Raw genomic sequence first — 57671 nt, 5'->3', positions numbered from 1 at the left:
CCACTACATATTTGCTGCACTTTAAATCATAGAGCTTTATTTTACTTTTTAGATCTTCTCCAAGTGCAAAAGCATAAGGCATTTTAGCACCTTCCATAACTTCATAGCTTATAAGGGCATCCCCTACATAAGCAACATCATCTGGGGTGATAATTGATATATGTGCAGGACTATGTCCTGGTGTATGAAGAATTTTAAACTTAATACCACACACATATATTTCCTCTTGTTCATTAGAAATCATAATGTCTGTTTTGCAAATCATATCTCCAAAATATTCTCTTATTTGAGATACAGTTTGACTGATATAGTAAGCTTTCAGATTTATTGCTGAACTACAAACAAGAGCTTCATAAGTTGGCATAGCGATAATACAGTTATATTTGCTTTTTAAATATGTATTATTTCCTATATGATCTATATGAGCATGGCTGCATATTATGGCAATCACCTTAAAGTTGTTTTCTTCAAGAAGCTCATCTATTCCTTCTCTCTCTCCTTCTGCCCACCCTGAATCCAACATAATAATTTCTCTGTCATTAATTTTATAAAAAGGTATGCATGTCATTCCAGTATCAATACAAAATGTATTTCCCTTTATTTCTTTTATCTCCATATGACTTTCTCCTTAGATTTCATCTAATTTTCATTATTTCAATACAGATATTATAATTCATGTAAAAATATTATACCATTAATATATATACTCTTATCTTAAATCTTATTATAATGCACATCCATCTCCTCTTTCTAATTATTTATTATTACTTATTGTTCTTAATTACAAAAGCTTAAACAAGCATTTGTTCATTATATATAATTATCAACATACTTTTTTCTAAAAATAAAAACAGATTACTCTTAGAACTTTTAAGAGTAGTCTGTTTTTATAAATTACCTATAGGTACCTATGGCCTAATATTCTTGACATCAGTTTAACTTGAATAACTTATGAAATTATAAAATTTTACAATTTGAACTAGGTGCCTTGGCAAAAGATCAGATGGGCTGAGCTTTCTCAATATTTAAGTGTAAACTATAAGTAATTTCTAAAGTATAAAACTCATTGGTTGGATTATACTATGAAGTAAAGCATTAAGCAATTAACTACGAACACAGCAACTGCAGCAATTAAACTATATGGAATAACCTTATTGAATTTTAAATCAAAATTTGCAAGATACGGTAGTGCAAAGAACGGTATGATAACATTTGTAGTACCATCCCCTAACTGATAAGCACTAATAACTGCTGGAAGATTTGCCCCTGTTTCAATACTAGCAGGTATAATGTATGGAGCCTCAATTACAAACTTAGATCCTCCAGATGGTACTGCTATGTTCAATATAGCAGAATATATATAGGCGATTATTGGAAATGTTTTTCCATTTGAAATTGAAATAAAAAAGTGTGCAATAACAACCCCTAAACCTGTAGAACTAATAATACCAAAGATACCAGCATAGAATGGAAATTGAATTACAAAACCCCATGTGCCCATTAGTCCTTCCCTAATATTTTTACAAAACAGTTCAGGATTTCCGCAAAGTATCATACCCAAAGAAAGCATCAAGAAATTATAGTTATTAAGAGTTAGACCATCTAAACCAACCTTTGCAAGATTGAATACACTCCAAATTAGACCAATACCTCCGAAAATATACATAATCATTCTACTATTATTCATTTTTAACGCTGGAGTACTTCTATCAAATTTGAAATCATCATCGTTATTTAAAACTTCGTTCATGAATTTATCACTTATTTCTTCAATTTTATCATCTTTTTTAGGCGCCATTATTAAACATATACTAGTACATACAACTACCCCCAGAATAAGGGTAACAATAAAAGCAGGATTAGCAACACTTTGTGACAAAGATATTGTATTTGGAGTCAAATTTTTATATTGATCTGCCACTAAATTTTTTAAATATCCAGGAGTTGCTGCATATAAAGCAGCTGCACCTGATATTCCTGCGGAGCCAGGCATAAAGGAAAGGAAGATTGCAGTAACTAAGGTAGCTTTATGCACCTTAATTCCACGCTTTTTTGCAGAAGCCAACAGTTCGCGTCCTAGCATGATACCTCCCATCATGCCAATGCCCCAGTGGATATATCCCAAAACTGCAGTCCCCACAGCCCCTACGATTACTACTTGGACTGCATTCTTAGGTATGGATGCGATCTTAGATAGAACTCTTTTCGCTGGAGGAGAAGCTGCGACAGCGTTTCCTGTAACTAGAAGGAGTGTCATTTGCATTGTAAACGCAAGTAATCCCCAAAATCCCCCGACCCAAGAATCCACAATATTAACAGCCCCTGGTTTCATACTCCAAAATGGAGTTTTACACAAGATCATCGCTAATACAGAACAAAGAATAGTCAATGCTAGGCATATGAAAAAAGATTCTGGAACCCATTTTGTAAACCAATTAATGTATGCGTCCATTTTTGTTGTTTTTACATTTTTTGAATTTTCAATTTTAATGTTCACAATATCCCCATCCTTTTTAATTTAGTAGTACTCTGCTTACTTTATTCTATTAAATCTTCAAGATAGACATAGCTATACTTAATCTTTAAACTTACATTAAGTATCTTAACTTATCCTAAATTCCAAATTGCCCAGGATGAACCTTTACATAAAAGATATTTTCCTGAGCAACACTGGATTGTAAGTAACAAATATAGCCAAGTTGTTAAATATAGCAACTTATATCATTGTATTTCTTCAAATACTTATGGAACTTTATAGCTTAATCTGATTTCTCTAACCTAAATATCTTTTATTATTCCAAAGAGTATCTTGCTTTTCCATATTTATCTTCACCGAGATATTTTACTTCTTGCCCAATTTTAATTTTCATCCCCTGAACATAACCTTCTAATAAAGAGGCAAATTTAGAACCATTCTCTAATTCTATTATGGCACTTACATATGGAAGTCTATCTAGAAAAGCGTCAGTGGTTGAATATAGAATACTATAAGTATAAATAGTTGGGTTTTTCATATTTTACCTCCCTTTAAAAATGTGAACAAGACATGTACCAGCAGTTCCACCTAGATTGTGAGACAGTCCAACGTCTGCTTTATTTACTTGTCTATGCCCTGCATTACCTCGTAATTGAGTTACAACTTCATAGATTTGACTTATACCTGTAGCACCTATTGGATGCCCTTTTGCCTTTAAACCACCACTCGGATTAATAGGCCTTTTTCCATCAATAGAAGTTATACCTTCAGCCACAGCATCTGCTCCATGTCCTCGCTCTGCAAATCCTAAGTCCTCTATATTAATAATTTGAGTAATAGTAAAACAATCATGAACCTCAGCAAAATCAATATCACTAGGTGTAAGTCTTGCCTGATCATAGGCTTGTTTAGCAGCACTTATAGTTGCATCAAAACTCGTTATAGACTTCTTGGTAAAAAGAGTAATAGTATCGCCAGCATGCCCTGACCCAACTACTTCCACAATCCTATGCTTGCTAATCTTTTTCGCAATATCAGTAGTTGCTAAAACCACAAATGCAGCTCCATCTGTAACTAAAGAGCAGTCGAAAATTGAAAGTGGATCAGCAATAAAAGGTGCAGATAAAACCTTTTCCAAGGTGATCTCTTTTGGCATTTGAGCATCTGGATTAAGGCTAGCATTATGGTGAGCATTCACCGCACAAAGACCCATTTCTCGCTTCACGTCTCGATATTCGTAAAAATATCGATTTGCCATCATAGCAAAGTTAGCAGGGAACGTAAGTCCTTCCATAGCTTCTAGATCATAATCCATGGCAGATGCAATAGCTTCTGTAACAAGTTCTGTGGGTTGATGCGTCATCTTCTCTACGCCACCAACCAAGACTACATCGTATATTCCGCTCATTACCGCAATTAAACCCATGCGGAAAGCTAAACTTCCAGATGCACAGGCTCCTTCTGTACGGATGGTAGGAATGTTACCCAATCCTAATACCTCAGAAACTAAAGAACCCATATGCCCTTGACCACAAAGAACTTGGCTATTAAAATTTCCTATATAGAGTGCTTGAATATCTTTTTTATCTAAACCAGAATCAGCAATAGCTTGCCCCCCAGCTTTCAATATCATTTCACGCAGTGATAGATTTGGATATCTACCCATTTTAGTTTCACCAATTCCAATAACAGAAACTGAACGCATAGCTTCTTCCTCACTTTCTCTAAATAATCATTTCGCAGATATTTGGGCTAATAATCAATGGAGCATCAGTTCTTTTTATCACTTCCTCTATTGTTACCCCAGGAGCAACTTCCTTCAACATTAATCCTTCATTAGTCACATCAATATAAGCAAGTTCAGTTACAATTGTATTTACTACTTTATATCCTGTAAGTGGAAAATTACATTTTTTTAAAATTTTAGGTTTACCATCTCTTGAATTGTGTTCAGTAGCTACTATTACCCTTTTTGCCCCTACAACCAAATCCATTGCTCCACCCATCCCTGCAAACTTACCGCCGGGAACCATCCAATTTGCAATGTTACCTTCGGCATCTACTTGCATTGTACCCAATACAGTGGCTGTTAAATGACCACCTCTGATAATTCCAAATGAAGTGCAGCTATCTACAATACATCCTCCTGGTATGATGCTAACTGGATTCTCACTAGCATCTGTTCTGAATGGATCTAGTGGAGCATTAGGGTTATTAGGCCCAGCCCCTATGATACCGTTTTCAGAGTGTATATAAACCTTCATGTCTTTAGGTAGAAATTTAGCAACAAGACCTGGTACACCTGCTCCTAGATTCACTAAATCTCCGTCTACAAACTCTTTTGCGATTCTTTTTGCAATTAATTCCTTACTATTCATTGTTCATCACTCCCTTCCTAGGAATTATAATATCCACTACAACACCAGTTACATCAACATCTTCGGGATCAATATTACCCGCTGGTTCAATTGGATTTAGCACTTCAACTATTACTAAGTCAGCAGCAAAACACATAGCTGGTGCAAATCCTCTCTGAGTTAAGTGAAAAACTAAGTTTCCTTCTGTATCTGCACGTTCTGCTTCAATTATAGTAACATTACCTCTTATAGGTTCTTGATACAACCAATCTTTTCCACCAAAAGTAACCCTTTCTCCCCATTTCTCTTCTACAATCGTATTTAATCCTGTGGGAGTCAGAACCCCACCTAACCCATAACCACCTGCTCTTATTCGTTCAACAAATGTTCCTTGAGGACATAACTCCAATTCCATCTTTCCTTCTTCAGCTAATTGTGGCGCAATTGGTAAGCGTCCACACCATGTACATATAAATTTTTTAACTCTACCAGCAGCAATCAATCTTCCTATACCTTTTTCTGCAGTGTTACCATCATTATTTGCAATTGTAAGATCTTTCTGACCTTGTCGCAAAAGTTCTTCAACAATTCCAACTGGCGTGCCGTTTCCATAAAAACCACTAGCTAGAATTACATCTCCATCTCTAATAAGTTTTACTGCACTTTCCAAGTCCATAATTTTTGCCACTTTATCATCCCCCTCAAAATTTAAATATTTTGCATTATATATAATTTTGTGTTTGCAATGAAGTCTGGATAAATTTTAGTTAAGCAAATCTCTAGATAGTCTCGATTAATCTAATTTTTAAACAACCACATTCACCGACCTAATTCACTGACCGTGGTTATTTAAATTAAGCATATATTATTTTCAAATATTTGTCAATATTATTTTAAATTATTTGATTTTTTTGTATTATATGTTAATTGCAGAGTAAACTTAGCTTGCTTATTTTATAATTTTTGAATTTATTGATTTTTTATATAAAAACTGTTATATTTATAACTTAATAGGAATCTGTATTTTATAGTAGTTATTTTTTATTCTAGATCTTAATATACATATTTATTTTAAGAAAAAAATTAATTATTTTGTAAAAATTTGATGCTAAAATTTATTATTATATTAATCAGCTTCTGATATTTGCAATAAAAATTAGTCATTTTATATCAATTGATAGAAAAGGGGATTTTTCATGCCGAATAAACATAAGAAACTTACTCAGAGAAGTATTAGTGCACTTGAAACAAAAAATGCAATTTTCAATGCTGCCCTTATGCTTTTTTCAAAGTATGGGTATGATAAGGTAACAATTGAAAATATTACAAAACATGCTAATGTTTCTAAAGGCAATTTCTATACACATTTTGATTCTAAAGATAGTGTATTAGTCGAACAATTTAACCGAATCGATTCTTATTATATAAATGTTTTTAATAAAGTTTCACCAAACGAATCTGCCAGTAATCGATTACGTATAATTATAGAAGCAATGTGTGATTACTGCAAAAATGTATGTGGAATTAATGCTATACAAGTTATTTATGCCAACCAGGTAAGTGCTACTAAGCATGTAAAAATTTTAAATAATAAAGAACGTCCTTTTTATTCTTTTCTTCGTGAAATTGTAACTCTAGGCCAAAGTAATGGTGAGTTTAGAGATGATATCAAATCAGAAGATTTGGTAGAACTTATTGCTCGTTTTTGTAGAGCTTTATTGTATGATTGGTGCTTATACAATAATGATTTTGATTTAGAAATAGAAGGAACTCATTATACAGATTTCATTTTGATTTCCTTAAGAAAAAAATAATTATTTACAGCATATAATGAATATATGTCAATTTATATAATTACTTTATTAAGTTGACATTATTCTACTTTATAAGGCATATTTTATCAAGTTCAATATTTCAAATAGCTTTTTATAAAAAAATTCAGTAGTCACCTTAGTAACTACTGAATGAGTTTTGCAGAACTCTATTTAACTAGAATATCATTGAAACAATAATCTACACTTTTTATCTTGGCTTTAAGTTCTTCAGTAGAGTTTGTTTTAATTTCAGCTTCTCTTTCCCCTAAAATTATACTTTGCAAAGCTCTAGGAATCTCTAAATTATTACATTCATAAGTTTCTAATACTCTTCGAAAAAAATTTTCACTCTTTTCATTAAAATATCTTAACAACATTATGGGAATATTATATATAATACTAAAATTAGGAGGAGACTATATATGGATACAACTATAATGGCTGTAGCAATAGATCCTAGATCTGAACACGCCCCACAGGTACAAACAGTACTTACAAAGCATGGCTGCATAATAAACACTAGATTAGGACTTCATGAGACAAATAAAGATTCTTGTTCAAACAGAGGATTAATTCTTCTTCATATCAACGGAAAAATAGAAGAAGTTGCTACCCTTGAAAGAGAGCTGGAAGATGTAGAAGGGGTAGAAGTAAAACATATGACAATATAAAAATAAGGCTATGCTTAAGGAATTTGATAGAAAAAGAGGGATCTTCCCTCTTTTTCTTTATTGGGTTATTTCAATTATATTAAATAACTATACTATTAAGGTAATACTAAAAAAGCAGATGGAACTACACGTTCTCCAGATGGGCTGGATGGAGTATTTATTACTTCTCCTTTATAATACATAGTTGATGAGTCTCCTCCATCTAAAAGAGATGCATTTACAACACCATATTCAATAAGTACATCTACTACCTCTTTAATAGTTGCACCAGTGGCTTCAGCATTTTTACCGTTGATGACAAGAAACACTACTTTACCATCTGGTTTTTGTCCTATAGCAGTCCTTGGTCTAATTCCCCAATTACTATTAACAGTTTCCGTTGGTTTACCATTTATGATAAGTGCTGGTCCAAAGCCAACTGCTTCTTTAGCCCCTATATCTTTTAATTGTGCTAAAGTATATTTTCCTACAATTAATATACCTTTGTCATTAAAACCAACTGCATCAAGTTTTTGCCCCTTATCTCTTGGTTCACTATACACAACATTACCATCTTTTATTAGTAATCCAGAAGGTGTTTTGTCAATCTTAAATCCTCCTGCATTAATTGCACCAATAGCCTTTTCTTCTTTAGCAATCTGGCTTGTTGTCTTGTTTAATTTAGAATTTTGCAAACTATATCCAAGCACTATTTTTTTAGGATTAGATACAATCATAACTTTACCATCAAATTTCCTAGATTTTATATCTTCTATGGAAACAGAATCTGTACTCAAAAAATTCGTCACTTTTCCACTTTCATTAGTCTTGAGAGAAGCATCAGTTTTAATATCAGATTGTACTATTTTATTAGTATAAGCAGCATTGTCTTTTGCATTAGTTAACATAATGCAACTTAAAACTAATAATATCCCTAAACCTTTAACAGAAAATTTATTAGTCTTTTTATTAAACAATGAAATCATAATAATTCTCCTTTTTATACCTGACTTACTTGATAATATTCCCATTGTACCTGTAATACATTTCTTTCTTGGAGCTATTCTTAGCAAATGTATAATGGTATAACCATATGAGGATTGCTCCTTATCTTCCATGCACCCCATTGCCATAGCATCACATGCTATTTCACAATCTTCCTGCATTTTATAAAAACCATACCATATGATTGGATTAAACCAATGTAATATTTTTAAAAATACAATTATCCAATTGACCACATTATCTTTTCTCTTATAGTGTGAAAGTTCATGAAGAATAATATGTTTTAACTGGTCATTGCTTATTTTTCCTAGCATACCTTTAGGTAAAAGCAAAACAGGTTTGGCAAATCCTAAAAGTGAAGGTATAGAAACATCACTTGTTAAAACGACTGGTATTTCTCTATTTATATTGAGCTTTGCCTTACATTGATTAATGGTTGCATTAATAGAACCACTGTCTATCTTAATATTAGTTTTAACTCTTGATAAAAGTCTTAAATTAATAAAAATAATATAAACTCCAAATACTAGACTCCCTGCTATCCAAATTACCATAAGATTATTTTTTAAATTAAAGCTATTATCAGAGTCAATAACCTGGTTATGTTTCGATTCATAATCATCATTAATAACTGTATTATTGAATTTTGATACAATTTTATTCATGGGTTGTATATTTGTTGGCGTTTTAGCTCTTAAGTTTATTTCATCGGTAGCTATTTTTTCTACTACTGGAGTTACAGTATTGAATATACTTATTGAACTATTTGGTGCATAAGGAATTAATAATCTTAATACTAATATGAACCAAATATAATAATGCCAGCTGGCACTTTGTTTATCTTTAATAATTAGTTTTACAAATAGGATTATCCCTACTAGAAAACTTGCAACAGCAGATGATACTATTATCCAATTAAAAATTAATGTTAGTTTTTCCATAATATCATCTCCTATCTTTACTCTTATCAAGAATATTTTTAAGCTCTTCTATTTCTTCATTGGATAGATTATGTTCCTCAACTATATTAGATAGCATAAGGTTTAAAGAGCCATTATACACTTTTTTAAGAAAAGATGAACATTCTTTTCTCGAACAATCCTCCCTAGATATTAGAGGATATAAAATATAAGGGGATGAACCTTCTTGAATTCTGATTGCTTTTTTATTAACAAGTCTATTAATTAATGTATAAATTGTTGTAGAACTCCATTTAGTAATGGATTTAAGTATCTCCACAACTTGGCTTGATGTTAAAGGAGATTCGTTCCATAACACTTTCATTACCTCCCATTCAGAATCAGAAATTTTAGGTATATCTTTCACTTTCTTCACCTCCTCTACAACTGTAGAATACATTTCTATTCTACAGTTGTAGAATGGAAATGTCAACATCATTTTCCAAATTAGACTAATTAAACTATTATATCTTCTCTATCTCTAACCAATTTCCCAAATCCCAAATTTCACTAATGCAAAATGTATTAAAAGTTATAACATCTATAACTTTTTCTAATATATTTTTGATTTCTGTAATAAATAAAGGGCTCTGTTAGATTTAATTGTTGGTTTGAGACGTTAAAAAAGGCAGTTCAAATTCGACTACCTTTTTATCCCAATTTATTAATACAATAATAAAATTTATATAAATGTTGAACTATATATGTTATACAATCAAATTTACCAAGAAAACAATTCCAGCAATAATTATTGCTCCAATTACTGATAAAAGTGTTCCTTTTAAAAACCCTATAAAATGATATTTATAATCTTTGTAAGCGGGATTCCCCTTAGTATCTGGTAATATCATAAAGTTAGGATTAATTGTACAAAAAATCAACCAATCAAAAATTACTAAATCAAAAACATTCCATACCATAAAAACAATAAATAAATGCAGAAATAATACCAAATAAGATATATTTAAATTCTTATAAGTCAAAAATGTAGAAAAGATAAGAAAAATTATCACTAATAGTAACATTGGAAGAGCCATCATTAAAAATCCTTTTTTCTCACTTTTTGTTTGCTTATTAACACTATTAACTATTTCTAAAGGAAAACTTTTCATTTCAAATCTTGGATTAACTTTTAGTATTACTGAAATCCAACCACATATAATAATTGAAATTATCATACCATCTAATAAAGCCTTACTTATTATCATAAAACAATCCCCCATTCCAATAAAAATAATATATATATTTAGTTCACTATTTAAAAGCTTTTTCCTTAGTGTCTATATTAACTATATACATTTTTACATGTTTTTACTACTGGTTTGCATAATTTATAAGACTATACAAAGATAGCGTATCTACCTTTATACCAAGCCATATAATTTGATAAGAACTTTGTAGACACACCTTTAAGTCTGTACATCCATACCTTTTTAGGTGAAATATATTCATATCAACATAATTGTCTAACAGAGCCAAATAAAAAAACAGATCTCCTTTAAAATTTTAATGGAAATCTGTTTTATTAGTGAAATCAGTTGTTATGCTAAATTTAGAATTATTTTCGATATTATAGGCCATCAACACTCTCTTATAACAGTCTTATTTTATAACTATGTTCCTTCCAGAGTTTTTAGCTTTATACAAATTTTTATCTACTCCTTTTAGTAATTCGTCCACACTTAATTGTTTATCTATAACACTATAAACTCCGAAGCTAGATGTTATGTTTATCTTATTATTTTCATAGATAAAAGAATGTTTTTCTAAAAATTTTCTCATTCTATTTGCTATTTTAAAAGCTTTTTCTTTACTTACATTATTTAGAACTATTAAGAATTCTTCTCCTCCATACCTAGCTATCCAATCCATACCTTCTCTTATATTTTCTTTCAAATAAGACGCAAACTTTGTTAATATAAAATCTCCTGCTAGGTGTCCAAAAGTATCATTTATTTCCTTAAAATAATCAATATCAACCATAACAAGTGAAAGTGAAGTTTTTTCTGTAAAATTTTTTAATATATCAATAGGAAGTCTTTCTCTTATATATCTTTTATTAAATACATCTGTAAGTTCATCTTTTATGGCATTATCATTCATTTTTTTTATTTCTCTGCTAATTTCATTTATACTCTTATTTTCCAGATCATGAATTACACCAGTGGATGTTATATCCTTAAGTGTTTCTACTATGTATTTATTATTTCCTATATAAACTGGTGATGCCATAATCATATAAATTTTTTCCTTATTATATTCAATTTTTACAAAGGTATTACTTTCATTCAAAGCTCTCATAGATATGCAGTTCTCACAATATGAATGTCTTTTCCAAAATGAAAAACAGCTATCTTCCTCAACTGTTAAGATGTTCTGTTCATATTTTAGTACTTTTTTATTTATGGAATCGATTATCCTTATTACATCATATAGTTTTTCAATCATTGATAAATTGTTAATTAAAATATCTGTATTGTTCACTTTTCCACTTCCTAATTATTCTTAATTATCTAAAAAACATATAAAACTATTACTCTTTATTATTGCAATAATTTTTTAGCAAGTTTTAAGTTCATATTTTATTAGATTTTCAATATATATTAATCTTTATTTTATACTATTATTTTGGATAATTTTAATGTTTTTTAAATAGTTTCTGTTTTTATATTTCAATACGTTTATAATCTTACATAATACAAAAATATTTTTATATAAATATATGAGTTATATCTTCAACTTTTTCACAGTATATATAGTTACTTTTCTTAAGAAGATTCCCTATCTTAACTTTAATTTTCCCATCTTCATTTGTAAAAAATAAAATCCTATTTTTATATGATCCATTAAAACTATCTAGATTTAAATTATTTAATATAACTGGTCCTACTATTGGCAAGTCTTTTACAATTTCAATTGGCTCAGAATCTTCGTATAGAGAAAAATATATGCTTCCCTTTCCCTCTTCATTAAAGCTAGTGTAAATATATTTTCTGTATTCATTAGTAACCCATTTATCACTTTTAGAACTTTTTCCATATCCATTTGCTGCATAGGCTTTAACATAAGGAGGATACCCAAGAGAATCATTATTTTTAGGTATACTATTTACAATTTCATCATCAATAAAAATTTCATAGCTATTCTCTCCATTTTTTATTCCGCTAACTGTATCTAAACCAAATCCAAATATATCTGCATATAAGACATCCTTAAATATCACTTTTTCATTTTTTAATAAGCTTGACTTATTTTTATTTATAATATTTGAATCCCCAATGTTTAATCTATATAAGTCAAGTTTTTTATCCTTTTCTTTAAGATATAGAATAGATTCAAAAACTCTACTATTACCAATTAGTTTATAAGGAAATTTTAGAAAATTGATATTATTATCATTTTGTTCTTTAGAAAACGACTCTTTAATACTAAAGTTACTATTGATTGGTTTGTTATAAATTAAACCATCATCTTTAATGCAATAAGATATATAGTTTGATATATCTAAGCTATTAGCATTTTCAAAATTATCTATAGGGTAAGTAGTTATATAATTATCGCTTAATTTATCATAATAGTACTTTCCATCTGTTTCTTTTTTGCTGCTATCTACTATTAAAGACATATTAGAATCATAAGTCATATTAATTTTGTTTACTCCATATGGAGAAGCACTGTATATTGCATCAATACGTCCGAAATCCTTCACTTTTAAATAATCTCTTAAAACAGGATGAGTTGGAAAAGATACTAACTTCTTCACACTATTATCTTTCAAATTTAAATTATACAGTGTAGTCATTTCTCTGTTGTCCACTTTTTTTATTCCATAAAATAAAAGGATACTATCGCTAGCTGGTATCCAAAATATATTGTTTATTTCTCCATACTTATTGGATTCTATATTAATACTTGGTTTTTTATACTCATGATAAGATGGTAATTTATAATTTTCTCTATATAAAACTACAGTAATTATAACTACCACTATTGTCAATATAGTCATGGCAAACTTTTTCATATTTATACCTCCAAGTGCTTCCATAACTATAGTATAATATAATTATAAGTAATAAAAAAGGAGGTTTAACATGGATTTAACATATAATCTAAAATATGGCTTTAAATTAGTGAAAAAATTTTGGTGGCTTATATTTGTACCTACCCTATTAGATTTTACTCCTCTATTAATTAGTGAAAATCTGTTAGAAATGAATTATAATCCATCACTAAACAAACTTTTTGTAGTAAAGTTTGGTACAATATCTGCACCTCCAAGTATAAGTTACATATTAGAAGATTTTCCTAAACTTTTTTTAAACTTAAACATTAATGTTGGACTTTCAAGGTTAATATCCAGCATAAATTTATATAATATTTTTTTAATACTATCCTTCATACTTATAACCTCATTTCTACTCTCTGGATACTTGGCTTGTATTGAGAAATGTAACTTAGAAAAAATTACCTTTAAAGATTTTTTTATTCTGGGCAATAAATACTGGATAAAGTTTTTTATCTTATCAGTTATAAATCAATTAGTTATAATTCTTGTCTATATACATATAGGATTTATAATTGTGCTCTTTCTCTTAAGCATATTATACTATGTTAAATATTCTATTGTAGTAGATAACTGTTCTCTAATAGGTAGCTTTAAAAACGGAATTAATATTTTTATTGAAAACCTAGGTACTACAATAAAATTGGCTTTATACTATGGATTTATATTTTCTTTTATAAGTTTATTTATATTTCAACTAATAAAGACAGGAAATATCGGAGTGATATTGTCTATTATAATAGTAAACTTTTTTGGAATGGCTATAAATGCATCAGTACTTCAAATTTATAGAGAATTAAGTTTTAATAGCTTATCCTCCACTCCATAATTTAACATTTGGTATATATGATAAACATATATTTATATTTCAATATTATACGAAATCATCAATATCTTAAAACATACCCTTTTATTATTATTTTAATTAGTAAAGGAGAATTAAAATGAAAGTATCAGTAATATTTCATAGTGTTTGTGGAAATACCTATCTCACAGCAAAAGAAATATATATGAATTTTTATAAAAGGGGGATAGATGTAGGGATTTATAGAATAAAAGATGATGATCTAATAGAACTTTCCAAAAGTATACCGGTAATTAATGAATATCTAGAGGATATTTTAAAAGTACCTTTAGTAAATTTAGATAATGTTTTAGAAAGTGATTATATATTTTTAGGCTCTCCAACTTATTTTGGAAATGTATCTGCTGAAACTAAAGCTTTTATGGATTCTTTTTCTCCTGTTTGGTCTGACGCTAAACTATATGGTAAAAAGTTAATTGCTTTTGCAAGCTGTGGAACTCCAGAAGGCGGAGGAGAAAATTGTCTTAATGCTATAAATACCTTTGCAACTCACTTAGGTATGATTCCTATTCCTATTCCTTCAAATATACTTCCTGGAAAAAGTAACTCTGCTTATGGATTAATACATTATAGCGGAAATATGGGTGATACCCGCTTAACAGAAGATTCTAAAAAAGTAATATCAAATTTAGTAGATATATTAGTTAATAAAAATTTTTAGAAATACTATAGTGGACTTAGATTTTATAATAAATATAAAAAGTAAACTGTACACTATAAAGCAACATAATTTTTTCTGCGTCTATCTTATAGTGTATAGTTTACCCCGTTTAGCAAAAACCTAATAATAGATTCTAAGCCAAAGTCCAAGCCTTTCAAATAATTTATTGAACTTTACAACTCTATAAAACATGATTTTATTTCATCAATTAGCAGATTTCCAAAATACTTCTTTATATCAATAGACCTTAGAAATTCCTCTATATACTCTTCTCCATACCTTAATCCTATAATCTTTTTTTCTACCTGTGATAAATCTAGTACTCCTAAAAAATCACCATATATTTTACATTCATTAATATATCCATCAATAATGTTTAAAAATACTTGAAGCTTACCACCTTCAAACCTCTTAGAATTGCTATAATTAAACTCTGGTGATTTTCCATAATTCCATTCCCAGGTCATATATTTCTTTCTCATTAAATCTTCAATTCCCTCAATATCCTGATTGCTCAATTTATACTCTTCTATAATACTTTTATTGTACTCAAATATATTTTTTATAAGAATATCTTTAAAATTTTCAATTGAAATATCCTTTGTTAAATGCTCTTTAATATTTGTCACTCTACTTCTTATGGATTGGATACCTTTAGATATAATTTTATCATTATCCACCTTTAACGCTTTTTCTAGATTTTCTAATTCAGAATCAAATAATAAAGTTCCGTGATGAAGAAATCTATCTTTATATATATGCTGAGAATTGCCTGATATCTTCTTGCCTCCTATTAGAATATCATTTCTCCCTAACACCTCTGCCTTTACATTTAGTTTTCCTAATGAATAAATAACTGGAATAGTAAAGGTTTTAAAGTCTAATAAAAGTTTCTCATCATACTTTGTTATAAAGGTAAAGTTAATGTTTCCTAAATCGTGATAGACACTTCCTCCACCAGAATTTCTTCTAACTACATTTATATTATTATTTTTTACAAAGTCCATATTAATTTCATTTAAAGTACTCTGATATTTTCCAATTACAATTGTAGGTTCATTTTGCCAAAGGATAAAATAATCCTCATCAATGTTAACATTCTTTAAAACATATTCTTCTAGTGCTAAGTTAAAGAATGGATTTACAGATTTATTTATTAGAAATTTCATTTTTTCACCTCGTAAATTATAATAAGTTATCCTTTGAAACAACTATTTTTTAATATACCCTAGCAGCAAGGCTAGGGTATATGTCTATCTATTAGGTATATGAATGGCTTCTTTATTTACTGCAAGAGCAGCTTCTTTCATAGCTTCACCTACAGTTGGATGAGCATGTATTGTTGTGATTATTTCATCTACAGTAGCTTCTAGTCTTAAAGCTAAAGCCCCTTCAGTTATTAAATCCGTTGCTCTAGGGCCAAGTATATGAACACCTAAAACCTCACCATATTTTTTATCAGTTATTATCTTTATAACACCGCTAGTTTCATTCATTATAAGAGATTTTCCATTGGCTATTAAAGGAAATTTTCCTACTTTATAATCAATTCCCTTTTTCTTCACCTGTTCTTCAGTTAATCCAACTGAAGCCAACTCTGGTTTTGTGTACACACAAGCTGGAACTGTCTTGTAATCCATTTTTGCGTTTTTACCCATTATGTTTTCTGCTGCAACAACTCCTTGCTCTGAAGCTACATGGGCTAACATATTTTTACCCGTACAATCACCAATTGCATATATGTTACTTACGCTAGTTTCCATTTTATCATTTACAACAATACATCCCTTTTCAGTTTTCAAACCTACTTTTTCTAAATTTAATCCCTCAATATAAGCTCGTCTTCCAACAGCCACCAGCACTTTTTCAGCATCTACCTTTAACTGCTCATGGTCATTAGCAAAAATAACGCTGTGAGTTTTTTCCTTATCTTCAATTCTAGTTACTCTGCAATTGTTGTAAATTTCAATTCCTTCATTAACTAATTTTGCCTTAATAAGATCTGAAATTTCCCTATCTACTGGCGGTAATATGAATGGAAGCATTTCAACTATAGTTACCTTACATCCAAAAGCATTGTAAATGCTAGCAAACTCTACACCTATTACTCCTCCACCAATTATAACCATGCTTTTTGGTATATTATCTAGGCTAAGGGCATCTGTACTGTCTATTACACCTGAAAGATCCTTTCCTTCTATTGGAGGTATAAATGGTATAGAACCTGTAGATATAATAGCCTTATCAAATTCTACTTTTTCCACTTCTCCATTTTTCTTAGTTACAGAGATTAAATTTTTCGATTCAAATTTTCCAACCCCATCAATGACCCTTACTTTATTAAATGCCAACAAGCCTTTAACCCCTGAAACTAATGTATTCACTACAGTTTTTTTTCTGTCTTGAAGTTCAGTCCAATTTACTTTGGTGCTTCCGCTAATATCAATCCCAAATTTACTACTTTCCTTTATTTCACTAAATAACTCAGCAGAATGTAATAGTACTTTAGTAGGTATACATCCCACGTTTAAACAAGTTCCTCCAATGGTAGACTTTTCAATAAGGGTTACTTCTCCACCTAATTGTGCTGCTCTAATTGCCGCTACATATCCTCCAGGTCCTCCCCCTAAAACTACTACTTTCATCACTATCACCTTCCTTATAGTATAAGTATTTCTGGCTTTTCAATTAGCTCTTTAACTTTTGCAAGGAACTGAGCTGCCACTGCTCCATCTACAGCTCTATGGTCAGCTGTAAGTGATAGATTCATTAGAGGCTTCACAACAACTTCTCCATTTTTTACAATTGGAGTTTCCTCTATTTTATTTACTCCAAGTATTGCAACTTCAGGTTGATTTATAATTGGAGAAAAAGACTCCATTCCGAACATTCCTAAGTTTGTTATTGTAAAAGTGCCCCCTGTCATATCATTTGGATTAAGTTCATTTGATTTAGCTTTAGAAGATAAATTTTTAACTTCCTCTGAAATTTCTTTTAAACCCTTTTTTTCTGCATGCTTAACTACTGGTACTACTAATCCCCCATCTATTGCTACAGCTACTCCAATATTGGCATAATTTCTTATTATTAATTCTTCACCATCAATAGAACAATTAACTAGCGGAAATTGAAGTAATGCCTTTGATACAATTTTTACTAGTAAATCTGTATATGTTAGTTTGCAAATATCTTTTAATTCGCTTTTAATTCTCTTTAAATTAGTTATATCTGCCCTCATATTATAGTTAACTACAGGAGAGACACTCCAGCTCTCATGCATTCTTGAAGAAATTACCTTTCTCATTGGAGTCATAGGAATTCTCTTTTCTTCAAATTTCTTTTCAATATTAGTATTATTATCTGCAAAGGCTAGAATATCTTCTCTCATTATCCTTCCATCTTTATTAATTTGAGATATATCCACTTTCAATTCTTTAGCCATTTTATCTGCTACAGGAGAAGTTTTAGCTTTACCTTTTTCATTTTCAATATAATTTTCTACATCTTTAATTACTATTCTTCCTTCTGGTCCTGTTCCAATTATTAATTCAAGGTCTATATTATTTTCTACAGCCAGCTTTTTAGCAGCAGGAGCCACTTTTATCCTCTTTTTAGTTTTATTTTCACTCTTTAAAGATAAATTTTCTTTTTCACTTTTATTTTCAATACTTTCTTCCTGAACCTCTTCTACATTACATTCTTTCAATAAAGCAGAAATATCCTCATCTGCAGCAGCTATAATAGCTACTGGTTTTAAACATTCTACAGAGTCACCTTCTTTACTAAGAAGCTTTCTTACTACTCCACTTTCATTTGCCTCAATTTCATTTGTCAATTTATCTGTAGACACTTCAAAAAGAACCTCTCCAGCATTTATCTGATCCCCTTCTTCTTTAGTCCACTTTACTATGGTTCCTTCTTTCATGGTTAACCCAAGCTTTGGCATTACCACAATCTTTGCCATAAATAATCCCCCTATTCTTTAGATTCACTAGTATAATTTAATTTTATTGGGGGGAAATCCCCCCAATATTAAAATAGCTTTCTAATACCATTAACTATATCTTCAGCATTTGGAATTACACAATTTTCTAGAGTTGGTGCATATGGCATTGGAACATTCAATGCTCCTATTCTAACTACTGGTGCATCAAGATTGTCAAAACACTCTTCACTAATCATTGCTGATATCTCTCCACCATATCCTCCTCTTTTGTGTTCTTCTGTAATTACAAGTACCTTATTGGTTTTCTCAATTGACTCAAATATAGTCTTTTTATCAAGCGGATATAAGGTTCTTGGATCTATAACCTCTACTGATATTCCTTCTTTTGATAATTTTTCTGCTGCATTAAGAGCCTCGTGAACCATTTTACCTGTAGCTATTACAGTAGCGTCTGTACCTTCTCTTTGTACCTTTGCTACTCCTAAAGGTATAGGCTTAATATCCTCGGCTACTTCTCCACTAATGCCATATAATAATTTGTGTTCAAAGAAAATAACAGGATTATCATCCTTTATAGAAGACATCATCAATCCTAGTGCATCCTCTGGAGTTGATGGGTATACTACCTTAAGGCCAGGTACATGCGTAAACCATGCTTCAAGTGATTGTGAATGTTGAGCTGAAGCTTGTACTCCAGCACCGATAGGCATTCTAACTACTAGTGGAAGATTTATTTTTCCTCCAAACATGTATCTCATTTTTGCAGCTTGATTTACTATCATATCCATTGCAACAGTTACAAAATCTCCAAACATTAATTCTGCAATTGGCCTTAATCCAGTGGCAGCAGAACCTACAGCACAGCCTACAATTGCTCCTTCTGATATAGGAGTATCTTTTACTCTTTTGTCACCATATTTATTGAAAAGACCTGCTGTAACACCAAAGCATCCTCCAAAAGCTCCAACATCTTCTCCTAAGATATATACGTTTTCATTTTGCTTCATCTCGTTTTCCATACCGGTTTTTATTGCTTCTAAAAATGTCATCTTCATCTTACTCTAACCTCCTCTTTTATATCAGAATAAACATCTTCTACTATTGAATCTAAAGATGGATAAGGGCTATTATTAGCAAATTCTACCGCATCCTCAATTTCCTTATCTATTTCTTCCTGAACTAGTCTCAATTTATCTTCATTTAGTACATCATTATCTAAAATGAATTTTTCCATTCTAGGAACAGGATCTTTCTTCAACCATGCCTCTTGCTCTTCCACTGGTTTATATGTTCCTGGATCTCCTTCAAAATGTCCTCTTTGACGATAAGTCTTACACTCTATTAATGTAGGCCCCTTGCCTTCTCTAGCTCTCTTTATAGCTTCATTAGCAGCATCATAAACTGCAAAAACATCGTTTCCATCAACAGTAATACCAGGCATGTTATATGAAGCAGCTCTTTCAGATATATCTTTTATTGCTTGATGTCTGCTTTGATTTATGGATATACCATATAAATTATTTTCACATACAAATACAACTGGAAGTTTCCATAAACTAGCCATGTTTAAAGACTCATGGAAAGTTCCTTGATTTGTAGAAGCATCTCCAAAGAAACATACACAAACTTGTTTTGTGCCTCTGTATTGTGCACTTAAGCCTGCACCAATAGATATATTGTGACCTGCACCAACTATACCATTTGCACCTAATATGCCTTTTGTTGCATCAGCAATGTGCATTGACCCACCTTTACCTTTTCCATATCCAGTAGCTCTTCCAAAAAGCTCTGCCATCATAAACTTCAAATCTCCACCTTTAGCAACTATATGTCCATGTCCTCTATGAGTGCTGGTAATGTAATCGTCATCATTTAAATTTGCACATACTCCTGTTGCAACAGCTTCTTCACCTATATAAAGATGAACGAAACCTGGAATCTTTCCCTCTGCAAAAAAGTTCATAGCTTTTGTCTCAAACTTTCTTATTCTTAGCATAGTCTTATACATCTGGATAACATTGTTATTTGATATAGTCAAATTCATTACCTCCCCTTATTTTTTTATTAAAACTTGATTTCCCATATCTATACTTAAGCAAATGCCATACCAAAATATAAATTAGTAAAATAGGCCGTTTACCAGCCTGTTTTCCCAAAAAGTCTCACTTAATCTCATTATGGGAAAAAGAAGTGCCAAAGTGGGAATTTTTTTAAAATTCTCACTTTGGCACTTTCTATAATCCATATTTTTTAATTTTCCTGTACAACGTTGACTTTCCAATACCTATCATTTTACTTGCATCAACAACATTTCCATTACACTTCTTTAAGGATTCAACGATTAAGTTTTTTTCAATTTCTTCTAATGTTTTAGATTTTGTATTATTCACAGGTGAAAGTTTAGAAACATCTTTTGTATTTTCTTTTATATTTTTACTAATATACTCTGGTATAAATGTATATGAGATTATGCTATTTTTAGATAGGTAATAAGCTCTTTGAACAACATTTTCTAATTCTCTAACATTCCCCGGCCAACTATAGTTTATTATTGAATAAATAAAATTTTCATCAAATCTTTTTTGAGTATTAGGGTTCTTTCTATTTAACTTACCTAAGAAAAATTCTGCACAGAGTATAATATCTTCTAGCCTCTCTCTAAGTGGAGGCAGCTTTATATTAAACACATTTAATCTATAGTATAGATCGCTTCTAAAATTATTTATCTGAATTTCATTATAGAGATTTCTATTTGTAGCTGCTATAACTCTAACATCTAAATTTCTTTCATGTTTTCCACCAATTCTTGTTACAGTATGATTATCTAAAATTCTGAGGAGCTTTGATTGCATTTCCAATGGTAATTCACCAATTTCATCTAAAAAAATTGTCCCTCTATTTGCTAACTCAAATTTACCGGGTTGTCCCTCTTTTGCAGCTCCTGTAAAAGACCCTTTTTCATAACCAAAAAGTTCACTTTCCACTAGGTCTTTTGGTAACGCTGCGCAATTAATTGCAACAAAAGGTCCATTACTTCTTGAACTTTCATTATGAATAGCGTGGGCAAATAACTCTTTTCCAGTTCCACTCTCTCCTGTAATCAGCACTGAACATTCATTTTCAGCAATATTTCTGGCTTCATCAATTATATTTCTCATTCTTAAATTATCAGTTATAATATCTCTAAAAGAATATCTGGAAGAAAAACCAGCTATTTTATTAACTGCATGCCTAAAACTGTCAACTTTTTTTGCTACAATAACAAATCCTATATATCTGCCGCCTTTTTCAACAGGGGTAACATTTATATTACATTCAACTCTATAATCATTTGCATACAAACTAACTTCTCTATAACTAATAATATTGTTTTTATTAAAATTGCTAATGTCTTTGATTATATCATTTAGTAAAGCTCTTATATTTAATTTATGAATTTCTTCCTTTGTAATCCTCAATATATCACACATCTTTAGATTAAATTCTTTAACTGAAAAGTTGCTATCTATTATAAGTATCCCATCCTCTATTGATTCAAAAGCTGCTTTAACCCATTTTCTATGTTCAGCTACTGAAAATTGTTCTTCTATAGAGTTAGCTGCTTCCACAACTATTCCAAGTGTATGAGAATGGTATCCATGAAAATCTCCTGATAAATCAATTACTCCAATAATTTTTCCACCGCTATCATGTATAGGTGAAGCAGAACAAGTCCATCCATGCTGTTTTTTTCCATAATGTTCTGCACCTAAGGTTTGGATAGGCTTATCTAGATAAATACAAGTTCCAATAGCGTTTGTTCCTACATTTTCTTCTGTCCACTTACACCCCTTTAAAAAATATAAGTTTGTATTCCTCTCCATTATGGTTTCATTTCCAATAACCTCAAGAATTACTGCATTTTCGTCGGTTAAGATAATAGAATAATTGGATTCTTTAACAACATTAAATAGTCCTAACATTATAGGTTTTGCTATTTCAATTAATTCCTTTTTATATTTAAGTATTTTGTCAAATTCATTTTTCCCTATATCTTTACCGCTTCCTTCGTATGGATCAACTTTATACTTTTTACACCTGATCCAGGAGTCCAATATCTCCTTTCTTACACCTTTTGGTATTTGATTATCTTTCACAAAATTTTCCCACTGAGCTTCAATATTAGGAATGTTAATCAAAGTTTATTACCTCCCAAGTGTTTAAAATTATCTTATAATATCTTCTCACATTTAATTAACAATATTATAGCATAACTAATTTATGTAAAATGAAACTTGAAATAAATTAGTAAAAATTATTATTATGCTATATAATGTATTTTATAAAAATAATTCTCTAGATTCATCTATTTAAATAAATAATATTGGGGGTTGATTTGAAAATGATGTGGAAAGAGAAATATAAAGTAGGTGTAAACTTGATTGATACCCAGCATGAAGAACTGTTTAACCGTGTATGGGAATTTATACAAGCAGTTCAAAGTAAGAATAGTTGGGAATCTAAGCTGGACAAGGTAAAGGAAACTATGTCTTTTATGGAAGAATATGTAGTAATCCATTTCAATGCTGAAGAAGCCTATCAAGCAAAAATAAACTATCCTGATATGGAAAACCACAAAAAAATTCACAGAGACTTCAAGCAAATGATTAATGATTATGTAACTATTCTAGAAAGAGATGGTTATCCAGAAAAAATAGTACAAGAACTTGGCGGTAAGCTGATGGCTTGGTTAATTATGCACGTAGCTCAAACAGATCAAAAAATTGGTGACTACGTAAAGAACCAAGGAGGCGAAATCTAATGAAGGCAGAATATATAAATTCTTTTTATCAAGCAACAAGAGATGTATTTCATTTAATGCTTGATATAGATATACAAAGAGGAAATTTAGCATTAGCCGAGGGCATGGTAAGCAGTAAAGATGCCAACGTTGTTCTTGGAGTAACTGGAGACCTTAAGGGAACAATTCTTTTTAGTTTTCCAAAAGATATGACTTTAGAAATGGTAAAAATTATGTGTGGCATGGAAATGGAAGAAATAGATAGCTTTGTATCATCTGCTTTAGGAGAAATGGCTAATATTATAGGTGGTAACGCATTAACAATCTTAAACTCAAATAATTACATATGCGATATTGTACCACCTCAAATTTTTGTAGGCGAATATAAATCCTATTCCATGGCTAATAAAAAAGCTTTAATTTTACCAATTACAACTCAAATAGGCGACTTAGACATTCACATATTTTTAGAAGAAAAGTAATTTAAAAATGATGTGTGGAAAGTTTCAGATAAAAATCTGTCAAAAGTTGTTTATGCCATTATTGAAAAGGTATAGCTCATTTTAAAACTATACCTTTTTATATATGCTCTAAGTATAAACTATTTAGTAATAAACACTCTTATTCTAATTAAACTCCTTTCTATTCTAATAGAGCTGTCAAAATATCTTCTTTTTCTTTCTTCTTTAATCCTTTAAATATCAAACCATAAGATATATCTATCAAAAGTTCAAAAACATAGTAAAAATTTAAATTATTAATACTTTTATTGTTAAATTAACATATTATTCAAAAATACAAAATAATGGTATATAATATATTTAACAACAAAAGGAGGAATAATAATGAAAAAATTGTTTAAATCTTTAACTACTTTGATAGTCCTGACAATACTTTTTAGTTCTACAGTTTTTGCTATTAGTAAAAGTGAAGCAAAAGTATTTGAAAAAAGAACAAATATAGAGCCTAATAAACAGTGGTTAATAAAATGTAATCTCCAATTAGATTCTAGTAGTATTAAGGAAAATATTTATGTGTTTGATAAAAATCGTAATAAAATAAATATTACTGTAACTATGAATCAAGACTCCAAATCATTCATTGTACAAGCTCCAAAAGAAGGATATAAATATGGTGAAACTTATTCTTTAGAAATAAGTTCTTCTGCAGGTGAAATTAAATCAACCTCTGGTAAAGTTATGAGTCAAGATGTATTAATGCAATTCACTATAAAAGATGACCCAAATACAAATGTTACAGAAGTAAAAGGAAATACTGCTGGTAATATGATTAATTCTGGTAAGATGGCCACTAGCGGAGATTGGATTTATTATGATGATCCAAATTTAAATGGATTTTATAAAATGAAATTTGATGGAAGTTCTAAAACTTTACTTAACAAGGATAATCCAGATAGCATTAATATTGTGGGAAATTGGATTTACTATAATAATCAAAATGACTTAGGTCTTTATAAGATGAAACTTGATGGTACTGGCAAGACTAAGATAATTGGCGAAGAAGTTATGAATGTATTAGTAGTAAACGACTGGATATATTATATTAGTCTTTCTTATGACAATCAGGAATATTTATGCAAGGTTAAACTAGATGGTAGTTCAAGAACTACACTATATGCTGGAAGAACTTTTGGTTTTGATGTATCTGACGGATGGATATATTATAGTGTATATGGTGATAATACTGGATTATACAAAGCTAAACTTGATGGAACTCAAAAAACTACCCTGCTTGGTAAGTTGCCACCAACTAAGCTGGCTATATCAAATGGCTACATCTACTACTATGATAGAACAGATGAAGGAAGATTATATAAAATTTCAGTTAATGGAAACGGAAAACTTAAATTAACTAACAATAATGTATCTAAACCTAATGTAATAGGCAACTATGTATACTATATTAATTTTGTTCCAGATTCAAGCAAAAGGGTGTTACATAGAGTAAAAGTAGATGGTACTGGAGATACAGCTCTAGATAACACAGAAATAAACACAATAATTTCTGCTGGAGAATGGATTTATTGTTATGGCTATAATGGCATATTTTTTAAAATAAAACCTGATGGAACAGGAAAACAATTTATTAAATAGAATTGGCTTATAACCAAATAAAAAAGCTATGCTGTAGCTAGGCATAGCTTTTTTATTTGACAAATGTCTGCTTTATATTATTGTTCATCTTTATATCCTTTCATAATAGAATTCGAATCAAATATTTCATAAACCTTCGTAAATCACACCTTTAGCTATAATACACTATATTTTTCAGAATAAACAAATAATTCTGCCTATCTTTGCCATTTATTAAGAGAAAATATTTAAATATAAGGTATATATATGATATAATAGTAATAATCTACAATTTTTCATTATTAACAAATATTCTAACAACATATTGGGTAGGGGGATGAATAAATGACTATTAAAAGAAAGTTACCTATAATGATTTCTTTCCTTGTTATCGTAGTACTTATAGTAACAAGTGGACTTGCTTATTATTTCAATTCGAAAACGGTTACAAAACTTAATAGACAGAACCTGCTAACAGTAGGTATGCAGGAAAGACAAATAATAAGTTCTTTAATAAATGGAGAAAGAAAACAAGTTGAGCTGCTAGCTCAAAGTAAACAAATTATAGAAGCAGCTAAATTAAGAGAAAAACACTCCACAGAAGAATTTTTTACCGGGAATCATCCAGAAAGTATACAAGCAAATGCTTTTTTGAAAAAAGAGTACGATAAATTAGAATTACATGAGCATTTATTTTTAGCTGATACAAATGGAATAACAATTTCAGATAGTAATCCTAAAACACTTAAAGTTCTTAATGTTAACAGTAGAGAGTATTTTCAAAAGGGTTTAAAAGGTGAATTTAATATTAGTGACACACTAATTTCAAAGGTGGACGGCAGAGCAATAGTTGTATTTGCAGCTCCCGTTAAAGATGAAAATAGTAGAGTACTTGGTGTTATGGTTAGCTCAATATATATAGACTATTTTAGTAAATATTTAAGGGCAATGGCTATAGGTGAAACAGGCTATATGTACTTAGTGGATTCAGCCGGTATCACTCTATCACATCCTGATCAGAAAATGATAACCAAACCTTCTGGAAATACTATTATTGAAAATGTAATTGCAGCAATAAAAAAAGGAGAAAAAGTTACATCAGATGTGAAGGAATATGAGTTTAACGGAATTAAAAAAGTTCAAGCCTATGATGTAGTACCAGAAGTTAATTGGGTATTAGCAGCAACGACTAATATTAGCGAAATTCAGAAGGAATCAAGCGAGATGTTAAAAATAATTGCTATAGTAACTTTAGTAGCAATAGCAGCTTCTATTCTGATAGGAATAATGATTTCAAGAAAAATAACCAATCCTGTAGGAAAATTAGCGTTACTTATGGGAAAAGCAGCTGAAGGAGACTTAACAGTAAAGTGTGAAATAGAATCAAAAGATGAAATAGGAAATTTAGCTAATAGCTTTAATATTATGACTGAAAGAATACGTGAGCTCACTAATAAGATTAATTCCTCAATAAGCGTAGTATCATCAACAGTGGAAACATTAACTAGTGCTTCTGAAAGTACTTCAACCTCTATTGATGAAGTTGCTAAAACAGTACAAGAAATAGCTGAAGGTTCTTCTAATCAATCAGAAAACATTCAAGATGTAGCTGAGAAATTATCCAAAGTAGGTAGTGAAATAGAGAATCTAAATAATTACTCTGGAGAAATGAAAAACAATACTGATATAGTATTAGAAATAAACGAGAGTTCTAAAAATATTGTGAAATTACTACTAGAAAAAACCAATGATAACGACAAGGCCGTTGAAAAAGTTTCTATTATAATGGGTGAACTTAAAGTGAGTTCATCAAATGTAGGAGCAATTATTGAAGCTATAAGCAGTATTGCTGAACAAACAAACTTACTTGCTCTAAATGCAGCAATTGAAGCAGCTAGAGCTGGAGATGCAGGAAAAGGTTTTGCAGTAGTAGCTGAAGAGGTAAGAAAACTAGCAGAACAATCATCTGATTCGGCAAAACAAATTGGAGGAATTATATCAGATATCCAATCTAAAACTAATGAAGCTGTAAATATAGTTTTAAATGTGAAGAATGCAGTAAAAGATCAAGGCCATGTGGTTAATGATACTGAAGAAACTTTTAATAAAATATCGAAAAATATTGAGAGTATAGCTGAAAAAGTTCAATATATGAATAAATCCATAGTAAATATGAACACGGATAAGGAAGAGGTAATTAAAGATATTCATAACGTTTCCGCAGTTGCAGAGGAAACAGCAGCATCTTCAGAGGAAGTATCTGCTTCTACAGAAGAACAATCTGCAGCAATGCAAGAACTAGACACCTATATTTTAAAGTTAAATTCTATGGTTCAAGAACTAACAGAGGCTGTTAAAATTTTTAATTTATAGCTTATTAAACTATTTAGACAAAAACTAAATAAGTTATTTTTACATTAAAAGAAATGGCTCACCTATTCTGGCAAGCCATTTCTTTTCCTGTTTTTTATTTATATTTATTTAAATTCCATTTTTCTTTATGCTTTTCTAGATTTGTTTTTATCTCTTTCTTAATATTTATATAAATAGCATAAGATATGAAAAAAGATAAATAGCCTATTATAGTTGTCCTTATAATACTTCTTTTGCCTGTTTCTATCATTTGTTTCAGCATTGCTATTTCTTTTTCTTCCACACCTTTAGAAATACCTAGATGATCTATATATTGTCCTACTACATTTCCTTGCCATACCCCATTTAATGCACAAAACAATGCTACAATTATAAAAGCTATTAAAAATATATTTTTAAATCCTTTATCGCTTCCTTTATAGCATACCAGAAAATTTTTAACTATAAATACTGTGCATATAACCGCAAGAAAAATATTTACAACTATTATACCTGTAATCATAATATTACCCCCTATAATCTTCTAAATAGCCCATAAATCAACCCAAAATCAGCTTTTTAATATTATATCCTATTTTTGTATTTTTAGCAATGTTTTACATTAATGCTAATTAAAAAAAGGATACCTGAAAATTTTATCTTCAGGTATCCTCCTTACTGCTTTAAAAGTCTTCTCTTACAGCATCTATTAAGTTTTCTTTTTTAATTCTCTTAAGTGGTGCTTGAATTGAAATGTATCCGATTAACATAGCACCTGCCAGGCCAATTGCTATGGAATCTATAGGCAACCTATAGACTTGCTCCCTTACTCCGTTCATGTTATTGTATAGCACGTAAGAAAGTATACTTCCTATTATTGAACCATATATGCTTCCTACAATTCCGTAAAGCATTCCTTCTAGGGTTATCATTTTTCTAAGCCCTTTTTGAGTAAGTCCGATACACTTTAATGCCGCAAATTCTCTCTTTCTTAGTATTATATTTGTAGTCAATGTGTTTATAATATTTACACAGCCTATTAAAGATACTACTATAACAAAACCAAATAACAAAATCTTAACCATTAGTATAGAAGCGTTTGTTTTTCTGTTTTGATCTATAATATTTATAAATTTTAGATTTCCTGATCCACTTATTATAGATTCAATATGATTTTTAGCTGTACTTTCCAGCTTTGTATCTTTTAGCTTTATATTTAATGCTGAAGGTTTTATATCCTTTCCTATTAATTTCTCTGTCATCTGTTTTGTAGTTATTATTTTAATACCTCTTCCTTCTACTGCAAAATTGAAAGGACTGTCTTTCAGTATGGCTAAAACTTTAACCTTTTTTACTTTTTCCTGTTCAAATTTAAAATTACCTTCTGCAGCTTTATCTTTTCCAGAGTTATTTTTATTAAATTTATCAAGTAGTCCTTCATAGTTTTGAAGAAGTATTTCGTCTCCAACTTTTAAGTCTGCTATAGGTCCATAGAAATTATTTTCTGTTTTTTCATTATAAATTCTATTTTTTCCTACTATAATTACTCCATTTTCACTATTTAGTTTTTCTTCACTTAAATCCCCTTCTTTTAAATAATCCTTTGCAGCTTCAAGGGATTTATCATCATAAGTCATTAAATAAGCATCAAGTAGAGTTTTATCTTTTCCCTGATAATTTATATTCTTATATACTCCCCCTATTTTTTTTATAGAATCTAATTCTTTAGTTGTGTCTATAGCTGCTTTAAAATAGTTGGCATTGTATACTTTATAGGAAGTTTTAGTTTCTGGTAGTTTATCAATGCTTTGAATAACTTTTTCTTCAAGTATATTCTTATCATTATCTCCTACCACTGCAAAATGCACATTACTTGACTCATTCATATCATCATAAACATTTAAAGACATATCCATAAAAGCCTTAAATGTTATAAATAGAGTTATACTAATTACTATTGAAAATACTGTTGTTCTATATCTTTTTCTATTTCTCTTTATATTCTTCGAAGCCAAAGCTCCTTCGAATCCAAAAATTTTACCCACAATTAAACTCTTTTTTTTCTTTATTTTTTCTTTTGCTATAGAATTTCTGCTGCTAATTGCAACTAATGGGGAAATTTTACCTGCAAATACTGCTGGAAGCATTGCTGATGCATAGATTGAAACTAATCCAACCATAGTACTGATTACCAAAACATCTAAGGTAATGGTAGGTTTAATAAAAACTAGTTCCCCCTTACCAATAATTTTAAAAGCTAAGTCTATTCCATATAGAGCAATTATCCCACAACAAAGTCCTATAGGAATTCCTATAGCTGCCAGAAAGGTAGCTTCCCTTAAAATTATTTTTCTTATTTGTTTTGGAGTAGTTCCCACAGCTCTTAAAAGTCCAAATTGCTTAACCCTCTCCACAACACTTATCTGGAAAGCATTATATATAACAGCTATTGTTGCAATTCCAACAATACTTATTATTACTATCAGTGCACCTAATAATTCTTTTGGAAACCCCTCTCCTTGCATCGCTAGTAAATTAGTGTTTTCCATTACTGATTTTTCATCTGAAAGCTTTTTAAGCTCTGTAATATTCGCTCCTAATTTTTTATTTACCTTTAATTCTACAAGTAGCATTCTTGCATTTGTATTCTTATTAGGGCTTGCTGTAATTATCTGTCCTTCTCCTGATATTTGACTTTGAAAGCTGTCATTTAATATTCCAACTAAGGTATATGCCTTTTCTCCTATCTTTACAGTGTCTCCAACCTTTGCATCTTTTTTTATCTTGTAAAGTAGCCAATTTTCTAAAGCTACCTCTCTATCATTTTTAGGAAATTCACCTTTTTTAATAGTGTAAGGCAGCAATTTTGCTCCATCTTCTGTTGCGAATATCTCTTTAGCTTTTATGCTGTTATTTATAGTTATTTCTTTTCCTTCTGAATAGGTTCCGATTCTTAAAACATTGGGATTACTTTTTATTTTTGTAATTAAATCATCATTCACTTTAGAATATGTAATATGCCAAGAACCATAATTGTTTTTCATATCCTGTATCATAGCCTCTTGCATACTCTTTAAAAAAAATCCTATTGAAGACACTAAAGCTACAGACAATATAATTCCAATTAAAGTTAGTATAGTCCTCTTTTTATTGCTTTTTAAATATTTCCAAGTTATCTCTTTATAACTACTAATCATCTTTTTCACTCCTAACTTACTTTAAATATTTGTCCGAAACTATTTTACCGTCCATAATTGTTATCACTCTATCTGCACTTGAAGCTATGTTTACATCGTGAGTGATTAAAATTAATGTTTGATTGTATTTTTTAGCTGAAAACTTTAAAAGCTCAATAACCTCTTTAGAGTTGCTACTATCAAGATTTCCAGTAGGCTCGTCAGCAAGTATTATAGAAGGCTTATTTAAAAGGGCTCTTCCTATAGATACTCTCTGCTGCTGACCTCCTGAAAGCTCTGATGGTAAATGGTGTTTTCTATCTTCTAAACCTAAAAGCTTTATTATATCCTCTAAATAATTTTTATCTACCTTATCATTATCAAGTAAAGCTGGTAAAGCTATGTTTTCTTCTACATCTAATACCGGTAATAAGTTAAAGAATTGAAATATAAAGCCTATCTTTCTTCTTCTAAATATGGCAAGTTTATCTTCCTTGTATTTGTAAATATCCTCTCCATCTATAATAACTTTTCCCTCACTAGGTCTATCCAGTCCCCCTAAAAGATGAAGCAAAGTACTCTTACCAGAACCTGAAGGTCCTACTACAGCCACAAACTCACCTTTATTTATACTTAAGTCCACACCACTTAAGGCTTCAACTTTATTTCCTTCTTTTCCGTATTCTTTTTTTAAACCTTGAATCTTTAATATCTCCATTTCTTTACCTCCATATATTATTCTCTATAATTCTCAAGACGATTTTTAATTTAGTCCCTACTATAGCTATTTTGGCTCTATTTTATAGATAAGAACTAATAAGTAATAATGGGTAATAACTAAGAAGTAAAAAGTAAAAGTTTATGAAAAAATTCAGCAAGGCTGAATTTTCACCACAACTATTAATTATTAGTTCTTACTTCTTACTTTTTACCTGTAATGTTATTATAATCTCCTTAAAAAAAAGCCTCCATGACAGGGAGCTTACAAAGAAAAAAGTTATCTTACAGTTTTGTAAGATAACTTTAATATTTCAAGAAGGTAATTATAAATTTTGTTTCCTCTGTAGCTTTACTGTAAACCTCAATATATCCTCCATGTCTTTCAATTATGGCTTTAGCTAAGGCTAGTCCTATGCCTATAGAATCGCTTTTCGCTGATTTCTTTCCTTTATAAAACCTTTTAAATATATGAGGCAATTCTTCTTCCGGAATAGCCTCTCCAGTATTTGCTATTACTATTCTAGTGTATATAGGGTTATCTTCAACGTTAACCGACACCCTTCCCCCTTCACCAGAATGTTCTATCCCGTTTTTAACTATGTTGATTAGAGCTTCCTGCAGCCATAACCTGTCATGCTTTAAATATATTATATCCCTTTGAATAAACTCTACTTTAACCTTAGACTCCAAAGCTTTGCTCTCTATGTTTTCCAAAACATCTTCTATAGTTTCATTTAAATTCTGATTCTCTATTTCAAGTTCGATGGCATTGGCATCTATTTTAGCAAGTTTTAATAGATTTAAAATCAGCCATCTCATACGGTTAAGTTGATTTTCATTATTCTTTAAAAAGTCAATTTCTTGTTCTTTAGTCAAATTTTTATTAAGTAAAATATCATTATATAAAATCATAGTAGAAAGAGGAGTCTTTAATTGGTGGGAAATATCTGAAAGTAAGTTCACTAGAAAGCTTTTTTCCTTATTAAGAGCATATATATTTCCTCTAATAACCTCACCCATAGAATTAAAAGAACTTGTAAACTTTGATAAATCACCTTCTTTTTCCTCACTTAGTTTCAAATTATAATCCCCCTCTACAATCCTCTTTGCTGCAGAGCTAAAATTTCTCATAAGCTCATAAAAATAACCATATTGAAGATAGTTAAGGATGAAAAGTATTACTGTAAGAATGAGCCCAATAGAAATTATACTTAATTCCATACTTTTAAAACTCCCCTTTATATAAGGGAATAGACTTGTGTCAAGAGTTTCACTTAATCCATATTGTCTTAAAATTCCTCTGCCTTTTTCTTCTTCCTGAGGAGTTACTTCCCTTACTAAAAGAGGTACTATTTCTTTTTCAAGCTTAGGATCAGTTTCCACTATTTTTGCTGTAACACTTGCAAAAACCTTTATGTAATCATCTTTTAATTTTTCATTGTGGACTCTCATTATGATAAAATTGCACACTAAAAAAATAGTCATTACAAATATAAAGCTTGCAGAGCTCTTTTTTATTTCTGGATTATTAAAATATCTCTTCATAATATTACTCCTTAGTTACTTCTTTATTCCACTTATATCCTAACCCCCGTACAGTTAGGATATACCCTGGCTCTTTAGGATTTTCTTCTATCTTTTCTCTTATTCTCTTTATATACACTGAAAGTGTATTTTCATCAAAGAAAGCCTCTGCTCCTTCTATTAACTCTTTTAGTATTTCATCTCTTTTTATCACCTGATTTGCTTTAGTCATAAATATAAGAAGAAGCTTATATTCTTGTGCTGTAAGAGATAGTTCCTTCCCTTTCTTTTTAGCAAGAGCTGTAGAGATATCTACAATTATGTCCCCGCTTATTAACTTATTTTCAGAAGCCTGAACCTTGGAATTTCTTCTTAAAATAGCCTTTATTCTTAGGAGTAACTCCTTTGCTCTAAAAGGTTTAGTTATATAATCATCTCCTCCAATTTCAAAGCCAAGTACCATATTTACCTCTTCATCTAAAGCAGTTAAAAAGATTACAGGTACATCACTTTTGCTTCTAATATGCTTGCAAAGTTCATATCCATTTCCATCAGGTAAGTTTACATCTAATATTATTAAATCGAAATTTTCCCTCTCAAATAGAGATTGTCCATCTTGATAAGTAGCAGCAGTTAAAACCTCATATCCCTCATCTTTAAGAGTAAACTCTATTCCCATAGATAAAGCCTTATCATCTTCAACTAACAATAATCTATTCATATGCTTATTCCTTTCTTACATTCAATAAAATGAACTTTATTTTATCATTTTTTTATATATTAGGAAAATCAATTCTCCATTCCCACACTTTTATTTTACTATTATGCAATAAAAATTTATTGTAAAGCAATAAATACAATGATATATTATATTTAATGATAAAAATAAATAATAGAAAGAGGTATCTTCATGAAAAATAGAAGGATTAATTTTTTGAAACTATCTATTATTATAATAGGAGCTATCCTACTTTTGGTATGTACATTATGGTTACCACAGTTAGCCACAAGCACTGAAAAAATGAATCCTGAGTATGCTTATTTAAAATATCCTATTCTTATCAGTATATACGCTACTACCATTCCCTTTTACTTTTCTTTATATGAAGCTCTAAAACTTTTAAATTACGTTGGAAATAAAAAAGCATTTTCTCAATTAGCTGTAAATTCCTTAGGATATATTAAAAATTGTGCTACTATTATAATTATATTATACTTAATTGGAATTTTTTATCTAGCACTCCACCATATACTCCATCCTGGAATTGCAATTATAAGTTTAGCAATTATTTTTACTACCTTAACTATATCACTGTTTATAGCTATTCTTCAGGAACTATTAAAAGAAGCATTGAAAATTAAATCAGAAAATGATTTGACTATTTGAGGTGAAATGTATGGCTATTATAATTAATATTGACGTCATGTTAGCTAAAAGAAAAATGAGTGTTACAGAGCTTTCTGAAAAAGTTGGAATAACAATGGCTAATCTTTCTATATTAAAAAACGGAAAAGCTAAAGCCATTAGATTTTCAACTTTAAATTCTATATGTGAATCTCTAAACTGCCAACCTGGAGATATTCTTGAATACAGAGAGGATTAATAATATCTAGATACTTTTAAAAATTTCCAGAATAAAAAAGCATTGCTATAATAGCGATGCTTTCTCTAGATATCCTTTTTCCCCTTTTTTCTTTGCTTTACACACTCTGTTAATAGATATTCTATTTGACCGTTTATTGAGCGAAATTCATCTTCTGACCAAGCTACTAGCTCTTGCCAAAGAGATGGCGATAATCTTAGCAGCACCTGTTTTTTATCTTTTCCCTTATTTTCCATATATCGCCATCACTCCTTTACCTTTATTTTTATTAGTATAAAGAACCACTATTGACAATTGGCTGAGCATCTTTGTTTCCACAGAGGACAACAAGCAAATTGCTAACCATTGCTGCCTTTCGTTCCTCATCTAGATTTACAATATCATTTTCATTTAACTTTGAAAGAGCCATTTCCACCATTCCAACAGCTCCCTCAACAATCATCTGTCTTGCATCAATAATTGCAGAAGCCTGCTGCCTTTGGAGCATTACGGCTGCAATTTCTGGTGCGTAAGCCAAATGAGTAATCCTTGCCTCTAAAATTTCTAAACCAGCAATTTCAACCTTTGATTGTATTTCAACTTTTATTCTTTCTGCAACCTCCTGGCTACTACCACGCAAAGATTTTTCGTTATCTTCACTTGTTGCATCATAAGGGTATAGCCAAACAATATTTCTAAGTGCAGAGTCGCATTGAATAGAAAGATATTCAGTGTAGTTATCTACATTAAAAACTGCCTTTGCTGTGTTTACAACCTTCCAAATGACAACAATTCCGATGATTATTGGATTTCCCAATTGGTCATTTATTTTTTGCTTATCATTGTTCAATGTCATGGCTTTAAGTGAAATTTTTTTATTTGCTAATCCTACATTTGTTGCCTGCAACGTATTTTTACCGGCAGGTGCAGCATGCTCAATTGATACGGTACCAGTAGATGTTGATGAAGTTGCTGGATTTACGGCTGTTACAAAAGGATTGACAAAGAAAAATCCCTCTCCTTTCAGCGTACCGTAATACTTTCCAAAAAGAGTCAAAACAAGAGCTTCATTAGGCTTAAGTACCTTCAATCCAGCAAATATGATTGGACCTATGAGGAAAAAATAAGCAGCTCCTGCAATGATTAAAATTATAGCAAGAACAAAATTTGTTCCTTTATTAGCGAGGATAATTCCAGAAATAAATCCAACAATAGCAAGGATCATAAATACAATATTTAATAATAAAATTACCATACCATTTTGGGCTTTCGGTTCAATTTCTTTATAATGTAATTGCTTTTCCTTTGTATTGACAACCTCAGACATTTCAAAGACCCCTTTCTATTTTCACAAATTAAAAAACTACTATTAATTTGATATCATTTTGATATTACATTAATAGTATATCAATATATGTTGTTTGTCAATACTATACATTTAAGTGAATTTTTTTACTTAAAGTCATATATGCCCTCGTTATATATTTTTCTATATCAAAATTTTAAATAAACACCTAGGGACATACCGCTAGCTTGATTTTGTTACTCGCTAATTATTTCCAAGGGTTTCATCAGAAAATATATATAAATTTATAATATACATTGACAGACGAGGTATATAAACATATAATATATATAAACTGGAAATAACAAAAGAAAAAGATATAAATACATGGATAGGAGTGAGAATATGTCTATAGCTTCAGATATTATAAGAGGTCATACAGAGACTATTATTCTAGCACACTTAGTAGAAAAGGATAGCTATGGTTATGAAATAAACAAATCCATAAAGGAAAAAACTGATAATCAATATGAACTAAAAGAAGCAACATTATATTCTGCCTTTAGAAGGCTTGAGCAAGCATCTTTAATAACCTCCTATTGGGGAGATGAAACTACAGGTGCAAGAAGAAAGTATTACTCCATAACACCCTTAGGAAGAGCCTCTTTAAAACAAAATAAGCAAGACTGGAATGAAGCAAAAGAATTAATTGATAAATTGATCAATGGGGGTAAATAAAATGAATGAAAAATTACGAAAAAGCGTTGAGAATTTATTTGAAAATGCGCCAAAAACTCATAGGGCTAATGAGCTAAAGGAAGAACTTTTATCTAATCTAATAGATAAGTATAATGACTTAGTATCCTCTGGTAAAAGTGAAGAAGAAGCTTTTAAGATTGTAATGTCTGGTATTGGGGATGTAGATGAGCTTATAAAAGGTTTAAAAGAACAAGATGTTTTAAGTTATGAAGAAACTCAGAAACATCGCAAAAAAAGTGCACTAATTCTATCTGTTTCTGTAGGCTTATATATAATGAGTGTAGTTGTACTAATACTACTAACTGAAGTTTTTTATGCAAACGAATCTATTAGTGTATGCCTTATGCTTACAATAGATGCTATTGCCACTGGTCTTATTATATATAATGCAGCTTCACGTCCTAAGTATCTAAAAACTGACGATACAATAGTAGAAGAGTTCAAAGAATGGAAATCTGCTAACAGCAAAGAAAAAGAAATTCTTAAATCTATAAAATCTATAGTATGGCTTGTTATTGTTGCTTTCTATTTCATCATAAGCTTCACTTATGGAATTTGGGCATTTTCCTGGGTTATATTTATAATAGGGTCAGCTGTAGAAAAAATCATAACATTAAGTTTTGAATTAAGGAAGTGAAGAAATGAATAAACGTCTTATAATAGTACGAATAATAATATGGGCAGCAATAGCCATTTTTCTTTCAGGAGTTCTAGTGCGTGGTATAGCCTATGGTGGAGCAAATAAAAATATATTTAATTTTATAACATTTAGTAAAGCTTCACCTACAGTTCAAAAAGATGAAACTGTATCTTTAGATGGCTGTAATGAAATAAAAATAGACTTTTCTAGCGATGATGTAATTGTTCGCACCACAGATGAATCCAAAATGAGAGTTATTGAAAAGTCCAGCAAAAAACTTAAAGAAAACGAAAAGTTTACTATTAAGAGAGAAAACAATACTATAAAAATTGAAAAAGATACTATTAATATAAACTTCAATATATTCAATTTTGGCAGCCTTAGCAGAGAAATCGAAATATATATTCCTAAGAATTATATAAAAGACTTAGATATTCATCTAAGCTCTGGAGATGTTATCTTTGACTCAGATATAAATTTAAATGATTTAAAATGTGTCCAAAGTTCAGGTGACTTTAATGCTAATAGTATTAATGCTAATAAAATACTTTTGAAGTCTAGTTCAGGAGATATTAAGGCGGAAAATTTAAAGATTAAATCTTATGATATAAAAACCTCTTCTGGAGATATAGCAATAAATTCTCTTTCTGGTACTGGGGAAGTATTAGCTTCATCTGGAGATATCAAAATAGAATATAAAGATATAAGTGAATATACCAAAGTTATTGCACAATCTGGAGATATAAAATTAACTATGTCTAAAGACTTAAGCTTTGAATTTCATGGAAAATGCTCTTCTGGAGATATAACTTCAAACTTTGAATTAAACTATGAAAATGAAGATAAAAACAAGGCAAATGCTAAAGTTGGCAAAGGACCTTATAAAAAAATAGATGTTAATACTTCTTCTGGTGATATAAAAATACTCCAATGATTATTGTAGCATCTCCTAGTCTTTATCATAAACTATAAGTGATAAGGGTTTGGAGGTGTTTTAATTTAATGTATAATAACCCAATTTTTTATTGTCATTTTTGTCCACAAAGAACCGTATGTCCATTCTCAGCAAACTATTTAAGAACCTACAATGACTTTATTGATCTTGATGACTTTGATGACTTTGAAAGATCTTATGATTTTGCTGATGAAGATTACTTACATTATGGTATGAGAGCTCCTCAACAAGAAGTAAACAGAATATTAAGATTGCTTACTGTTCAGCAGCCTCAGCTTTTTAGAAATTTAGAAAGATATGGAATTCGTAGAACTACAATTAACCTTTATTTTAGATTGGCTATATCTTTTACAATAGACAATGCTCCAAGACATACCGGAAACATAAATCAAAGAACAAATGCAATATTCAATGATTTTAGGAGAAGTTATTCTTGGATATTTATTTCTCTTCGTGCTGCAGGGGTACCTAATAATGTAGTAAATAGTACTTTTAGAAGTGTAATCGAATTTACACTTAGAAATATGGTTACCCCTCCTACTCCAGGACCTGGCCCTGCCCCTGATAGATGGAGTCAATGGGAAGACCTTGGTGGTGTTTTAACTTCAGCTCCTGGTGTTTCTTCTTGGGCACCTAATAGACTTGACACCTTTGTAGCTGGCAGTGATAATGCTTTATATCATAAATGGTGGAATGGCTCTAGGTGGAGTGATTGGGAAAATCTTGGTGGAACAATAACTTCTGCCCCTGCCGCTGTCTCCTGGGGACCTAATAGAATTGATGTATTCGCTCGTGGCACAAATAATGCTATGTGGCATATATTTTGGGATGGTTCTAGATGGAGTCAATGGGAAGATCTTGGTGGTGTTTTAACTTCTTCACCTGCCGTTTCTTCTTGGGCGCCAAATAGATTAGATACTTTTGTACGGGGCACTGATAATGCTCTTTATCATAAATGGTGGGATGGATCTCGTTGGAGTAATTGGGAAAGTCTTGGTGGTAACTTAACCTCTGCTCCTGCTGCTGTTTCTTGGGGAAATAATAGAATTGATGTATTTGCCCGTGGCCAAGGAAATCGCTTATATCATATATGGTGGAATGGTTCTAGATGGAGCAATTGGGAAGACCTTGGTGGTAATATAACCTCTGCTCCTGCAGTATCCTCTAGAGCAGCTAATAGACTTGAAGTATTTGCTAGAGGACAAAATAATCAATTAATCACTATGTCTTGGAATGGTTCTCGCTGGAGTAACTGGAGCAATCTTGGAGGAATTTTAACCTCAGACCCTACTGCAGTATCCTGGGGACCAAACAGAACTGACGTATTTGCAAGAGGTACAAATAATGCTATGTGGCACATCTGGAGAGATTAGTATAAGAGGCTGCTTTATTTAAAGCAGCTCTTTATTATTTGTAATTTAATCCTTGTCTAGCTTGATACCATATATTGTACAATATATAATTATATTACTATGAGAACTAATAGTGTTATACAAAATAAGCATAGATACCTATAGAAAACAACAAAATTTTCATATTAATTTTGTAGAGGTGAAAAATATGATAAGAACATCTAAAAATATATTTTTCCTACTTGATCAGTCAAAAAAAATATCTACTGAAAATCCACAGAAATCAATTGAATTAAGTAAAAACGCACTAAAGATGGCAAAGGAAAATAATCTAGAAAAGGAAGAAGGATATGCTCTCATTCATATGGCCTATGCCTGTAGAGTTATTTCTGACTATGTCAATGCTTTAAAATATTCGTTTGACGCCATTAATATTTTTATTAAAATTGGCGATATCGAAGGTATCATTAGGGCTCATAACATAATAGGTATAATTTATTATTATTTGGGTAAATACAACCAAGCTATTGAGCATATGTTTAAATGCTTAAATATTCTCAAAAATACAAATTACCATTTTTTAAAATCTTGCGTGATTACCAATATGGGAGAAATATATAGAGAAGCTGGGGATAATGAAAATGCAATAAAAAGTTATAATGAGGCTTTAAAAATTTCAACTATACATAGATTTGAACAAAACAAAGCTGCCGTTATGCTAAACATGGGTAAAGTATATAACAGTACAGAGAAGTATACTGAAGCTCTGGATCTTCTATATAAAAGTAAAAAAATATTAGCAAATTCAAAAGATTTTATAATACTTGGTGAAATAGAAAGCGAAATTGGAAAGCTTCTCTTTAAACAAGGACATATAAATATAGCAAGAGAGCATTATTTTGAAGCTTTAAAAAAGCTTAACAATGTTAAAAATAAATATTATATAATAGACGTTTTGATTAATATTGGAATACTTGAAGCTGCAACTTCTAGAAGTTCCGTAGAATATTTCAATTTAGCTTTAAAATATTCAGAAGAAATAAATTCAAATATAAAAATAAGCATGTCCTATAAATACTTATCTGATTATTATGCTAGTGAAAATAACTATAAATTAGCATTAGAATTTTTCAAAAAGTATCATTACAAATATCAAGAAATGGAAGCTTCTAACATAGCTAAAAGCCTAGAAATTAAAAAATTAGAATTTGAGTATAATCAAGAAAAAAATGAAATTGAAAATTTGAAGAGCATAAAAAACTCTTTAGAACACGAAATAGAAGATTCATTTAAAAAGGTTAATAATCTAAAAAAAATAAATGAACAACTAAAAAAAGAATCAATGATCGACGAATTAACAGGTATTTATAATAGAAGGGGCTTAAATGAAAAAATAGACACCATTTTAATTAATCACGAAAAAGCTAATGCATATGCAGCTATTTTTATGATTGATATTGATTTTTTTAAAAAATTCAATGATTATTGGGGTCATTTAAAAGGAGATAGATGTATAATAGATATTTGTAACTGCATAAGTAAGATTAAAAGAAATAATAGCTTATTTGCTAGATATGGCGGAGAGGAATTTATATACATTTCAATTGTTGAAGATTTTAATGATGCATACCTGCTTGGTGAAGATATAAGAAGAAAAGTTGAAAATTTAAATATAAAATATAATGAAAACGTAGATTGTAAAGTTGTTACTGTTAGTATAGGAGGTATATATACCTCCCTTCCATTATCTAAATCTTTTAATGAACTTATAAACTTAGCCGATTCAGAGCTTTATCGTGTAAAAAACAGTGGAAGAAATAAAGTATATTTAGTAACATGCTAACATATATTAATATACCATTTTTAACAGACTCTACATTGCAACAGTCATATAGACATAATAAATGAAATAAATTAAAATAGTAGTAATATACAATTATTTTATCTAGGGGGAAACTTATGGAAAAGTCAAAAGTTTATTTTACAGATCTAAGAACTAAACCTGGTTTAAATTTATTAGATAAACTAGAAAAGTTAGTAAAAATGGCTGGTATAGAAAATATCGACTTTAAAAATAAATTTGTAGCAATAAAAATTCACTTTGGAGAACCAGGAAATTTGGCTTACATAAGACCAAATTACGCTGCACAAGTAGTAAAAATTATAAAAGACTTAGGTGGTATACCATTTTTAACAGACTCTAACACCTTGTATACTGGCAGAAGATCTAATGCTATTGACCATTTAACTGCTGCTTTTGAAAATGGTTTTAATCCATTAACAGTAGGCTGCAATGTAATTATTGCAGATGGTCTTAAGGGCACTGAGTATAGAGAAATTGAAATTAATAGCAAACACTGTAAAACAGCTAAAATAGGTTCTGCTATAGCTGATGCTGATATTATAATCTCAATGAATCACTTTAAAGGTCATGAAATGACTGGTTTTGGTGGGGCGTTAAAAAACTTAGGTATGGGGTCTGGCTCAAGAGGTGGAAAACTTGAAATGCATTCAGCTTCTCAGCCTAGAATAAAAGAAAAGAGATGTACTTCCTGTAAACAATGTATAAAAAATTGTTCTCAGGATGCTATAAGTTTAAATGAAAACAAGGTAGCATATATAGACTACGCTAAATGTATAGGCTGCGGTCAATGTGTTGCAGTATGCCAATTCAATGCAGCTCAAGTTGTATGGAATGAGTCAGCTGATACCGCCAATGAAAAAATAGCTGAATATGCTTATGCTGTTATAAAGGATAAAGCAAATTTCCATATTAATTTTATTATGAATGTTTCACCTGACTGTGATTGCTTCAACTCAAATGATCTACCTATTGTACCTGATATAGGAATAGCTGCATCCTTTGATCCTATTGCCCTTGATAAGGCTAGTGTTGATTTAGTAAATAAAGCTCCAATTATTAATGGCTCCATACTTTCAGACAAGCATTATCATGATGGAGAGGATAAATTTAATCATGTTCATTCAAATACAAATTGGGAGACCGGATTAAAGCATGGTGAAGATATGGGTTTTGGTACTTTAGACTATGACTTAGTAAGAGTATAAGATAAAATTCTCTTAATTTAAAAGTAGCTGTGGCACTAAGAATAAATACTACAATATATTGTTTTAACTTTAAACTTGCAAAACAGTATACTGTATGTAAATTTCTTAATGCCACAGCTCCCTTTTTTGCCCTCATGAGAGGCACTTGAGAAACCCCAATGGTTGACTTGCTTTACCTATTTATTACTACATCTATTTATTACTAAACCTATTATATTTGCATTTAATCTTTCTAATGTATCCTTCGCTAGTAAAGCTTTTTCATTATCTGTCTTATTTAAAGTAATTACCAGAATACATCCATCAGAGTATTTTGCTATTATCTCTGTTTCACTCTCCCCTAAAATGGCAGATGTATCTATAATGACATAATCATATTTTTCTTTTAACCAATTAAAAAAGTTGATTGTAGTTGAACAGTCTGAAATATAGAAAGAATTATTATTTATATTACCTATTGGTGATATTTCCAATCCTTCTATTTCACTGCAATACATAATGTCTTCATACTTTACTTTTTCATTAAATATATCAACTACACCTTTTTGATTATTTAGACTATAAGTTTTACTCACATTAGGGTTTCTCAGTGCAAAATCTATTAATGCAACTTTACTACCACTTTTAGCCATAACTTCTGCTAACTTAATTGCAATTAAACTCTTACCTTCTTTAGAACCTGGGCTTGTTATTGTAATGATTTTATTTTTGTCGCTTAAATTTGAAAATCTTATACTATTCTCTAAGCTCCTAAATGGGGTATAGTAGATTTTTTTCCCTTTAAATATTGGAATTCTTCCAATTATGTTTAATTTAAGGTTTCTTCTTATTTCAAATTCACTTTTTAAAGATGAATCACTATATTCTAAATAAAGAATAATTAGAAGGGCTACCATGAATCCTATAGCATTCACTTCAAGAATAATCAACTTTTTATTTGGACTTATTGGCTCTTGTGGAAGTTTAGCTTCATCTAACATCTTAATATTTCCATTTGGGAAAATACTCTGACATTGTTCTATAAAAGAACCCCCATAGGCGTTTGCTAATTTCAAAGTACCCTCCGGGGAATCCCCTTGTATTTTTAGCATTAAAACTTGAGTATCATTTTGGGCAACAATATTAGTGGATCTAATAACTTCTTCTGCACTTATGCTGCTATATAATTTATTTTTGGTTTTCTCAGCAACAGCCCAGGATCTTGCAATTTCAGTATAAGTTTTAATTAGGCTTTGATACATAATAATATCATTATAATTGTATGCTTGTTCAGCCTCATTTCCACCTTTTCCTACAATCATACTTACTTTCACTTCAAAAGTAGGCTTAATGAAAAAGAAACTTAATAGAATAGATAAGATACAAGGAATTATAGTAATAGAAATAAAAACTAACTTTCTTTTTTTTAAAATTTCGAAAAAATTCTTTAACTTAATATCATTTTTCTCCCCCATATTTCCCCCATATTTCCCTCATATTTTTATTTTTAATAAGCTTTTCAAATCTCTTCGTTTAATATATTGATTACTTCTCTACCTGAAACCCCAAGGGCATTTGACTCATAAAGATATTTAATTGTATCTTCATATATCTGAGTCCAGTCCTTCCATTCATCAGTAAAGGATGTATTATGCCATAGTAATGTAAATACTCCATTATATTTTTTTACTGTATTTATCATATTTATAATAGCATCAGCACTCTCTTTATAATTAAGATGCCTATATTTTTCATCTTTCAAGGTTACATCCATTACTATTAATGGGATTTCCCAAATATTTAATACTCTGTTTTCAATTAAATCAAATGGTTTATAAGGAAAACAAATTCCACTTCTAAAGCCTTCAACTTCAGCATAGCCTAAGGTGGTATCGTAAAGAAGTCCGCTCTTTTCTTGTACTTCCCATGTACTTGGAATTTTAAATCTTAAAAAATGCTGCCTGCAACCATATCTTTGATTTTGTATATTTTTCTCAAGGGATTTAATCTCTTCTTTCATTTTTACTAAATTGTCATAACTATAGAAACTACCATGATATCCTGCTTCAAATCCTAGTTTATAAAGCTTATACAATATTTTAACTAATCTTTTATCATCTATATTATATTTTCCATCATATTTTGAGGTTCCCCCACTCATAAAATAGAAGGATGATCGAAAATCGTATTTTATCTCAGTATTAATTAAATATTCAAAGGTCCAGAAAGGATCTTGTTTATAATCCTTTAAAACTTTAGCATATTTTTTTATAAATGATAATGCTCTTTTAGGATCTTTATATTTTATAAATAAGGCTAGCATATGCTTAGTGACCTTAAAAATATTTGTATACATTTTCACTTCATCAACATCATGAGTTAAACATGCCGCAAACTCATTATTTCCCCACCACTTTTTTCTATGTCCCTTAAAATTAGCCTCCTGAATTAAGCCCCATATAAGTTCTATATATTCATTTACTATAGGCCTTTGTATCAACCCATATCTATAGCATATAGAATCTTCTACCGAAAATCTTCCGTACCTTTCTTTGTAATCATCCCTTTTGTTTATAAATTCCTCATACCTTGTTAACATGAAAAAAGTATCCGAAATTATATCAATGTTTGTGGAAATTACTATGTTATTCTGTAAATTTTCCTTATTTATATATAACTCAGCACTCCCATGATATAAAGAAACTACATCATTTACATCTTTTATAGGAAGTACTAAATTAAATTTTCTAATATCTTTTGGAAGAGAGCTATCTAATAAATATGAATCACTAAATAATTCTCCTGAATTTAATATAAAAATTTTATTAACATCTAAATCCTTATACTTTGTATGAACACACTCTGTATCAATATACAATAGTAAAATATCCTTATTTGTTAATAGAGAATAATGAATTTCTTCCATATATACAGTGTCAATGCCTAAAATTTGAAAAATTGTATCAAATACATAAGATATTTGTTTTGTGAATTTCTTATTCTCAATATATATATATATCAACTCTACACTCCCCTAAACTTTTTAATAAGTTTTTGCAATTTAGGATTGTTTTTATATATAGTTCTTAAAATAATATTCACAGTGCTCCTTTTATGATAATCCTTGCTAATATTAAAATATGGCTTTTGAGTAGCTCCAAAATTCACAATAAATTTTTCTACGTTTTCTATCATACTTCCTTCAAAATCAAACTTTTTTGTTTTGTTTTCACAGAATTTAATTGAATCCCAAACTAGCAATGTATCTGCTTGATTATTACGAAATTTTTCATCCTCTCCAGCCATTAAGCTGTAAGCTGAATTTTCATCCCAAACAATATAATGTGCTGCACAAATCTCTCCTGAATTTGTCTCTGCATAAAAAATTTTTCGACAGTTATGTTCAGCACAGGCATTATCAAGTCTTTCAACAAAGTCTAGTGAATAAGGAACCTTAATGTTTTGTCTTTCAAAGGTTTTTTTATTAATATCATAAAATCTTTTTATGTCCAAATCTTCTTTAACTTGGACTAACTTAGAAGCTTTCTTAATATTTTGCCTCACTCTAGAATCAAAATTAACATATATTTGCTGAAGGTCTTGCAGATTTTCTAAAACATAAGTATATCTAGTAGTTGCTTTAAAAGAATTCCAATAAAAAGGTAGCCAATTAGTAAAGGAGTAATCAAAATTTTGGTTGTATGCTCCTATATTTAAACCCTCTAATTTGCAAACTATTTCTCTAATCACCTTTTTTTCATACTTAAGTCTTGTGCTATACTTCTGATTCACTGGATATTTAATCCAAATACCATTTTTATGTGTAAGCTTTGGTTGATCTATAAAAATATACTCTTTTCTCTCCTTAAAGTAATAGGGTAAAGCCCCAATAATTTCCTCATTGTTTTCCACAAGTATTACATCCCAATTTTTTTCTCCTGCTACAGCATCCATCCACCAATATTGTGAAAAAATTGGTATAGATTTTTCTTTGATACATAGCTCTTTATACTTATTCTTATTTGTCATAGCTCCCCCTCTTACATTACTTTTTTGATTTTAATATCACTTTAAAATTTATTTCAGAATCGGTGAACTTTTGCTTTTGTAAAAAGTATAAGTATATAGTAAGAAATATTGCTCCTTCCAAAATTGTTGCCTTAATGCCAATTTCTATTTTGCATACATATCTAATTGTAAAATCCAAAATAGCTTGCATACACAAGACTGCCATAGGTTTAAATAAAACCTTAATATTTTTTACACTATTAAAATATCTATTTGAATCATAAAAATAGTAGAATAAATATAGAAAAATATATGCTATTAAAGTTGTAATTGCTGCCACTTCATAGTTGAATAGTGGAATAAAAATAAGATTTAATGAAATGTTAAGTATTGAAGCAAGTACAAATCCTTTTACAGTAATCATCATTCTATTAGAAAAATTCAATTTGTTCTCAATAAATAAAGCCATACCATATATTAATGAAGTAATCATAATAAATGGCATCATTCTATAACCAACTCTAAAGCTTTCTCCTAATAGTATAGCTGCTATTTGCTTTGAAAAAATGGAAAAGTACATTGTTATTGGCACTATCATTAGAATAAAAATGGTTATATACCTATTCATAGTCTTATCATAGTTATCAAGATTATTTTCTAATTCCCTAAATAAGATTGGATTTACTGCATTAAAAAAAACTGCTATAAGAGTAGCTATACTCATTTGTGCTAAATTGTATATCTGATTGTATATTCCTACTGCTTCAATAGAATCAAAAATTTTAATTATATACCTGTCACTTGAAGTTAGTAGTAATAAGCTTAAGTCTCCTAAGGATATTGTTAGACCGTACTTGAAAAATTTTTTAACACTACTAAATTGGATAAATTTATAGGATATATTAGTCATTTTTCTATGCCTAAAAATTATTAGAGCAAATAAAATTATATTAACAATAATGTTACTTTCAATTGTTGCTTCAATCCTATGCCCCATTCTAAAGGTTAAAAGTATTAAAATTATAAAACTACCTATATTCAATGAAACATTGGACAGATTATATAGAGCAGCTTTACCTTGTAATCTTACAATAATCATATATAGAGCAATACATTGAGTTAATAAGGTTTGTATAAGACTTAATATAATAAGGTTTATATTATCTGAATCACTAAAAAGCCCTGCCCAAATGAAACATATTACTACGGTAAAAACACTTGCTATAATATACATAAAAAGAATATTTGAATATAGCTCATTAAGCTTATCCTTATCCTTATTCTTATACTTGTAATAAAATCTCCAAAGACAGTTGCTAATCCAAGCAAAAACAAGAATCAAAATATACCCAAAGGTAATATTAATTAATCCAATACTCCCATACTCTTCCGGGGTAAAATATCTAGTGAATATAGGAGTTCTTATAAAAGTAATAATAATTGGAATAATTGTACCAATTAAGTACCATAACATATCTTTATACACTTTATATTCTTTGAAACCTTTAATAAGCATATCCCCTCCATGATAAATATATGGCCTTACCTATTGAAACCACTCTATTTTAAAGTCTCGTATATGTTAATTAGCTTTTTCTCCATAATGCTCCAATTATACTCTTCCTTTGCTGCTTTAGAGCCATTTATACTATAGTATTGATAAAGCTGCCTATTGTTAAGCATCTTAACAAGGGCCCTCCAAATCTCTTTAGGAATTCTAGGGTCTACAAGTTCTCCACACCTACTTTCCTCTACATATTTCCTTATTGGTGGCAGGTTACTTCCTACTACAGGCAATCCAAACATCATGTATTCAAATTGTTTAGTTGGAATGTTTTTATAGAACTTAGGTATAGGAAGCAGTGGAACTACTCCTATTCTACATTGTCTAAGGTAGCTCCCAACTAACTTGTGAGGCACCTCCCCTAACAGAGTCACATTCTTTTCTAAATCATTTTCTTTTATATACCTTCCAACCTCTTCTTTTAATCCTGCTTCATTAAAAGGCCCTATAAGTAAAAGCTTAAGATCTATTTTTTCACTCTTTCCAATCCCCATCACTTCTAAAAGATTTAAAATCCCCCTAACTCTTGTGATTGATCCGCAATATACAATATCGTAAATTCTTTCTTCAAAGGATATAGGGGATATATTATCAAACAAATCTGTATAATTATATATCTCCTCAATTTGTTTGGTCTTTAACTTCTCTCTAAACCTACTAGCAATACTGCTGTCTGCCGTTATAATTAAATCATAATATCTACTACAATGAATTTCCCACTTATCTATTAATCTTGCATAAATATGTTTAATAACAGTTTTGATTCCCTTCGTAGCTATATAGTCTCTAATCATATCTGGGAAATATTCATATACATCATATACAACCTTAGGTCTGTGAGAGAGCTTTTTTAGCTTTCTTCCTATAAGGTTTAAATATAAATCATGGATATGATATACCGAGGCTCTTATTTCTTTAGCCTTATGAAATAAATCTAAACAATTACTATAATAGAACATAATCTTTTCTAGTTTATTTTTTCCTATTTTTCTTTTTATTTTAATGTATCTAATACCTTCCTCTGTAATACTCTCTTCATCTATGTCAGAGGCAATAATACATATTACTTCGAATCCATGATTTTTTAGAGAAATTGCTTCTTTCCAATACATCCTATCATCTAATACATCATGTGTGGTAGCTATCATACAAACCTTCATAGCATCACCCCTAAAACTAATTATTAAGTATTGCATTCTTTTTTTCATCTTTCTCCATAGTCTTTGCATAGGCTATAACTTGAATTAGCCAGAATATAGAACAGGGTTTTAGAAGCATTTGCTCACTAAAATTATAAAATAATATAAATACTACTGACACAACAGGCATTATCTCTATCATATTATCACTTGTTTTAAATTTCTTTAAAGCTCTATAAAGACAATAAAAAATAGTTACTAAATAAATAGCAAGTCCTATTATACCTATATCAAGCATTATTCCAATATACCCGTTATGAGCAGACATCAATTCCTTAAAATTAAGCTGAAACCTTATGAAATTTGCTTGACTATCCCACTTATCTATCCAAAATGAATTATACCCATAGCCTAGTAGTGGTCTTATTTTAACAGCCTCAATACAATACTCCCATATAGATGTTCTTCCTGAAAAACTTAAGTCTCTTCCAATAAAAGCACTGATTTTATTTATTAATATGCTTTTATTGAATATAGCAAGAATTCCTATAATACTGAAAATAATAGATAAAAATCCCTTATATTTATTTCTCTTTTCCCATATTTTAATAATAATAAAAACAATTAGTAAAACAATTACCCCAGTCCTCGCTCTACTAAATACTAAATTAATACAACATAATATTAGAGCAGTAACACTATTTAATAGCTTCTTTTTATCTTTATTGTGAAGATTAAAATACGCACATAAAACTCCAAAAGACATATTTAAACTCAAGCTATTTCTACTATTATAAATTCCTATCCAAGCCATTTTTCCCTCGCTTGTATCGTAAAAGGTTCCCATACTAGGAATAAAAACAGCTGCAACTAAACTTATAACAGCAGAGATTAGAAAATAGTAAACAAATATATCCAGTATCTCCTCTAAGGAAAATCTCTCTGATAAGCATATCCCATATAAAGTGGTTCCTAAAAGCAATAATCCAGATAAGAGGGTAAGTTTTTTATCTTGAGCCCATATAGCAGATAAAATACAAATTATAACTAAAATAAACATTGGATAACTTGAAAGTATTTTATTAAAATTAGTGAAAAATAATCTTTTCATGTTCCACACAACAACCATATAATAGAATGCTAACATTATATAAATATTGTATAAATCAAATGGTTTTTGTTTATTATCAGGGAAAATAAACAACACAATTATTACAAGCATATAACTAATTATTTTTGTAAATTTATTTTTTTCTACCATCCTTTATTCCTTATCTATATATTGATCTGTCCATAAATTCCAAAACCTTTTTCATCTTACTTTTCCATGTCAAATTTCTAATTGCATAGTGGATTATATAATTATTTTTTCTATAATGCTCTGTTCTTTTAAAAAACTTTTCCAATTCTCCAAAATCTATAATACTGGAATCATTTTTTATTCTATATACAAAAGGAAGCTCTTCCCCTAAATCTGTATCCTCATAGCCTATAACTACAGGAATACCTTTTGCTAAATAACTCCTAACTTTTAGAGGTGCTGCCTCTTCCATTTTCTTTTTATATAAGCTCAAAGTGCCAATCCCTACATCCGCAATTGAGTATATTTTTTCTAGTTCATTTTTATCCTTGATATATCCATAGAAAATAACATTATCGTCCTTAACTTCCTCCATACTTTCATATCCAACTATGTGAATTTTAAATTTATCTTTATTTACAGCTTTTTTATAGGATTCTATTAACCTTTCCACACCCTGCCAAGATTGATTAGGAGTACCAATAAAAAGTATATTTATGTATTCATCATTGTTATCTCTAGTTACTAATTTAATTTGATTATCTTCAATGCCATTTCCCAAGACCATTGCAGGTTTGCTGTTATACTTTCTCTCAATACTTAATATTTCATTTGTAATGCAAACCATCCCTTTGATGCTTCTAAAATACCGCCTTTTAAGCAATACTTCTATCAAATACTTGCAGTAATTTTTTGTTTTAAGTTCACCAAAAATATTTGTTTGCACTTCCATAAATAAAGGAGCAATTTTACTTATTTTTCTATAAAAATTGAATAGAAAAAAATAATCTCTCATGTAAATAACATCAGGCTTAACCTTCTTCATAATCTGTACCATTTTTTTTAGTAATTTTAATTCATAATAGTATTTAAATATAGGGGATACCTTTCTCTTAGTAGAGAATAAAGATACATGTTTAATACCCTGAATTTCACTTACACTTGGAAATAAGTCAAAGGAATAGATTTCTACATTGCAGCCTAATTCTTGAAAACACTTCTTTTGGGTTATTACTTTTTTTATAACACTTAAATCACTTACTTCTCCACTTGATTTAATAAGATAAACTATTTTCTTCATTTACTTCCACACCCCAGCTAATCAAGGTTTTTTTCTCAAAAACTTGCGATAGAATAACTTTCTAATTATATTTGGTATCAGCCTAACGCTCACTCGAATTATAATATTTCTTAAAAATTCTTTTCTATTGATAAATTCATATTTTAATAACTGTTTTTGAAATTTAACTTCAGATTTAATATAGTCAATGCCTCCTCTTCTCTTAAACATATTATTATCTGTCCTCACTAAAGCAAGTACCTGATCTATATTAGCTATCTTAGAATTTTCCATTATCATCCTAACCCATAAATAATAATCCTCATACCATAGAAATGGTTGATAATTGCCTGCTTTCATTACAGCTTCTTTTCTAAACATTACTGACATGTGATTTAACGGATTTCTTTTTCTTGCATAACTTATAATTTCATCATGTTTAAGAGGAACATACCTAATAGATACAACATTATCTGGTTCATTATAAAATTCTTTAATCCATGACCCTACTATATCTATTTCTTTATTATTCTCCATAAATTTTTTTTGAATTTCAAATCTGTCTGGTAAACATATATCATCTGAATCCATCCTTGCAACTAATTCATTAGAGCATTTTGTAACACCAATCTCTAGTGCTTCACCTAAACCCATATTTTTTTCTAAGCTTATTATTTTAAATAGCCCTATATATGTTTTATCAAATTCCTCAATTACCTTGTTTAACTCATGAGTTAGTTCCCCATCTTTTACAATTACTACTTCACTTGGCATCTTCTTTTGAGTGACAATACTTTCTATTGCCTGCCTTAAATATTCAGCCTTTTCTTTATAATAGACTGACATTAAAACTGAAAAACTCATTGTTCCCTCCAAATTAAACTGCTATTCATTACTTTAGAATTTGTGTATACATCTTTTCATAAGCATTACACATAACCTTTGAACTATAAAAAGTTTCTCCTAGTATCCTTGCTCCTTTAGATTTATATTCTAAATCACGTTTTGTATAATATTTAAAAAGTTCTCTTAACTCATCTATATTCCCAACTCTAAACTTATCACCAATTATGGGATTCTTACTTAATATTTCTCTATGTGATTCTATGTCAGATAAAATTATTGGCAATCCACAATTTATTGCTTCTAATACCGCCATTGGTAGCCCTTCAGATTTAGACGAAGATACAAATACATCTGAGGATTTTAAAAATTCTCTTACATTGTTAACTTTACCTTTTACAATAATACTTTCACTATTATATTCTTTACACTTTTTTAAAAGGGGACCATCTCCTAGCAAAACTAAAATAGCAGATTTGGAAATATTGGCCTTCTGAAAAGACTTAATTGTTGTAAAAGGGTCTTTACGATTGCTCATTGTTCCAATAAAAATAAAAATTTTCTTTTTAGTATTTAATCCTAACTTTTCTCTACGTCTTGTCTTTTCTAATTTATCTGCTGGTGAAAAATAGATTTCATCTACTCCATTTGGTATGCTATAAGCATGAACATTACAACATTCATCTAATTTTTTTGTAATACTATATGAACATGCAATAGGATAAGTTATTTTAGATAGGGCTTTAATATGATTTTTAGCCATAATTTTTCCAACTATTTTACCGTATGCCATAGTATAGTCTTCATAGGCAAAGTTATGAATTGTGTTACAATGCTTAAATTTATTTAAATACTTTACAGCAAATCTATCTGCACGGTATCCGCTAGTGTGTATAATATCTGGTTCTAATTCTTCAACCATTTTAATTAGTTTTCTTTTTCCTTTTAACCAGAATCCTAGTCTTGATAAGCCTAAAGAGTGAATATCAATTTTTAGCATCTTAAAATCTTCATATATACTATTTTTAGGTTCCTTTGATAAAGTAATAATTTTAGGCTTAAATTCTTTTCTATTAATATTTAACAATATATTATATAACTGATTAGTTGGTCCGGATGATCCAAGAGTTGAAACTATATATATAATTACTTTTGGCATATTTTATAAGTCTCCCTTATTAACTCGCTGAGTCCATCTTTTAAACTATATTTAGGTAACCACTTTAGTATATTTACAGCTTTACTATTATCCATAATACTGCGATATATATCCCCTGATCTATGACTTAAATATTTAATACCTATATCCTTTTTTGTTATACTCATTATTAATTGGTATAAATCTATTATTGAAATTTCCTTATTGCTGCAAATATTTATTGTTTCATTATCTCCTTCTCTAAGGGCCATATAATTTGCTAATGCTACATCTTTTACATAAATAAAATCTCTAGTTTGTTTACCATCTCCATATATTGTTATTTTCTCTTCATTCATAAATTTATCAACTAGAATTGAGATTACTCCTCCATCACTATTTGAATTCTGCCTTGCTCCATAAACATTGGCATATCTGAAAATTGTATAATTAAGTTGAAAATATCTTCCATATAACTTTATATATTCTTCACAGGTTTGCTTAGATAAACCGTAGAATGAAATTGGGTTTGTAGGATGTTCTTCATTTACAGGAAAGTATTCTAGTTCTCCATAAGCTGCAGCTGATGATGCATATATAATCTTACGAACTCCAACTTCTTTACAACATTTGAGTACATTTATTGTTCCACATATGTTACTTAATGCATCAATTTGCGGTTCCTTTATTGAAGAACTTACACTAACATGTGCAGCATGATGTATAACTACTTCCGGTTTATTCACTTTAAATACTTTCAGCATGTTATCATAATCAAGAATATTGCAAAGGTAAAATACCCCATCTTTATTTATATTACTTCTCTTACCATTAATCAAATTATCTATAACAACCACTTCATTTCCTCTTTCAAGAAATAAATCAACTATATGTGATCCTATAAAACCTGCCCCTCCTGTCACTAAAACCTTCATATACTCCTCCAGCTTTAATTACTCACCTTGCACCATAGCCCTTTAGTACAACATTTATTGTTTTAAATATTATTAATATATCTAAACCTAAACTTTGGTTTTTAATATAGCTTAAATCATATTTAAGCTTTTCTTCAGCATCTATATCATATCCACCATTAATTTGTGCCAGTCCAGTTAATCCAGGTTTAACATATAATCGTTTGCTAAATTCAAATAATTCACTCTCGTACTTTTCATAAAAAAACTTTCTTTCAGGTCTTGGTCCAACGAAACTCATTTCACCAAGGAATATATTTACTAACTGTGGCAATTCATCAATATGAGTCTTCCTAATTATTCTTCCAACTCTGGTAACTCTAGCATCATTCTTCTCTGCCCACTTGGGTCCTGTGTTAATCTCTGCATCTACATACATAGATCGAATTTTGTAAATCTTAAATGGTTTTCCTTCTTTCCCTAATCTTCCTTGGACTAGTATAGGTGGTCCTTTTGATTCGGCAATAACAAAAAAACTAGTAATTAATATAATTGGAGCAGAAATAATAAGACCTATAAAACTTAATACAATATCTAAAATTCTTTTTACAATTTGATAGATAGGCCTATTTTTAATATCTAAATCTTTTAAGGTTACTTCGTCTTGCTCTAAATTATAATAACTGATCTGATTATTATCCACCTTCACCACACCTTATTGCATTTATTTCATGTATCATTTATATTATGTTATATCATCTTATAGTACATTATATTTTCAAAAATAAAAAACTCCATGAAAACATGGAGTTCAGGCTGTTGATAAACATATTTTGTCAACAGCCTGAGGTCATGAAATGACTGGTTTTGGTGGGGCGTTAAAAGACTTAGGTATGGGGTCTGGCTCAAGAGGTGGAAAACTTGAAATGCATTCAGCTTCTCAGCCTAGAATAAAAGAAAAGAGATGTACTTCCTGCAAACAATGCATAAAAAATTTCATCCTTAAATTGTTTATGGATTAAGTTTTTACATTGTTGCTATATATTTTTTTATCTTTTTGTAAAGTGATTATAAATGATACACCAATATCCTCATTTTTTCCTTTTATTGTGCCATTATATAGGTTTACTATTCTTTTTACAATATCCAGTCCAAGACCAAAGTTTCCTCCTTTATCTTTTTCAAAAGCTTCAAATATATCTTTGAGTTTATCATGAGGAATTTTTTCACCATCATTATATATAATAATGTGTTGAGTTTTATCATCTTCATATCCTTTTATTCTAATTATACTCTTTGCATATCTTAATGCATTATCTATTAGATTTTCAAAAACAACAGCCCATTGTTCTTCATCACCATTAACCTTAATATCATCAATTTCTACCCGAAATTCAATATTCTTTTCATTATACATAAAACCTTGAACGATTCCTTCTGCTAAAGTCTTTATATAGATCTCTTTAAATTTATTGATATGCTTTGACATATACCTAATTTTAGTTAAATACAGCAAATTATTAATCCTCTTTTGCATTCTCTCTGCCTCAAAATCAATGACCTTCATTGTATTTTCTAGATTACCTTTTGGGTAAATCCCATCCTCTACGGCCTGTATATAGCTTCTAATTACCATCAATGGTGTCTTTAAATCATGTGAGGCTTGCTGGAGCAAGGTTTGTTCATATTCATCTTGCTTTACCAATTCTTTTCTCATATCTTCAATAGATTTTAAGAGTTCCCCTATTTCATCATTCCTATTTATATCTATACTTTCATGCCATTGCTTTTTACCTATACTTTTCACCTTAGTTTCCAACTCTTTTAAAGGTACTGCAAGCTTTTGTGCTAGATACTTTGCTGCTATAAGGCTCATAATCAATGCAATAGCCATTATCGAAAATAATTTTTTAATCAAAGCTGTAGACAGAGAATTTCTGTATGTATCCCACATGTAAGATACAACGAAATTTCCTTTTTTAGTGCTATTATTTATAGTAATTACATAGAGTATTCTCTTAGAACCTACTCTTTGAGCATATCTTTCAGTGAGAGTAGTTTGATTTTTAACTTGGTTTTTTAATTTTTTTAAGAAAAGTTCACGTTCAGTATCATTAGATATGAATTTTTGTATTTTTATTAGATTTGTATCATCTGCATAATAATTTAATTTTACATGTTTTACTTCCCTTATATCATTACTTGGTTCTTCTAAGTTAGTTTCTTCCTGCAGGCTAAGCTTATTAATTGTTTTTTGAATTACATTTTTTTGAGCTATTTCAATAGTATTATAAATTTCATTGGTAAAAAAACTTCTTATAGTAAAAGAGAAGTATACTGATAATAAAACAAATATAATTACTATCACTGAGGTAAATATCGCCCATATTTGTAAAGATAAAGGATACTCTTTTAGTTTTTTCATAATACATCCTTTCTAAAGGGATAACCTATAACCGTGTCCATATATGGTTTCTAACTTCAATTCAGGCATCTTTTTTCTTAGTCTTCTAACAAGATCGTCAACTACTCTATCACTTCCAAAGTAATCATCTCCCCATAAATCGTTAAGTATTTCATATCTTGTAACTGCTCCACCTTTTTTATTTATAAAAAGTACCAAAAGGTCAAATTCTTTAGAA

The 57671-nt window shown here is 29.8% G+C and carries 54 protein-coding genes and 1 pseudogene (2 of these 55 running past the window's edge); 17 read left to right on the top strand and 38 right to left on the bottom strand.

Annotation, left to right across the window (positions count from 1 at the left end; genetic code table 11):
* The 6 genes from ACWW38_RS14515 to ACWW38_RS14490 form a co-directional block, all read right to left on the bottom strand.
* Positions 1-616, bottom strand: partial view of an MBL fold metallo-hydrolase gene (locus ACWW38_RS14515; protein WP_456258241.1) — the 5' portion only. It extends 284 nt beyond the left edge of the window; the window shows 616 of its 900 coding nt (coding positions 1-616); the start codon lies at positions 614-616; its stop codon lies beyond the left edge, outside the window.
* Between the two features lie 459 nt (positions 617-1075).
* Positions 1076-2497, bottom strand: a complete 1422-nt coding sequence (locus ACWW38_RS14510) for a TIGR00366 family protein (protein WP_456258240.1) — start codon at positions 2495-2497, stop codon at positions 1076-1078.
* 295 nt (positions 2498-2792) lie between these two features.
* Entirely contained in the window at positions 2793-3014 is a 222-nt protein-coding gene (locus ACWW38_RS14505) for an OB-fold domain-containing protein (protein WP_456258239.1), read from the bottom strand.
* A gap of 3 nt (positions 3015-3017) precedes the next feature.
* The gene (locus ACWW38_RS14500; RefSeq protein ID WP_456258238.1) at positions 3018-4181 is read right to left on the bottom strand and encodes a thiolase domain-containing protein; all 1164 of its coding nucleotides are present in this window, start codon (positions 4179-4181) and stop codon (positions 3018-3020) included.
* Between the two features lie 19 nt (positions 4182-4200).
* Positions 4201-4854: a 3-oxoacid CoA-transferase subunit B gene (locus tag ACWW38_RS14495; protein ID WP_456258237.1), complete on the bottom strand. Its 654-nt coding sequence runs from the start codon at positions 4852-4854 to the stop codon at positions 4201-4203.
* Positions 4847-5521: a CoA transferase subunit A gene (locus ACWW38_RS14490; RefSeq protein WP_456258236.1), complete on the bottom strand. Its 675-nt coding sequence runs from the start codon at positions 5519-5521 to the stop codon at positions 4847-4849. Before ACWW38_RS14490 ends, ACWW38_RS14495 begins: the two co-directional genes overlap by 8 nt.
* Before the next feature lie 508 nt (positions 5522-6029).
* On the opposite strand from ACWW38_RS14490, the gene ACWW38_RS14485 reads away from it, so the two are divergent.
* Complete coding sequence (locus tag ACWW38_RS14485) at positions 6030-6647, top strand: TetR/AcrR family transcriptional regulator (RefSeq protein ID WP_456258235.1); 618 nt, start codon at positions 6030-6032, stop codon at positions 6645-6647.
* A gap of 167 nt (positions 6648-6814) precedes the next feature.
* On the opposite strand, the gene ACWW38_RS14480 is transcribed toward ACWW38_RS14485, so the two are convergent.
* On the bottom strand, positions 6815-7024 hold the full coding sequence (locus ACWW38_RS14480; protein WP_456258234.1) for a hypothetical protein: 210 nt from the start codon (positions 7022-7024) through the stop codon (positions 6815-6817).
* Between the two features lie 45 nt (positions 7025-7069).
* On the opposite strand from ACWW38_RS14480, the gene ACWW38_RS14475 reads away from it, so the two are divergent.
* Positions 7070-7318 (top strand): hypothetical protein, encoded by a 249-nt coding sequence (locus tag ACWW38_RS14475; protein WP_456258233.1) that lies wholly within the window; start codon positions 7070-7072, stop codon positions 7316-7318.
* Between the two features lie 95 nt (positions 7319-7413).
* On the opposite strand, the gene ACWW38_RS14470 is transcribed toward ACWW38_RS14475, so the two are convergent.
* From ACWW38_RS14470 to ACWW38_RS14450, 5 genes are all read right to left on the bottom strand, one after another.
* Positions 7414-9243, bottom strand: a complete 1830-nt coding sequence (locus ACWW38_RS14470; RefSeq protein ID WP_456258232.1) for a M56 family metallopeptidase — start codon at positions 9241-9243, stop codon at positions 7414-7416.
* Between the two features lie 4 nt (positions 9244-9247).
* On the bottom strand, positions 9248-9628 hold the full coding sequence (locus ACWW38_RS14465) for a BlaI/MecI/CopY family transcriptional regulator (protein ID WP_456258231.1): 381 nt from the start codon (positions 9626-9628) through the stop codon (positions 9248-9250).
* Positions 9629-9968: 340 nt separating this feature from the next.
* Complete coding sequence (locus ACWW38_RS14460; RefSeq protein ID WP_456258230.1) at positions 9969-10469, bottom strand: hypothetical protein; 501 nt, start codon at positions 10467-10469, stop codon at positions 9969-9971.
* Positions 10470-10863: 394 nt separating this feature from the next.
* On the bottom strand, positions 10864-11745 hold the full coding sequence (locus tag ACWW38_RS14455) for a GGDEF domain-containing protein (RefSeq protein WP_456258229.1): 882 nt from the start codon (positions 11743-11745) through the stop codon (positions 10864-10866).
* 226 nt (positions 11746-11971) lie between these two features.
* A complete protein-coding gene (locus ACWW38_RS14450; RefSeq protein WP_456258228.1) occupies positions 11972-13282 on the bottom strand; it encodes a hypothetical protein in 1311 nt (436 codons plus the stop codon).
* 70 nt (positions 13283-13352) lie between these two features.
* Between ACWW38_RS14450 and ACWW38_RS14445 the strand changes: the two genes are divergently transcribed.
* Both ACWW38_RS14445 and ACWW38_RS14440 read left to right on the top strand, forming a co-directional pair.
* Positions 13353-14153: a hypothetical protein gene (locus ACWW38_RS14445; RefSeq protein WP_456258227.1), complete on the top strand. Its 801-nt coding sequence runs from the start codon at positions 13353-13355 to the stop codon at positions 14151-14153.
* Between the two features lie 115 nt (positions 14154-14268).
* Positions 14269-14850 carry a flavodoxin family protein gene (locus ACWW38_RS14440; RefSeq protein WP_456258226.1) on the top strand — a complete coding sequence of 194 codons (582 nt, stop codon included), beginning with the start codon at positions 14269-14271 and terminating at the stop codon, positions 14848-14850.
* A gap of 173 nt (positions 14851-15023) precedes the next feature.
* Here ACWW38_RS14440 and ACWW38_RS14435 read toward each other — a convergent pair whose 3' ends face one another.
* The 6 genes from ACWW38_RS14435 to ACWW38_RS14410 form a co-directional block, all read right to left on the bottom strand.
* Entirely contained in the window at positions 15024-16019 is a 996-nt protein-coding gene (locus ACWW38_RS14435; RefSeq protein WP_456258225.1) for a lipoate--protein ligase, read from the bottom strand.
* An 84-nt stretch (positions 16020-16103) separates the two neighbouring features.
* Positions 16104-17495 carry a dihydrolipoyl dehydrogenase gene (lpdA, locus tag ACWW38_RS14430; RefSeq protein ID WP_456258224.1) on the bottom strand — a complete coding sequence of 464 codons (1392 nt, stop codon included), beginning with the start codon at positions 17493-17495 and terminating at the stop codon, positions 16104-16106.
* A 14-nt stretch (positions 17496-17509) separates the two neighbouring features.
* A complete protein-coding gene (locus ACWW38_RS14425) occupies positions 17510-18814 on the bottom strand; it encodes a dihydrolipoamide acetyltransferase family protein (protein ID WP_456258223.1) in 1305 nt (434 codons plus the stop codon).
* Between the two features lie 68 nt (positions 18815-18882).
* A complete protein-coding gene (locus tag ACWW38_RS14420; RefSeq protein WP_456258222.1) occupies positions 18883-19851 on the bottom strand; it encodes an alpha-ketoacid dehydrogenase subunit beta in 969 nt (322 codons plus the stop codon).
* Positions 19848-20804 carry a thiamine pyrophosphate-dependent dehydrogenase E1 component subunit alpha gene (locus tag ACWW38_RS14415; protein WP_456260469.1) on the bottom strand — a complete coding sequence of 319 codons (957 nt, stop codon included), beginning with the start codon at positions 20802-20804 and terminating at the stop codon, positions 19848-19850. Before ACWW38_RS14415 ends, ACWW38_RS14420 begins: the two co-directional genes overlap by 4 nt.
* Positions 20805-21030: 226 nt before the next feature.
* Entirely contained in the window at positions 21031-22974 is a 1944-nt protein-coding gene (locus ACWW38_RS14410) for a sigma-54-dependent Fis family transcriptional regulator (RefSeq protein ID WP_456258221.1), read from the bottom strand.
* Between the two features lie 203 nt (positions 22975-23177).
* Between ACWW38_RS14410 and ACWW38_RS14405 the strand changes: the two genes are divergently transcribed.
* From ACWW38_RS14405 to ACWW38_RS14390, 4 genes are all read left to right on the top strand, one after another.
* Complete coding sequence (locus tag ACWW38_RS14405) at positions 23178-23597, top strand: bacteriohemerythrin (RefSeq protein ID WP_456258220.1); 420 nt, start codon at positions 23178-23180, stop codon at positions 23595-23597.
* The gene (locus ACWW38_RS14400; protein ID WP_456258219.1) at positions 23597-24058 is read left to right on the top strand and encodes a chemotaxis protein CheX; all 462 of its coding nucleotides are present in this window, start codon (positions 23597-23599) and stop codon (positions 24056-24058) included. The genes ACWW38_RS14405 and ACWW38_RS14400 overlap by 1 nt, the downstream gene beginning before the upstream one ends.
* A gap of 363 nt (positions 24059-24421) precedes the next feature.
* Complete coding sequence (locus tag ACWW38_RS14395; protein WP_456258218.1) at positions 24422-25690, top strand: DUF5050 domain-containing protein; 1269 nt, start codon at positions 24422-24424, stop codon at positions 25688-25690.
* Positions 25691-26014: 324 nt separating this feature from the next.
* The gene (locus ACWW38_RS14390; protein WP_456258217.1) at positions 26015-28042 is read left to right on the top strand and encodes a methyl-accepting chemotaxis protein; all 2028 of its coding nucleotides are present in this window, start codon (positions 26015-26017) and stop codon (positions 28040-28042) included.
* A gap of 94 nt (positions 28043-28136) precedes the next feature.
* On the opposite strand, the gene ACWW38_RS14385 is transcribed toward ACWW38_RS14390, so the two are convergent.
* The 5 genes from ACWW38_RS14385 to ACWW38_RS14365 form a co-directional block, all read right to left on the bottom strand.
* Positions 28137-28544 carry a hypothetical protein gene (locus tag ACWW38_RS14385; RefSeq protein ID WP_456258216.1) on the bottom strand — a complete coding sequence of 136 codons (408 nt, stop codon included), beginning with the start codon at positions 28542-28544 and terminating at the stop codon, positions 28137-28139.
* Between the two features lie 160 nt (positions 28545-28704).
* Positions 28705-31218 carry an ABC transporter permease gene (locus tag ACWW38_RS14380; RefSeq protein WP_456258215.1) on the bottom strand — a complete coding sequence of 838 codons (2514 nt, stop codon included), beginning with the start codon at positions 31216-31218 and terminating at the stop codon, positions 28705-28707.
* Positions 31219-31234: 16 nt separating this feature from the next.
* Positions 31235-31915: an ABC transporter ATP-binding protein gene (locus ACWW38_RS14375; protein WP_456258214.1), complete on the bottom strand. Its 681-nt coding sequence runs from the start codon at positions 31913-31915 to the stop codon at positions 31235-31237.
* Between the two features lie 305 nt (positions 31916-32220).
* Positions 32221-33462, bottom strand: coding sequence for a sensor histidine kinase (locus ACWW38_RS14370; RefSeq protein ID WP_456258213.1), 1242 nt, complete (start codon positions 33460-33462; stop codon positions 32221-32223).
* 4 nt (positions 33463-33466) lie between these two features.
* Positions 33467-34162: a response regulator transcription factor gene (locus tag ACWW38_RS14365; protein WP_456258212.1), complete on the bottom strand. Its 696-nt coding sequence runs from the start codon at positions 34160-34162 to the stop codon at positions 33467-33469.
* A 189-nt stretch (positions 34163-34351) separates the two neighbouring features.
* Between ACWW38_RS14365 and ACWW38_RS14360 the strand changes: the two genes are divergently transcribed.
* Positions 34352-34828, top strand: coding sequence for a DUF2975 domain-containing protein (locus ACWW38_RS14360; protein WP_456258211.1), 477 nt, complete (start codon positions 34352-34354; stop codon positions 34826-34828).
* Between the two features lie 10 nt (positions 34829-34838).
* On the top strand, positions 34839-35045 hold the full coding sequence (locus tag ACWW38_RS14355) for a helix-turn-helix domain-containing protein (protein WP_456258210.1): 207 nt from the start codon (positions 34839-34841) through the stop codon (positions 35043-35045).
* Between the two features lie 65 nt (positions 35046-35110).
* Here the strand turns inward: ACWW38_RS14355 and ACWW38_RS14350 are convergent, their stop codons facing one another.
* Both ACWW38_RS14350 and ACWW38_RS14345 read right to left on the bottom strand, forming a co-directional pair.
* Positions 35111-35281 carry an Arc family DNA-binding protein gene (locus ACWW38_RS14350; RefSeq protein ID WP_456258209.1) on the bottom strand — a complete coding sequence of 57 codons (171 nt, stop codon included), beginning with the start codon at positions 35279-35281 and terminating at the stop codon, positions 35111-35113.
* A gap of 32 nt (positions 35282-35313) precedes the next feature.
* Positions 35314-36351: an SPFH domain-containing protein gene (locus ACWW38_RS14345; protein ID WP_456258208.1), complete on the bottom strand. Its 1038-nt coding sequence runs from the start codon at positions 36349-36351 to the stop codon at positions 35314-35316.
* A gap of 363 nt (positions 36352-36714) precedes the next feature.
* Between ACWW38_RS14345 and ACWW38_RS14340 the strand changes: the two genes are divergently transcribed.
* The 6 genes from ACWW38_RS14340 (at position 36715) to ACWW38_RS14315 (ending at position 43084) form a co-directional block, all read left to right on the top strand.
* Positions 36715-37047, top strand: a complete 333-nt coding sequence (locus ACWW38_RS14340) for a PadR family transcriptional regulator (RefSeq protein ID WP_456258207.1) — start codon at positions 36715-36717, stop codon at positions 37045-37047.
* Position 37048: 1 nt separating this feature from the next.
* Positions 37049-37705: a permease prefix domain 1-containing protein gene (locus ACWW38_RS14335; protein WP_456258206.1), complete on the top strand. Its 657-nt coding sequence runs from the start codon at positions 37049-37051 to the stop codon at positions 37703-37705.
* A gap of 4 nt (positions 37706-37709) precedes the next feature.
* Complete coding sequence (locus tag ACWW38_RS14330; protein WP_456258205.1) at positions 37710-38642, top strand: DUF4097 domain-containing protein; 933 nt, start codon at positions 37710-37712, stop codon at positions 38640-38642.
* Positions 38643-38710: 68 nt separating this feature from the next.
* Positions 38711-40036 carry a sialidase gene (locus ACWW38_RS14325; RefSeq protein ID WP_456258204.1) on the top strand — a complete coding sequence of 442 codons (1326 nt, stop codon included), beginning with the start codon at positions 38711-38713 and terminating at the stop codon, positions 40034-40036.
* A 187-nt stretch (positions 40037-40223) separates the two neighbouring features.
* On the top strand, positions 40224-41858 hold the full coding sequence (locus tag ACWW38_RS14320; RefSeq protein WP_456258203.1) for a tetratricopeptide repeat-containing diguanylate cyclase: 1635 nt from the start codon (positions 40224-40226) through the stop codon (positions 41856-41858).
* 116 nt (positions 41859-41974) lie between these two features.
* On the top strand, positions 41975-43084 hold the full coding sequence (locus ACWW38_RS14315; protein ID WP_456258202.1) for a DUF362 domain-containing protein: 1110 nt from the start codon (positions 41975-41977) through the stop codon (positions 43082-43084).
* A gap of 176 nt (positions 43085-43260) precedes the next feature.
* Here the strand turns inward: ACWW38_RS14315 and ACWW38_RS14310 are convergent, their stop codons facing one another.
* Genes ACWW38_RS14310 through ACWW38_RS14260 form a run of 11 tightly spaced genes read right to left on the bottom strand, consistent with a single transcriptional unit; the run spans position 43261 to position 55732 of the window.
* Entirely contained in the window at positions 43261-44538 is a 1278-nt protein-coding gene (locus ACWW38_RS14310) for a polysaccharide biosynthesis tyrosine autokinase (RefSeq protein WP_456258201.1), read from the bottom strand.
* Positions 44539-44582: 44 nt separating this feature from the next.
* Positions 44583-46085 carry a polysaccharide deacetylase family protein gene (locus tag ACWW38_RS14305; RefSeq protein WP_456258200.1) on the bottom strand — a complete coding sequence of 501 codons (1503 nt, stop codon included), beginning with the start codon at positions 46083-46085 and terminating at the stop codon, positions 44583-44585.
* Between the two features lie 2 nt (positions 46086-46087).
* Positions 46088-47092, bottom strand: a complete 1005-nt coding sequence (locus ACWW38_RS14300; protein ID WP_456258199.1) for a GNAT family N-acetyltransferase — start codon at positions 47090-47092, stop codon at positions 46088-46090.
* 16 nt (positions 47093-47108) lie between these two features.
* A complete protein-coding gene (locus ACWW38_RS14295) occupies positions 47109-48587 on the bottom strand; it encodes an oligosaccharide flippase family protein (RefSeq protein WP_456258198.1) in 1479 nt (492 codons plus the stop codon).
* 44 nt (positions 48588-48631) lie between these two features.
* Positions 48632-49795, bottom strand: coding sequence for a glycosyltransferase family 4 protein (locus ACWW38_RS14290; RefSeq protein WP_456258197.1), 1164 nt, complete (start codon positions 49793-49795; stop codon positions 48632-48634).
* A 16-nt stretch (positions 49796-49811) separates the two neighbouring features.
* Entirely contained in the window at positions 49812-51035 is a 1224-nt protein-coding gene (locus tag ACWW38_RS14285; protein WP_456258196.1) for an O-antigen ligase family protein, read from the bottom strand.
* A gap of 10 nt (positions 51036-51045) precedes the next feature.
* The gene (locus ACWW38_RS14280) at positions 51046-52155 is read right to left on the bottom strand and encodes a glycosyltransferase (RefSeq protein WP_456258195.1); all 1110 of its coding nucleotides are present in this window, start codon (positions 52153-52155) and stop codon (positions 51046-51048) included.
* Between the two features lie 21 nt (positions 52156-52176).
* A complete protein-coding gene (locus ACWW38_RS14275; RefSeq protein WP_456258194.1) occupies positions 52177-52998 on the bottom strand; it encodes a glycosyltransferase in 822 nt (273 codons plus the stop codon).
* A 28-nt stretch (positions 52999-53026) separates the two neighbouring features.
* Positions 53027-54136 (bottom strand): glycosyltransferase, encoded by a 1110-nt coding sequence (locus tag ACWW38_RS14270; RefSeq protein ID WP_456258193.1) that lies wholly within the window; start codon positions 54134-54136, stop codon positions 53027-53029.
* Positions 54124-55050: an NAD-dependent epimerase/dehydratase family protein gene (locus ACWW38_RS14265; protein ID WP_456258192.1), complete on the bottom strand. Its 927-nt coding sequence runs from the start codon at positions 55048-55050 to the stop codon at positions 54124-54126. The genes ACWW38_RS14270 and ACWW38_RS14265 overlap by 13 nt, the downstream gene beginning before the upstream one ends.
* 22 nt (positions 55051-55072) lie before the next feature.
* Positions 55073-55732 (bottom strand): sugar transferase, encoded by a 660-nt coding sequence (locus ACWW38_RS14260; RefSeq protein WP_456258191.1) that lies wholly within the window; start codon positions 55730-55732, stop codon positions 55073-55075.
* Between the two features lie 145 nt (positions 55733-55877).
* On the opposite strand from ACWW38_RS14260, the pseudogene ACWW38_RS14255 reads away from it, so the two are divergent.
* Positions 55878-56024 (top strand): annotated as a pseudogene (locus tag ACWW38_RS14255) (DUF362 domain-containing protein); the annotation flags it as partial.
* A gap of 23 nt (positions 56025-56047) precedes the next feature.
* Here ACWW38_RS14255 and ACWW38_RS14250 read toward each other — a convergent pair.
* Positions 56048-57454 carry a sensor histidine kinase gene (locus ACWW38_RS14250; RefSeq protein ID WP_456258190.1) on the bottom strand — a complete coding sequence of 469 codons (1407 nt, stop codon included), beginning with the start codon at positions 57452-57454 and terminating at the stop codon, positions 56048-56050.
* A 12-nt stretch (positions 57455-57466) separates the two neighbouring features.
* Positions 57467-57671: the end of a response regulator transcription factor gene (locus ACWW38_RS14245; protein ID WP_456258189.1), read on the bottom strand. The gene runs 461 nt beyond the window's last position; only the last 205 of its 666 coding nucleotides appear in the window; the start codon falls outside the window, past its right edge — the gene reads right to left on this strand; the stop codon is at positions 57467-57469.

This window comes from Clostridium sp. JNZ J1-5 (assembly GCF_053901425.1).
This window is presented reverse-complemented; position numbering and strand designations above follow the sequence as displayed.

What these genes read in the sequence shown, in the direction of transcription:
- ACWW38_RS14505 (WP_456258239.1), bottom strand. Translation starts at nt 3,014, where the DNA reads ATGAAAAACCCAACTATTTATACTTATAGTATTCTATATTCAACCACT.
- ACWW38_RS14500 (WP_456258238.1), bottom strand. Translation starts at nt 4,181, where the DNA reads ATGCGTTCAGTTTCTGTTATTGGAATTGGTGAAACTAAAATGGGTAGA.
- ACWW38_RS14495 (WP_456258237.1), bottom strand. Translation starts at nt 4,854, where the DNA reads ATGAATAGTAAGGAATTAATTGCAAAAAGAATCGCAAAAGAGTTTGTA.
- ACWW38_RS14485 (WP_456258235.1), top strand. Translation starts at nt 6,030, where the DNA reads ATGCCGAATAAACATAAGAAACTTACTCAGAGAAGTATTAGTGCACTT.
- ACWW38_RS14480 (WP_456258234.1), bottom strand. Translation starts at nt 7,024, where the DNA reads ATGTTGTTAAGATATTTTAATGAAAAGAGTGAAAATTTTTTTCGAAGA.
- ACWW38_RS14475 (WP_456258233.1), top strand. Translation starts at nt 7,070, where the DNA reads ATGGATACAACTATAATGGCTGTAGCAATAGATCCTAGATCTGAACAC.
- ACWW38_RS14470 (WP_456258232.1), bottom strand. Translation starts at nt 9,243, where the DNA reads ATGGAAAAACTAACATTAATTTTTAATTGGATAATAGTATCATCTGCT.
- ACWW38_RS14460 (WP_456258230.1), bottom strand. Translation starts at nt 10,469, where the DNA reads ATGATAATAAGTAAGGCTTTATTAGATGGTATGATAATTTCAATTATT.
- ACWW38_RS14450 (WP_456258228.1), bottom strand. Translation starts at nt 13,282, where the DNA reads ATGAAAAAGTTTGCCATGACTATATTGACAATAGTGGTAGTTATAATT.
- ACWW38_RS14445 (WP_456258227.1), top strand. Translation starts at nt 13,353, where the DNA reads ATGGATTTAACATATAATCTAAAATATGGCTTTAAATTAGTGAAAAAA.
- ACWW38_RS14440 (WP_456258226.1), top strand. Translation starts at nt 14,269, where the DNA reads ATGAAAGTATCAGTAATATTTCATAGTGTTTGTGGAAATACCTATCTC.
- ACWW38_RS14435 (WP_456258225.1), bottom strand. Translation starts at nt 16,019, where the DNA reads ATGAAATTTCTAATAAATAAATCTGTAAATCCATTCTTTAACTTAGCA.
- lpdA (WP_456258224.1), bottom strand. Translation starts at nt 17,495, where the DNA reads ATGAAAGTAGTAGTTTTAGGGGGAGGACCTGGAGGATATGTAGCGGCA.
- ACWW38_RS14425 (WP_456258223.1), bottom strand. Translation starts at nt 18,814, where the DNA reads ATGGCAAAGATTGTGGTAATGCCAAAGCTTGGGTTAACCATGAAAGAA.
- ACWW38_RS14420 (WP_456258222.1), bottom strand. Translation starts at nt 19,851, where the DNA reads ATGAAGATGACATTTTTAGAAGCAATAAAAACCGGTATGGAAAACGAG.
- ACWW38_RS14415 (WP_456260469.1), bottom strand. Translation starts at nt 20,804, where the DNA reads ATGTATAAGACTATGCTAAGAATAAGAAAGTTTGAGACAAAAGCTATG.
- ACWW38_RS14405 (WP_456258220.1), top strand. Translation starts at nt 23,178, where the DNA reads ATGATGTGGAAAGAGAAATATAAAGTAGGTGTAAACTTGATTGATACC.
- ACWW38_RS14400 (WP_456258219.1), top strand. Translation starts at nt 23,597, where the DNA reads ATGAAGGCAGAATATATAAATTCTTTTTATCAAGCAACAAGAGATGTA.
- ACWW38_RS14395 (WP_456258218.1), top strand. Translation starts at nt 24,422, where the DNA reads ATGAAAAAATTGTTTAAATCTTTAACTACTTTGATAGTCCTGACAATA.
- ACWW38_RS14390 (WP_456258217.1), top strand. Translation starts at nt 26,015, where the DNA reads ATGACTATTAAAAGAAAGTTACCTATAATGATTTCTTTCCTTGTTATC.
- ACWW38_RS14385 (WP_456258216.1), bottom strand. Translation starts at nt 28,544, where the DNA reads ATGATTACAGGTATAATAGTTGTAAATATTTTTCTTGCGGTTATATGC.
- ACWW38_RS14380 (WP_456258215.1), bottom strand. Translation starts at nt 31,218, where the DNA reads ATGATTAGTAGTTATAAAGAGATAACTTGGAAATATTTAAAAAGCAAT.
- ACWW38_RS14375 (WP_456258214.1), bottom strand. Translation starts at nt 31,915, where the DNA reads ATGGAGATATTAAAGATTCAAGGTTTAAAAAAAGAATACGGAAAAGAA.
- ACWW38_RS14370 (WP_456258213.1), bottom strand. Translation starts at nt 33,462, where the DNA reads ATGAAGAGATATTTTAATAATCCAGAAATAAAAAAGAGCTCTGCAAGC.
- ACWW38_RS14365 (WP_456258212.1), bottom strand. Translation starts at nt 34,162, where the DNA reads ATGAATAGATTATTGTTAGTTGAAGATGATAAGGCTTTATCTATGGGA.
- ACWW38_RS14360 (WP_456258211.1), top strand. Translation starts at nt 34,352, where the DNA reads ATGAAAAATAGAAGGATTAATTTTTTGAAACTATCTATTATTATAATA.
- ACWW38_RS14355 (WP_456258210.1), top strand. Translation starts at nt 34,839, where the DNA reads ATGGCTATTATAATTAATATTGACGTCATGTTAGCTAAAAGAAAAATG.
- ACWW38_RS14350 (WP_456258209.1), bottom strand. Translation starts at nt 35,281, where the DNA reads ATGGAAAATAAGGGAAAAGATAAAAAACAGGTGCTGCTAAGATTATCG.
- ACWW38_RS14345 (WP_456258208.1), bottom strand. Translation starts at nt 36,351, where the DNA reads ATGTCTGAGGTTGTCAATACAAAGGAAAAGCAATTACATTATAAAGAA.
- ACWW38_RS14340 (WP_456258207.1), top strand. Translation starts at nt 36,715, where the DNA reads ATGTCTATAGCTTCAGATATTATAAGAGGTCATACAGAGACTATTATT.
- ACWW38_RS14335 (WP_456258206.1), top strand. Translation starts at nt 37,049, where the DNA reads ATGAATGAAAAATTACGAAAAAGCGTTGAGAATTTATTTGAAAATGCG.
- ACWW38_RS14330 (WP_456258205.1), top strand. Translation starts at nt 37,710, where the DNA reads ATGAATAAACGTCTTATAATAGTACGAATAATAATATGGGCAGCAATA.
- ACWW38_RS14325 (WP_456258204.1), top strand. Translation starts at nt 38,711, where the DNA reads ATGTATAATAACCCAATTTTTTATTGTCATTTTTGTCCACAAAGAACC.
- ACWW38_RS14320 (WP_456258203.1), top strand. Translation starts at nt 40,224, where the DNA reads ATGATAAGAACATCTAAAAATATATTTTTCCTACTTGATCAGTCAAAA.
- ACWW38_RS14315 (WP_456258202.1), top strand. Translation starts at nt 41,975, where the DNA reads ATGGAAAAGTCAAAAGTTTATTTTACAGATCTAAGAACTAAACCTGGT.
- ACWW38_RS14310 (WP_456258201.1), bottom strand. Translation starts at nt 44,538, where the DNA reads ATGGGGGAGAAAAATGATATTAAGTTAAAGAATTTTTTCGAAATTTTA.
- ACWW38_RS14300 (WP_456258199.1), bottom strand. Translation starts at nt 47,092, where the DNA reads ATGACAAATAAGAATAAGTATAAAGAGCTATGTATCAAAGAAAAATCT.
- ACWW38_RS14295 (WP_456258198.1), bottom strand. Translation starts at nt 48,587, where the DNA reads ATGCTTATTAAAGGTTTCAAAGAATATAAAGTGTATAAAGATATGTTA.
- ACWW38_RS14290 (WP_456258197.1), bottom strand. Translation starts at nt 49,795, where the DNA reads ATGAAGGTTTGTATGATAGCTACCACACATGATGTATTAGATGATAGG.
- ACWW38_RS14285 (WP_456258196.1), bottom strand. Translation starts at nt 51,035, where the DNA reads ATGGTAGAAAAAAATAAATTTACAAAAATAATTAGTTATATGCTTGTA.
- ACWW38_RS14280 (WP_456258195.1), bottom strand. Translation starts at nt 52,155, where the DNA reads ATGAAGAAAATAGTTTATCTTATTAAATCAAGTGGAGAAGTAAGTGAT.
- ACWW38_RS14275 (WP_456258194.1), bottom strand. Translation starts at nt 52,998, where the DNA reads ATGAGTTTTTCAGTTTTAATGTCAGTCTATTATAAAGAAAAGGCTGAA.
- ACWW38_RS14270 (WP_456258193.1), bottom strand. Translation starts at nt 54,136, where the DNA reads ATGCCAAAAGTAATTATATATATAGTTTCAACTCTTGGATCATCCGGA.
- ACWW38_RS14265 (WP_456258192.1), bottom strand. Translation starts at nt 55,050, where the DNA reads ATGAAGGTTTTAGTGACAGGAGGGGCAGGTTTTATAGGATCACATATA.
- ACWW38_RS14250 (WP_456258190.1), bottom strand. Translation starts at nt 57,454, where the DNA reads ATGAAAAAACTAAAAGAGTATCCTTTATCTTTACAAATATGGGCGATA.